Source organism: Empedobacter sp. UBA5528 (assembly GCF_002426075.1).
GTDB lineage: Bacteria > Bacteroidota > Bacteroidia > Flavobacteriales > Weeksellaceae > Empedobacter > Empedobacter falsenii_B.
This window is the reverse complement of the sequence record NZ_DINY01000060.1, coordinates 1-57671: the sequence shown is the minus strand read 5'-3', so window position 1 is coordinate 57671 and position 57671 is coordinate 1. Positions and strand designations below refer to the sequence as shown.

Below are 57671 nucleotides of genomic sequence, written 5' to 3'. Positions count from 1 at the left end.
GAATGGAGAACATCATGTTCCGATTTGGCAAAAGTTCAAAAAAGCGGGTAAAAGAACAGGGTGTGTGACTACAGTTACTATTACTCATGCCACTCCAGCTGGTTTTTGTATAAATTCTGCAAGTAGAAATGCAGAACCAGAGATAGCTGAAAAATATGCCGAAATTGGCATTGATGTTTTATTAGGTGGTGGTGATGAGTTTTTTAATTCATCCAAAAGAGAAGACAAGAAAGATTTGTATGCTATTTATAAAAATAAAGGCTATCAAATTGCGAAAACAAAGGAGGAATTAGGAAAATCTCAAAACAATAAATCTCTATTAGGTATTTTCAATACTGGAGCAATTCCTTACGCAATCGATCATAAAAATCTCTCAAAAAATAAATCTATTCCTACACTTGCCGAAATGACTAAGGTTGCGATTGATAATTTGAAAGATCATCAAAATGGTTTTGTATTGCAAGTAGAAGCTGGAAAAGTGGATTGGGCGGCACATGCAAATGATGTTGCAGGATTAATAAATGATCAAATTGCATTTGATGAAACAATCAAAACTGTAATGGATTTTGCTGAAAAGGATGGAAATACGTTAGTTATCATCACAACTGATCACGGAAATGCAAATCCAGGAACTATTTATGGAGCTGATGTAAACAAAAAATTTGAAAGTATTGTTAATTATAAATATACCAACGAACATATTTTGAATGAAATTCACGAAGATTTTAATATACAAGAAATCAAAGATTGGATTGTCGAAACAAATGGTTTTAGTTTAACTGATGATGAAGCAAAACATATGTTAGATTTTTACAAAGGTTTGGATAAAGAAGAAGGATTATATAATTTCAAAAAGCTTCCGTTCAAATTTTTCTCTGAAATTCAGAAAAAACACAACAATGTAGGTTGGATAAGTATGGATCACTCGGGCGATTATGTAGAATTAGCTATGTATGGACCAGGAAGTGATTTGTTGAAGCCATTTGTAAAAAATACAGATCTTCATCAACTTATGTTACAAGCAACGAACGTAAATGTATAGTAAACAAAAACCTCTCAAGTTGAGAGGTTTTATGTTTTATTCTTAAACTATATTTTACATCGAATGCGCTTTATTTCCTTCGAAATGAATCATCCAAGGTGTTCCAAATTGATCAATAAAAGACGCATAAAGCTCAGCAAAAAACTGCTCAGCCAAAGGCATTTCTAACGATTTTGCATTTACCGAAAGACGATCATATAATTGATGCGCTTCTGCGGGATTATCAACATCAAGCATAATGTAATTATTATTTCCAGCTTTGTATTGATGTCCAAATTCTTCAATAATATCAGAACCCATTAACATTGTTGTTTCATTAATAAACAATGCCACATGCGAAACTTTATCCTTTGCACTTTCTGGAATCTGAAATTCTGGATTTGGCGGCATATCTACCATTTTATACATCCCAATATTTTGCGTTTCAAAAACAGTTTCATAAAACTGAAATGCCTTTTCGCAATCTCCGTTAAAATTTAAGTAAGCGTGTACTTTAGCCATAATATAGTGTTTTTTTGTGATTATTTTTTTAATATAATGGTTGACCATTTTCATCGGTTGTTAAAACCTCTGTCATATAATTCAAAAATGGTTGAAGAACCTGAATTGATTTCGCCACTTTCTGCGGAAAATCTTTTGCTAAAACTTCTTCATCCGTGAAATTCTTGATAAATAAATATTGCTTTTTACGCAACAATTCAATTCGCTCATGATCTTTCGAAAAACCTTTTGGAGCAGATTTCACTTCTTCTCCTTGCATTTCTCCAAACTCATTCATAATTGTTTTGGATTGAAGAATCTTCGCTAATTCATCCGAAACTTCAATATCTTTTCTAATACGAAGCAAATCATCGCGCTCTGGTCCCCAAAAACCAACACCTATAAAATTATGATTCGGTTGAATATGGAAATAATACCCACCTCTATTAAGTGGCTTTTTGCGACCTGTTTGCGCAGAAAAATGAGTTTTATAAGGAGTTTTATCATGAGAAAAACGAACATCTCTATAAATTCTATAAATTTTAAGCGGTTCTAATTCTTCCTTTTTACTTAATTCTTGGTAAATCACATTGAAAATTGAATCTGCTTCAGCTTTCGCTGTATCAAATTCAACTTTATGTTCTGTAAACCATTCGCGGTTATTATTTTTTTCTAATTTTTTTAAAAATTTATCGATTTGTGACATGATTTATTTTTTTCGATTAAGTAGTACTTTTTCATAATTTTCTATCCATTGTTGTGGCGTAATTTTTTGCGCTAATTCTCCGATTAATTCAAACGGAATATCCTCTACTTTTTTGAAACGAATACAACTTTTTCCCATATCTAATTTACGTTTTGAGTATTTTGGATATTCATCAACAAACCAATTCAGCAATTTATTGTCCATATAAATTCCCATGTGATATAACGCAATGAAATTCTTTTGAGAAGCAATATTGATAAACGGCAACGGTGATTTCGGATCGCAATGATAACCATTCGGATAAAGTGAAAACGGTACAACAAACCCAAGATGACCATAGCTCAACTGCAACTCGAAACCAGTGGGTAATTTATCTGCCAAAATTTTAATTAATTTCTCAACAGCTTCTTTTCTTTCTACTGGAATTGACGTTAAATATTCTTCTAAATTTGCGACTTCATATTGCATTATTTTCGATATTTATCATTCAAACCTTTTCCTTCTAAAATCATAGGTTTTATTTTTTCGATGCGAGAAATTTTCGTTTTCTCTTGTTTTGCTTCATCAATATATTCGATGTATTCTTTTTGTCTTCCTGAAGTTAAAGCTTTAAATGAAGTAAATAATTTATTGTTTTGATTTAGAGTTTCTTTCAAAATCCCATCAACTTCTTTTGGTACAGATTTTTGAGGTTTTATTTCCTTTCCGTCTTTCACCAATTGAATCGCTTCTAAGACATATTCTCTTACTTTTTCGACATCAATTTCATCGGCAGAATTAAATCTCCATTGACGCAAAGCTTTCGTTTTTTCTTCATTCGCATTCACCAAAACTTTATATTGATCTTTCAAGAAAACGCCATTGTGAAACCACAACGCAAAATGATTTTTGAAACCACTAAATGCCAACACATTTTTCTTGTTAAACGTATAAATATCTCCACCCCATTTAAACTCTTTTACAAGTTCCGTTTCATTTACAACTTGTTGAATTTTCTCATTCGCTTCTGCCCAATTACCATTGTATTTCGTCCATTCTTCAGCTTTCTGATCTTTCATCAAACTAACTTTATACAACACAATTTCTCTCAATAATTTCTTCGGTAAAACTTTATCCAAAGGAAGTTGTATTGTACCTTTTGATGTTTTATAATCGGTTAAATCATTTTTAAAATGTTCGATTGTTTCTGCTCCAGGATAAATCCCTACATGATTTTTGAACATCGCAAAATGAATCACATTTCCATTCAAACGAAATGTTGGCATTTTATAATTAATCGTTTCCATTGCTCTTGGTACAGCTTCATGAATAATTTTTCTTACGTTTTCTAAAATCTCCTGTTTAGCTTGATCAAACCCAAGAATATATTCATCAATAGTTGTGAAATTATCTGTCATCATAATTAATCTTCGCAAATCTCTTTCAGTTTGCGCAGTGCATTTATCCACATTTCTCTGACTTGAGTTTCTGGAAAAACCTGATCATCTATCTCCACCGAACAGGTTAATCGTGTGTGACCTTCTACATCTTCCATTTTATAGGTTTCTTCTGTATTTTTCCACGCATCAATTTCTGGTCCATCAAAAATTTCTTGACCTTCTTCATTCAGCTTTCCTATATGACGCATTTTGATTGATTTTCCAATAATATTTTCATCTATTGTAGCAATCATCGCTGCCGAACCTTTCTCGGTATCATAAGTGAAATAAACATGAGAACCTTCGGACCAATCTCCTTTAAAATCTGAAGTTTCACTAAACGATTTCGTCCAAATTTTATACGAATCTGGCGCAATCATTACTTTATGCACATGTTTAGGCTGCGCATAAATTACTTCTGTAAACGATACTTTTTTCATATTTTAAGCATTTGCTAATCCAAAAACAGCTCCAGCAGGATCTTCTACAATTGCAAATTGAAGATTTCCTTCTTTATTTTTAATCTCATGAATAGATTTCCCTCCCATTTCCAACGCTTTTTGTAAACTTTCCGCAACATTTTCTACACTAATGTACATAATCCATTGAGAAGGAATTCCTTTATTCATACCACGTTTCGTACAAACTCCACCAGCCGCATTTTCTGGAGAAGACATCATTGCATAATCATTGTATTCTTCTTCGCCATCTTTCATCGCAACATTTTTGACTTCCCAACCAATCACTTCTTTGTAAAAATCTTTTAATTCAGTCGAATTTTCAACAGTTAAATCAGCCCAAACCATTTGACCAATTTTCGATTTATTTTCTTCCATCTTCTACTATTTTTATCGATTTGATTCAACATAATTTTTGAAACTATTCAAAATAGCTTGCCAACCTTGTTGTTGCATTTCAGTAGGATTTTGACTTTCTGGTTCAAATTTTTCTGTGATTTTGGTTAAATTATTTTCTTCATGAAAATTAATTTCAACCTTACGACCATCTGCGATGTAATAACGAATAAATTTATTTGGAATGATTTCATCATATTTAGCTTCAAATTCGAATTGAAAACTGCCATCTTTCGCAGCCATCGTACTCTTTAATTTTCCACCAACTTGCAAATCATTTTCTGCTTTCGGACAATGCCAATCATCAGAAGCTTGATTCCATTTTACAATATCTTCAGGAGAATTAAAATCTTTCCAAACTTGATCTATTGGAGCATTTATTATTGTTTCGATTGTGATCATACGTATGTCTTTTGTTCATTTTTAAGGTTTCATAAAATCAAAAGCACCTTTGCGCAAATTAATTCCATATTCGAGATAAGCTTTCAAACAAGCCAAGAAATTAGCCCAACCTTCTGTTTGTCCCATCAATTGCTTAATTCCAGCTTCATCATCATTCATTTCATGTTCAATGACTTTGACAATTGTCGAATCATTTTCTCCTTTTTCAAGAAAAATTTCCACCAACATATCATCAACACCGCCACTCCAATCAAACGAAATGTATTCATCTTGTTTTAAATCGCCTCCCATTACAGGAAAAATATCATCAAACTCAGGGAATTTCCATTCAACAATTTTTCCAGTTTCGATAGCACCCGTAGAAGAAGCGATAAAATATTGATTCATCTTATTTGGATTAACAATCGCATCAAAAACTTCATTTTTAGGTTTCTGAATTTGAATTGTTGCTTTTGCAGTTAACTTCATTTCAATTGATTTTGGCTAACTAATTTAGTCAAAAAAAGTGTTCGAATTTTCAAATTCATAAAAAATAATTAAAACTTTATCGATATTGAAATCATTTGTAGAAAATAATTCGATTTATAAGTGTAAAATTTAAAAGTTTTTTACATTTATAGTATTGTAAAATTGATAAACACGTGAAAAAATTTACTCAAAAAGCAACTCTACTTAGTCTTATTTTGATGAGTGGAATTAGCTATGCGCAAGTTGCAAAAGCAGATTCTGCCTATGTTAGAGAGCATTATGAAAAGACCGAACAATTGATTCCGATGCGAGATGGAACGAAATTGTTCACGGCTATTTATACGCCAAAAGATCAAACCAAAAAATATCCTGTTTTACTTAATCGAACACCTTATACCGTAGCGCCTTATGGAGCAAATGAGTATAAAAAATCGCTTGGAAATTTCCCTGCAGAAATGCGCGAAGGTTTTATTTTCGTGTACCAAGATGTGAGAGGAAAATGGATGAGCGAGGGTGAATTTGAAGATGTACGACCTGTTAATAAAACGAAAAATAAAAAAGCGATTGACGAAAGTACAGATACGTACGACACATTGGAATGGTTGGCAAAAAACATGAAAAATTACAACCAAAAAGCTGGAATCTATGGAATTTCTTATCCTGGTTTTTATTCAACAATGAGTTTAGTTAATTCGCATCCAACCTTGAAAGCTGTTTCGCCACAAGCACCAGTTACGAATTGGTTTTTAGGCGACGATTTTCATCACAATGGTGTATTATTTCTGAATGATTCTTTCAAATTTATGTCGTCATTTGGTGTAAAACGTCCGCAACCAATTACGCCAGATAAAGGTCCAAAATCATTAGAATATCCAATCAAAGATAATTACCGTTTTTATTTAGAAGGTGGATCTGTAAAGGAATTGAAGGATAAATATTTTCAAGATAATATCAAATTCTACAATGATTTGTTTGCACATCCTGATTATGATCAATTTTGGCAAGATAGAAATCCTTTGCCACATCTTACCAATGTGAAACCTGCTGTGATGACGGTTGGTGGTTTCTTTGATGCAGAGGATGTTTATGGTGCTTTTGAAACCTATAAAGCAATCGAAAAGCAAAATCCGAATGCAACAAATATTTTGGTAGCTGGACCTTGGTTTCATGGTGGTTGGGTTCGCTCTAAAGCCGATACATTTGGTGATATGCAGTTTGGAACGCCAACAGGTGAATATTATCAACAACAAATTGAGTTACCTTTTTTCAATTATTATTTAAAAGACAAAGGAAATTTCAAACCAACAGAAGCGCAAGTTTTTATCACAGGTTCTAACGAGTGGAAACATTTTGATACTTGGCCTCCAAAGAATGTGTCAACGCAGAAAATGTATTTACAAGCCAACGGAAAAATATCTTTTCAACAGACTAATAATACAAGTTTTGATGAATATGTAGCAGATCCAAATAATCCAGTTCCGTATCAAGGTGGTGTTTTAGAAAGTCGTCCGCGAGAATATATGGTCGATGATCAACGATTTGCGTCAACTCGTCCTGATGTTATGGTTTATCAAACTGATATTTTAACGGAAGATATGACGATTACAGGTCCAATTATCAATCATTTATTTGTTTCATCGACAGGAACAGATGCTGATTATGTGGTAAAATTGATTGATGTTTTCCCTGAAGATACACCAAAATATAACGGAAAATTGATGGCTGGATATCAAAATTTGATTCGTGCCGAAATTATGCGAGGAAAGTACCGCAATAGTTTTGAAAAGCCCGAAGCAATGGTTCCTAATCAGAAAATAAATGTGACGTATGCTATGCCAGATGTTGGACATACTTTCAAGAAAGGACATCGTATCATGATTCAAGTTCAGAATACATGGTTTCCTTTAGCCGACCGAAATCCGCAACAATTTATGAATGTTTACGAAGCAACTGCGAAAGATTTCTTGAAACAAACACAACGAATTTATCACGATTCTTATATCGAAATTCCAGTTTTGAAATAACAAAAAAATCCAACAAGTTACTTGTTGGATTTTTTCTTTTGATTCTAACATTTATTATACTAAAACTGCCGAAACCAATACTTTTTCGAAACTAAATGAAACACTTATCGGACAAGTTTCTTCTGCTTCTTTTGCTATTTTCTGAAATTCTTCATCTGTAATCGAAGGAATTTTTGCCGTTAAACTTAATTCTGAGCGAACAACTTTTCCTCCTTCAAAAACAATTTTACAATCGGTTTCTAATTTTTCTGCTGTATATCCCGCTTCTCCCAATAAACCTGATGTTTTCATTGTAAAACAACCTGCATGAGCCGCTGCCAAAAGTTCTTCCGGATTTGTTCCTACTCCTTCTTCAAATCGACTTTTGAACGAATATTGTGTATTGTCTAATACAGTACTTTGTGTGGTTAATGTTCCTGATCCTTCTGTAACCGAACCATTCCAAACTGCTTTTGCACTTCTTTTCATTTTGAATATTTTTTAGATTGAATTTTACTAAAGTTAAAGATTATGAAATCATTGGAAGAATTAATTTTCAACTTTAAGAATAATTTTAACGAAAAAAGTTCAGATAAAATTTATCTGAACTTTTACTAAAAAAACTACTAACCACCCTTTACTATGAATTGTATTAGGTTATTCAAATTTACAAAGAACCTAGTATTTATAAAACTGAAAATCAATTTCTAATCTAATTTTAATTTTAGAAAATCTTTATAACGTAATTTTTCCAATCTTTCCTTTATTTCCCACCAAAATCACATATTTCTTATCTGGTGAAACTGTACACGTATTGTAACTATCTTGTGTAAGATTTGTCCAATTATGTCCTCCATCTGCTGAATAATCCACTCCAGAATAACCACAAACCAAGACTTTATCTTTTGAAATAATTGTTACACCAGATTTATATCCTGCTGGATATTTCCAAGAATCTTGAAAGGTTATTTTACCATTTAATAGTTTAAATTTATAGAAATTAAAGCTCGAATTTTCAGGTTTTGTAAAATCTCCACCAACCAAATAACCAACATTATTCGTTGCGTCATAAGCCATTCCATTAATTCCAGAAGTAGAACTTTTTGTCTTTTCTAACGCATACATTTGTCCACCTTTTGGTGTATAATAGTATAAATTCGACAATTCTCCTCCTGTAACAATCAAGGTTTGTTTCGCATCTACATACAAATTACTTCCACTTGAAGCAAAAAAAGCTTCTTTCGGATTTTTTAGACGTAAAGGTTGACCATGAAGCGATTTTGCAACTTCCCATTTAGTCGGATCAGTAATCGAAGACGTTAATACAAATGGTTTGTCTGGTGACATTGGATCGCCTAAAACCGTAATTTTCTTCGAAGTTTTATCCACATAAATTGCATCTAAAAAAATACCTTTTTCATTATTTTCATACACTTTATTCCACGATTTTCCGCCATCTTTCGTCTGCAAAATATAAGCAGGAGAATCAATTCCTAAAGCTAAATAATTATCTTTTCCTAAAATCTCTACATCTCTAAAATCTCTATTTTCTACAACTTTCGGATTAATCCAACTAAATGTTTTTCCTCCATCTGTCGTTTTACCAATTGTATTTTTTGAGCCAGAAACAATAAACGTTTTTGCATCCTGAAAAGCCAAACCCCGGTAACTAACAGACGTATTTTCTTCATTAATCACTTGATAGGTTTGCGCAAAAGACAAACTAGACAACAATAGGACGAAATATTTCATTTTTTTTATAAATTTTAGATTCTACATTTTATATAAAACTATTTTATCTCGGCGAATCAACCAAATATTTTTTAAGTTTGTGTTTTACATCAAATAAAATGAAACGATATACATTCTCAACATTACTATTAAGCCTTACCTTAACATGTTTTAATCCAATCAATCATACGGTTTATGGACAGAATACATCAAAAAATAGCTCGAAAAGTTTACAGATTAATGAAAAAACATTAAACGATATTCTTGAGAAAAATAAAGCTTTTTACAAAGAAGGAAAAGTTGCCGATTATATTCCAGAATTAGGAAAAATGCAAGCCGATAAAATTGCTTTTTCTGTGGTTAATGAAAATGGTAAAGTGATAAATGTTGGCGATGTCAACCAAAAATTTACGATTCAAAGTATCTCAAAAATCATTGCATTAATGATTGCTGTTACGGAAAAAGGGGAAAAAAATGTATTTTCTAAAATAGGTTATTTCGGAACGGATAAACCATTTAATCACTACGCAAATCTTGAAACAATAGGAAAACCTCTTAATCCGATGATGAATGCTGGTGCGATTTTAACAACTTCTATGATTGAGGGTGAAGGTGAAATTCCTTTCAAAAAAATCCTTGAAATGGTTCGGTATATCACCAAAAATAATTCGATAGATTACAGTAAATCTGTTTATAATTCTGAAAAAGAAACGGGGTACAAAAATCGTGGAATGTTTTATTTGATGAAAAATAATGGCTTGATTGAAGGTGATGAAGAAAAGTTGAACAACTATTTTAAACAATGTTCTATCGAAGTAACTGCCGAAGATTTAGCTAAAATTGGGTATTTCTTCGCGCATCAATGTACGCGTTTTGATGGTGACACAACGTATAGAAATCCAGAAATCTCACAATTAATTCAATCTCAAATGCTGACTGCCGGAATGTATGAATTTAGTGGCGAATATTCTCGCACCGTTGGATTACCAAGTAAATCAGGCGTTGGTGGCGGAATCACCGTTTCTGTTCCAAATAAAATTGGTATCGGCGTTTTCAGTCCTGCACTCGACGAACATGGAAATTCTGCGGCTGGTTATCACATGATTTTGGATTTGGTAAAGCAATACAATTTAAGTTTATTTCAATAATTTCTTATGTTCGATTTTAGATTAAAAGTTTTTGATACGGTTGCTAAACGATTGAATTTCACGAAAGCAGCAAACGAATTAAATATAACACAACCAGCTGTTACAAAACACATTAAAGAAATCGAATTAAATCTTAACATTAAGTTATTCGAGCGAAATGGAACGAAAATAAAATTGACCAAAGCTGGCGAAATTCTATTAAAATATACAGAAGAAATTTTTTCTGTTTATCAAAAAATGGAATTTGAAATTGGGCAATTACAAGAAAAACAAAAAGGAATTTTACGTTTAGGTGCAAGTACGACAATTGCGCAATATGTATTACCTCCTATTTTGGCAGAATTTCGAAAAAGATTTCCTGAAATTCAATTGAGTTTGGTGATTCAAAATTCGGAAAGAATTGAAGAATTATTAGGAAATCATAAAATCGATGTCGGTTTAATTGAAGCTCAAATCAAAAATAGAACGTTTCATTATTTTCCGTTTATGAAAGATGAAATTGTGTTAGTTTCTCGTCAAAATCATTCTATTTTTACCAAAAATAATATCAAATTAGATGATTTAAAGAACATTCCGTTGGTTTTTCGGGAACCTGGTTCTGGAACTTTAGAAACCATTGATTTAGCTTTAAAATCGAAAAATATAAAGCTAAATGAACTCAATATCGAAATTCAATTGGGAAGTACAGAAAGTATAAAATCGTATGTGTTACATTCTGATGCTTTAGCGTTTTTATCAATTCAATCTATTTTACAAGAACTTAAAAATCAAACTTTAACTATTATTGACATTAAAAACCTTGTGATAGAACGTAATTTCAATTTTATCATTCCAGAAGGTGATCAATCTAAATTGGTGAATTTGTTTATTAATTTTTGCAATAGTTATAACTTAAAGTAATAATAGATTACTTTTTATCATTTCTTTTTGAATAATAAGTACAAGAAATTTGTACCATAAAATTATTCAAATCATGAAAATTATACATTCAGAAAAAGGCTTATTTCAACAATTCACTACACAAAAAGTTATCTTTTTAATTTGTGCATTTCTATGTTTAATGCCTTTTATAAGCTCTCCTATCGCATTAGTTTTAGGATTTGTTGTTGCGCAAATATTTGGAAATCCATACGAAGTACAATCACGAAAAGTATCAAACACTTTACTGAAAGTTGCTGTGGTAGGTTTAGGATTCGGAATGAATATTTTTTCGGCTATACAAGCAGGAAAAGAAGGAATTGTATTCACCGTTGTAAGTATTTCTACGTTGATGATTTTAGGATTTTTATTTACCAAACTCTTCAAAATTGAAAAAGCTACAGGCTACCTAATTTCCGCTGGAACAGCAATTTGCGGAGGAAGTGCAATCGCTGCAATCGCGCCAATTACAAAAGCAAAACCCAATCAAATTTCGGTTGCTTTAGCAGTAGTTTTCACATTAAACTCAATTGCATTATTGATTTTCCCACCGCTTGGACATTTATTCAACTTATCTCAACACGAATTTGGTTTATGGTGCGCTATCGCAATTCACGACACAAGTTCTGTCGTTGGAGCAGCAAGTAAATACGGAGAAGAAGCTTTACAAATCGCTACAACAGTGAAATTAGCTCGCGCACTTTGGATTATTCCATTATCGTTTTTAACCTTATTGTTTTTCAAAAACAACACATCAAAAATTAATATTCCGTGGTTTATTGGTCTATTTTTAATCGCTATTTGTGTGAATACCTATGTACCTTTTGTCCATCAATTTAGTCCAATTATTATCGATCTATCTAAAGCTGCTCTTACGCTTACATTATTCTTAATCGGCACAAGTTTATCATTCAAAATGATGAAAAATATCGGCTACAAACCGTTATTAATGGCGATTATTTTATGGGTAATTATTGGTGTTGGAAGTTTAATTATGATTATGAATTTAGCTTAAAATCATTCAGATTTCTATATTTGTTGTTATCTTTAGAACAAGAAAATTTACAATGAATCATCGATTATTAAAAAATATTGCTCTCGGAATTGGATTTTCAATTTCGAGTTTTGTTTCTGCGCAAACCTATACTTTAAAATTCAAAACTAATTACGGAAAATTTGATGTAATGTTATATGATTTCACTCCCAAACATCGCGATTTGATTTTGAGTGAGATTAATAAAGGAACTTATACAAATGCACAATTTAACAGAGTTGTGAAAGATTTCGTCATTCAAGGAGGCGAATTAGATGATCCTATTTTGGCGCGAGAAGCCGAACATCCAGAGCAAAAACCGATTCGTTTAGCGCCAGAATTTAATCCGAAAGCTTTTCATAAAATGGGAGCTTTAGGTGCTGGTCGAGATGGAAATAAAGAAAAAGCTTCTTATTACAATCAAATTTATTTTGTTGTAGGAAAAAAAATTACAGCGAAAGAATTAGATGATTTGGAAACTAAAAAAGGAATCAAATTTACAGCAGAACAACGCGCTGAATATTTAAAAAATGGCGGACAGCCTCGTTTAGATCATGATTTTACAGTTTTTGGAGAAATTACAAAAGGTTTAGACAAAGTCATGAAAATTAGTGAATTTGAAACAAAGAACGAATTACCATTAGAACCTGTTATTTTTTCAATCAAAGTGAAAAAGAAAAAAACGCCTACAAAATATAACAAAACAAGTGTTTCTTTGGGCGGTACAGCGATAGGTTTTTAATTATTATTTTTGCAAATCAATTACAAATTATGCAATCATCAATTTTATTAACGACTTTAAACGCAAAATATATTCACCTCAATTTGGCAATTCGTATTTTGTACGATTTAAATCATCATCATGGAAATATTTTTTGGAAAGAATTTACGATTAAATCTGACTTTGATGAAGTTGCAGAAAAATGCGTTAAATACAATATTATCTGTTTTAGTTGCTACATTTGGAATATTACGCAGACGTTAGAAGTTTGTAAACGAATCAAACAAATTTCTCCTGAAACTAAAATTTTGTTGGGTGGACCAGAAGTTAGTTACGAATATGATGATGTGATTGCAAATGATTATATCGACTATATCATTGTAGGTGAAGGAGAAATTCCGTTCGAGGAATTTGCAGCAAATTATCCCGCAATAGAAAATGTACCGAATTTAGTTTACAAAAAAGAGAACAAAGTTGTTTTCAATGCACAAAATATTCAATTTGATATTAATCGATTAAAAGGTCGAAATCCTTATCAATACGATAATCCAGCGGATTTGGAAAAGAAGGTTTGTTACATCGAAACTTCTCGTGGATGTCCTTATAAATGTGAGTTTTGTTTAGCAAGTTTAGACAATAAAATGCGCTATTTGCCGATGGAAACCATTAAAGAAAATTTGTTGTATTTGATGAAGCATGGAAAAACAATTAAGTTTTTGGATCGAACATTTAATATAAAACGTGATTTTACGATCGAATTGTTTCAATTTATTTTGGATCATTATCGTGAAGGAAATGTTTTTCAGTTCGAGATTACAGCAGATATTGTTCATCCTGATATTATAAAATTCATCAACGAAAATGTTCCAAAAAATCTTTTCCGTTTCGAAATCGGAATTCAAACCGTTAATCAACAAAGTAATCGAGAAGTTTCGCGCAAGCAAAATTTTGAAAAAACGTCAAATGTTATCAATCAATTGAAAGATCGTATTGAGATGCATTTAGATTTAATTGTTGGTTTACCTTTGGAATATATTGATGATTTGAAATTTAGTTTCGAAGAAACCTTTAAACTATATCCACCAGAATTGCAATTAGGTTTTCTGAAATTTCTGAAAGGGACTCCAGTTCGTCAAAAATATGAAAACTATGGTTACCATTTTGATCCAATGCCGCCTTATCAAATTATAAAAAGTGATTTTTTAAGTGAAAATGATTTAGAAAATATTACTGCTTTAGAAAATGCTCTGGAGATTTATTGGAACAAACCAAGAACGCCAGAAACGCTGAAATATATTAGTCAAAAGTATTCTATTTTCGATTATTTGATGGGATTAGGACAATATTTTGAGCAGCATCATTTGTTTCACAAACATACCTTGAACGATGTTTTTCAAACGATTTACGATTTTGCGCAAACATTTACAAACGACAAAATTATATTAGAATTAATCGCGATTGATTATTATAGTTTTCATAAATCAAAACCAAAAGATTTATTTGAAATGGAACAAAAAATTGAAGAAGATTTGAGTGAACTTGCTTCTCATCCAAAAAGTAAATTTGTTTCGATTCCAATTTCATTTGATTATCTAATTTGGAAAGATGAAAATCGAATTGAAGAAACTACTGAAAATTGGTTAATAGAATTTGTAGGAACTTCTCACAATATTATTCATTGCGAAGTTTTAGAGAAATAGAAGTATAAAAAAACCTCTCAAATATTTGAGAGGTTTTTTTCTTAAGATTAGAATTGCTTATTGCCATCCACCTCCAACAGCGCGATATAATTCGACCATTGATGATAAAGATGATAATTTCGCATCAACAACATTCAATTCAGCATTCAACCCATTGTCTCTTGCTGTAATTACTTCTAAATAGTTTGCCATACCGTAGTTTAACAATTCTTCAGAATAGGTAATTGCTTGATTGAATAATTGATATTCTTTTTGTTTATATTCAGCTTTCTTCGTTGCTGCATCGTATGTGTATAACGCATCAGAAACCTCTTTACTTGCATTTAAGATTTTGCTTTTATAATTAATCAAAGCATTTTCTTGATTTGCTAAAGCAACTTCTTTTTGCGTACGCAATTTACGTTGTTGTAACAAAGGTTGAGTTAAGCTACCGATCACCGTTGCAAATAAAGATTGCGCACTAAATAATTTATCAATATCAATTCCTTGTACACCACCTGTTGCAGTAATAGAAAGAGAAGGATAAAAACTTGCATTCGCAACGTTAACATTCTCAAAAGCGTTCATCAATCCAAACTCTGCAGCTTTGATATCAGGACGATTTTCTAATAATTGAGCTGGAACACCAACAGATAATTTTTCGTCAATTTTTTGAGAAGCTAAGTTTGTACGATTAATAGATTGAGGATTTGTTCCTAACAAAATACTCATCACATTTTCATTCATCTTAATTCCATTTTCAACGTCAACCAATAATGATTTCACATTGAACAATTGCGCTTCTGTTTGGTTAACTGCAACTTCTGTTACATTCCCAGCTTCTTTCAAAGCTTTCGTTGTTTCTAAACTTTGCTCGCGGTTGATTAAAGTTTTATCTAAAATTCTTTTTTGCTCATCTAAAGCCAATAAGTTGTAATATGCATTTGCAATAGATGCAACAATTTGCGTTTTTACCGCTTTGTGTGCTTCTACAGTTTGCAAATAAGTTGCTGCAGATGCACGTTGATTACTTCTAATTTTACCCCAAATATCTGCTTCCCAACTTAAGTTCCCTGAAACTTCGTATTGACTTTGTGCACGTTTTGACATCAATGCACCAAATTGAGTATTACGAGAGTTTTCTATAAACGTATATTTCGGACCTACAGATAAAGTTGGTAAATAACCTGCTTTACCTTGTTTAGCATACGCCTCAGCAACTGCAATATTTTGCAGTGCTGAACGTATATCTAAATTATTNNGTTATTTTGTAAACCTTGATTAATCAAAGCTTGTAATTGAGTGTCTGTAAAAATTTGTTTCCAAGAAACAGTTGCAACACTTGCACTGTCTTTTGCAATAACATCTGTTCTGAAATTTGCTTCATTTACAACAGCTTCAGGACGATGATAATCTTTTGCTACGAAACAAGACTGAACAGCAAACAATCCAGCTGCGATTAAAGTAATATTAAATATTCTGTACTTTTTCATTTTTAGATTGAATTATTATGTTCAATTTCTTCTTGTGGACGATCAAATTTAACTGGTTTAACTTTTTCTTGTAATGTTTGGAAAACAACAAACAATACTGGAATAACAAATAAACCTAAAATTGTACCTACCAATAAACCAAATGCTGCTCCAGTAGCTACAGAACGGTTACCAGCAGATGATACACCTGTTGCAAATACTAATGGCATTAATCCTAAAATAAAGGCAAAAGATGTCATCAAAATTGGACGTAAACGAGCTTTAGCTCCATCTATAGCTGCCTGAACAATTGACATTCCGTGTACACGTCTTTGTAAAGCGAACTCTACAATCAAAATGGCATTTTTAGCGAGTAACCCAACCAACATGATTAAGGCAATTTGGAAATAGATATTATTTTCTAATCCAGCTAACCATTGAGATAAATACGCCCCCATCATACCACAAGGAACAGATAATAATACTGCGAATGGTAAAACATAAGATTCATATTGTGCAGATAAGATAAAGTACACGAATACGATACATAAAGCAAAAATCATTGCTGTTTGAGAACCTGAATTAATCTCCTCACGAGTAAGACCTGTAAAGTCAGTACTATAAGAAGTAGATAATGTTTGTTCAGAAACTTGATTAATTGCTGTAATCGCATCACCTGTAGAGAATCCTGGTTTTACTGCTCCTGTAATATTAGCTGATGTAAATAAGTTGAAACGGTTAACAGAGTTAGGACCATACACACGTTTTAAAGTCACAAATTGTGAAACTGGTGTCATTGAACCTGCATCCGTTTTCACGAACATTTTATTTAAGCTTGTTTCATTGATACGATCATCTGGTGAAGCTTGAATGTACACACGGTATTGTTTACCAAAACGTGTAAAGTCAGCTGCATATAATCCTCCAATATATCCTTGTAAAGTTGAGAAAATAGAACTTACTGAAACACCAGATTGTTTTGCTCTTTCAATATTAACATCGATTTCGTATTGAGGAAAACCTGTGTTTAAAGATGTTTGAGCATACATAATTTCTGGACGTTGCATTAAAGCACCAATATATTCCTTTGCAACTTTATCAAAATCAGCAATATCTCCACCTGTTTTATCTAATAATTTCAACTCGAAACCAGAAGACATACCAAAACCTGGAATTGATGGTGGTTGGAAGAAAATCATTTGAGCATCAGGAATTTGAGCTGCAGCACCAAATAATTGTCCAATGATTGATTGTACTGATAAAGCATCTGTTGTACGTTCTTCGAATGGCTTCAATTTAATGAACATCATACCATAGTTAGAACCAGCTCCAGAAATAATAGAGTTACCCGAGATAATTGTTGCTTTATCTAATCCAGGAATTTTTTCAATTTTTTTCTGGAATTCTTTTTCAACTTCATATACACGGTCCATAGAAGCACCCGCTGGTAACTCGATATTACCAATAATAAACCCATTATCTTCAGTTGGTACGAAACCTGTTGGCATCATCTTTCCAACACCCCAAATTCCTAAACCACTTACAATAATCAATAAGAATGAAATCCATTTGTGTTTAATTAAAAATTTGAATGAATTACCATATTTATGTGTCATACGATCAAATGAAGCATTGAAAGCATCAAAGAATCGCTGAATAAAGTTACGTTTTTGCTCTCCTTCTTGATGTGGTTTTAAGAATAAAGCACACAATGCTGGAGATAATGTCAAGGCATTTAATGCCGAAATTAAAATGGCAACAATTAAAGTAATACCAAATTGTTTGTAGAATACTCCGGTTGGTCCTGAGATAAATGTTACTGGTACGAACACCGCACACATTACTAATGTAATCGAAACGATTGCTCCAGAAATTTCATCCATCGCATTTTTTGTTGCATCCATAGGAGCTTCGTGATGAGACTCCATTCGAGCATGCACGGCTTCCACCACAACAATGGCATCATCTACCACAATACCAATGGCGAGTACTAAGGCAAATAACGTTAATAAGTTTAACGAGAATCCTGCCAAATTAAGGAAAAAGAATGTACCAATAATAGACACTGGTACCGCAATCAATGGTACTAATGTAGAACGGAAATCTTGTAAGAAAATATATACAACAATAAATACTAAGATAAACGCTTCTATCATTGTGTGAACAACTTTAGAAATAGACGCATCTAAGAATGTATTTGTATCCATTAAGATAGTGTAAGAAACTCCTTCTGGTAATAATTTAGAAGCTTTTTCTAACTCAGCTCTCAAGTTTACAATAATTTCTTGTGCATTAGATCCTGGTGTTTGATAAACAGCAAATACAGNNGTCCTGCATAAGATTGAGCACCAAATTCTACATTTGCTACATCTTTTAATCTTAGAACCTGTCCGTTTGGTAAAGATTTAATAACAATATTACGATATTGATCTTCTGTCTTGTATCGTCCAGAATATGTAATTGTATATTGGAATGACTGTCCAGAGTTTTCTCCTAACGAACCAGCAGCAGCTTCAAGAGATTCTTGAGATAAAGCTACAGAAACTTCAGAAGGAACTAAACCATAACTTGCCATACGAGAAGGATCTAACCAAATACGCATAGAATAAGTCATCGCACCAAACACAGTTGCATCCCCTACACCGTTTACACGTTTTAAGGCTGGAATAATATTGATGTTCAAATAATTTTGAAGATAAATCTCATCGTATTTGGGGTTTGTTGAACTAAACGAAGCAAACATCAATGCTGATGTCTGTTGTTTTTGTGTCACAACCCCTGAACGAGTTACCTCCGAAGGTAATAATGGTGTAGCACGTGCCACACGGTTTTGTACGTTTACCTGTGCGATATCTCCATCTACACCTGGTTTAAATACAACATCAATAGAAGCAGAACCGTTATTAGAGGCAGTAGAAGAAATATAATCCATTCCTTCAACCCCATTCACCTGTTCCTCTATCGGGATAATTACAGACTCCATTACTGTCTTTGCATTCGCTCCGGGATATGAAGCAGAAATTTTTACAGTAGAGGGTGCAATATCTGGATATTGTGTTACCGGAAGCGATATAAGCCCCAGTATACCCAATATCAATATAAGGATAGAAATTACCGTAGATAATACGGGTCTTTCAATAAACTTTTTTAACATATCTATTTACAATTTAGAATACCGTTTTTGTAGATTCTACGATTTGATCAAAGTTTGCTGGAGTTGGTTTAACAGCTGTTTTATCACGTAGTTTTCCTACACCTTGTGCAACAACTTTATCACCTTTTTTCACTCCGTCTTTTACAACTGCCATATTATTCGCTCTTTCTACTACAGTAATTGGCGTTGCGTAAGCTGTATCTTTTGTTACTTTGTAAACATAAGTCATACCTTGTTGTTCAAACGTTGCAGCCTCTGGCACAACCAATACATCAACATAAGTTTTTGGAACACGAATACGCCCTGAGTTACCATTTGCCAAAAGCTTAGCCTCATTATTGAACGTAACACGGAAATCAATTGTCCCTGTTGTTGGATTAATTTGACCAGTTACAGTTTGTATTTTACCTTTCTCAGGATAAACATCTCCATTAGCTAATACTAATTCAACTGCTGGAATTTTGTTTAATTTATCTTTTAAAGTTGATCCTTCAGATTTAGAAATAAAGTTTAAATACTCTTTCTCATTCATAGAGAAATAAGCATATACTCTACTTGTATTTGAAACTGTAGTAATTGGAGTTTGATCCGTAGGACCAACTAATGTCCCTTGACGAGAATTAATAGAACCAACTACTCCACTAATAGGTGCTCTTACAACAGAATAGTCAACATTTGCTTGCGCTCCTTTATAACTTGCTTGCGCTTGAGTAACACCAGCCTGCGCTTGAGACTTAGCCGCTACAGCTTGATTGAAACTCGCTTGTGCTTTTGCTAGATTAGCTTTTGCAGTTTCTAATTGTACATTACTAATAATGTTTTTCTGTACCAAAGGAGTTAATTTGTTCACCTCTACCTGAGCTGCTTGCACTGCCGCTTGCGCTGCACTTACATTAGCCTGAGCCGCTTTTACATTAGCTTGCGCAGCACCAACACCAGATTTTAAAGCATCCGCATTTTGAGTTAAAACATTTGTTTCTAATTTGAACAAAGGCTGACCAGCTTGTACATATTGGCCTTCATCAACATAAACTTCTGTAATGTATCCTTGGATTTTTGCACGAACATCATTATTTACGATACCTTGAATATTTGCAGGGTATTCATCATAACTCGTCACCACTTTCGTAGGCACATCAACTACCGGATAAGGCGTTGGACCTTGTGCTTGTTGAGCAGCAACATTGTCTTTCTTTCCACAAGAACTCAAAGCTATTGCCAAAGCACCAACCATTATAACGTTAACGTTTTTCATATTACTTTTACTTATTTTCTAGTTGAATTTTATTTATTTTTTGTATTGTTTCGTCTAATATCACTTTTGTTTGATTAAGATGTTCCAAATAGATATCAACTACTCTATTTTCAACATTTTTAGAAAGCGTATTATTCGCTAGTTTATGTTCTTTTATTCGATTTGTATAACCTATATCTTGAGAAATCATTTCAAATAAAAAATCTAATTTCTCTGTCAAATAATTAAAATTTAATCTAAAATATCTTTTTCTAGAGTTAATTTTATTTATGTACTCGATGTGTTTCATCGATAGTAAGTAGTTAATAGAGTTTGATAAGGAACTTTTACTAACATTAAAAATCTCAAGAAGCTCTTCAAACGTGAATCCTTCCTCATCAGACTCTAAAATCATGTATGCTTGCAACTTAGCTGTCAATGGAGGAAAACTGTAAGTTCTTTCCAAAAAAGCACTAAAGCTGCAAAAAAGATCCGAATTACATGCTTGATTTTTTATATTCATAATGTGTATAATCTACAAAACCATGCAAATATAAAATAGTTAGTTCGGTTTACACAGAACTAACTATACTTTTTTCGTTATTTAACAATAAATTAAATTAATAATTTGCTAATCCACTATTTTTAAGACTAACAAAAAATAGACCAAACCAATTAATAATAAGTCAATTATAGTAAATTTAATTATTATTTTATACAATATTAGATAAGCAACCTTTTGTTTAAAAGAACTATTGAAGTTTAAAATTTATAGGAGTTTTTCTTAAAAAAGTATTAATTTCATCAATATCGTTCTGGTAATCAAATTTTAAATCTTCATGAAATTTATTAAAAATAGAAAAAATCAATTTCAATCTCCCATGTTGATAGTTGTATAATTTTTCTGCATTATCTCCTGTTGTATAAGTTTCAAAAAGATAAGGATAACGACTAAAAGATTCTTGAATGATATATTTTCTCAATTCAAATTCTGACACTTTATCTTTCGTGATTTGAACATGATAATTCACAATTCCACTCAATGTTTTTAACGTCAACAACAATTGACGATGACTTCTATTTATGTTAATATGATTAATTAAGTGATGAGACTTTTCAAACTGCAAATCAATCTTTTCATAAATATTTTTTACACGATCTTGCAAATCATTTTCATCCTCTAATAATTGAAAATGCAAATGTTCTACTAAAGTTTCATCTTTATTGATAAGACGCAAAAGAAGTTTATCTTTTTCTTTTGAAGGAAGATCTAAAATAGAATTTTTCAATTCAGGAACGTCTTTCAATTTCATACTTATTTTGTTTGTTGTTAGCTTGCTTAAAATTACAAAAATATTCGAGATAATTCATTTTACACAAAACGATTAAATCATATAAATAATGTATATTCGAAAAAATAAATCATAACCTAAATGCCAAAATCACTCAAAATCTACATCATTTCTTCAGTTCTCCTCATTTTATTTTTATTGAGTTTAAACCTTATGGGGTTGAATTTAAAAGGAGAATATACCTATCAAATTCTTGCTTGGACTTGGATTATTTTCACCTTTTACATCGTTATTAAATTTTGGAAAATTATCTATATCAAAATTTATGGTTTTTTACTTTTTGCTTTAGTTGGATTGAGCATTTTACCAATGGCAATTCCGTTTCTATCTATCGTTAGTTTTTTATTCAATATGAATACAATTCAAACCATTAAAGTAAACGATGAATATAAAATAGTAGTTACGAAAAAAGTTATGGCAATGAAACGTGCTTATATCTATAATTCTGAATCTAAATTTCCTATTTTAGAAAAATCAAACAATATCGCGAGACCAGATTATAGTGACATTGTTTCTGAAACATTAAATATTAATTTTGATGATCCAAAGTTATATGAATACGAAAACGAACCTATTCAGCAAGCTAAACTGATTTCTATAAACAAGGATAGTATTGGAATTGAAATATCAAATTCTCAACAAAAAGAAAATTATTTATCATAACCTTAACGAAACTTATGGATATTAAGCGCATTTCGTGATTTATAATCCGTACTTTTGCACTCCGAAAAAAGGATTATAATTATGAAAAGCGTTGTAGAACACAGAAAATTACTTGGAGTTGATAAAAATGTAACTCTAAAAGAGTTGAAAACAATTTACAGAAACACGATGAAAGATGCGCATCCTGATAAATTTATCAACGACGAAGCAGGTAAAATAGAAGCTGAAGAAAAAAGTAAAGTTGTGATCGAAGCATACCACTTTTTAGTAAGTATTAATCCTGAAACGCACGAAAAAAACAAAGAAGAATATACGATTACAACTGCAAAATCTAACATTCATGATTTTTATATGGATGAACAAATTTTGAAAGTAGAACATTTAGATGGAAATCATTACGAGTATTTTGGCGTTCCTAAAAATACGTACATCAAAATGGTAAATTCTGATTCTCCAAGCCGTTTTGCAAGAAGACATATCTATGGAAAATTTACGCATAGAAAAGCTGGTGAAGCAATGAAAGATTAATTATCGGAACGATATATAACAAAAAAACCACTTCAATCGAAGTGGTTTTTTTATGCTTAATATATTCTATTGATTAGTTTCCTAAAATATAGTTGAAAATCAATGGAGCAACAATAGTCGCATCAGATTCTATCATATATTTTGGTGTATCAACATCTAATTTACCCCATGTAATTTTCTCATTTGGAACTGCTCCAGAATAAGATCCGTAAGATGTTGTAGAATCAGAAATTTGACAGAAATACGCCCAGAAAGGAACATCTGTCCACTCTAAATCTTGGTACATCATTGGAACAACACAAATTGGGAAATCTCCAGAGATACCACCAGCAATTTGGAAGAAACCTACACCTTTACCATCAGAATTAGCACGATACCACTCTGTTAAGTAAATCATGTACTCAATTCCAGATTTTACTGTAGACGCTTTTAAATTTCCTTTGATTACGTTAGACGCAAAAATGTTTCCTGTTGTAGAGTCTTCCCAACCTGGACAAACGATAGGTAAATTTTTCTCAGCAGCAGCAACAATCCAAGAATCTTTCGGATCAATTTCGTAGTATTGCTCTAAAACTCCAGAATTTACAACTTGGTATAAAAATTCGTGTGGTAAATAACGCTCACCTTTTTCTTCTGCTGCATGCCAAACATTCTCTAAATGCTCTTGTAAACGACGAAAAGCCTCCTCTTCTGGAATACAAGTATCTGTAACACGGTTGAAGTGTGTATCTAACAATTCGCGCTCTTGCTCTGGTGTTAAATCACGGTAATTTGGAATTCTTTTATAGTGAGAATGCGCAACTAAATTCATTACGTCTTCTTCTAAATTTGCTCCTGTACAAGAAATGATGTGCACTTTATCTTGGCGAATCATTTCAGCTAATGAAATTCCTAATTCAGCAGTAGACATTGCTCCACCCAAAGAAATTAACATTTTACCACCTTCTAACAAGTGTTGCTCATATCCTTTTGCAGCGTCAACTAAAGCAGCTGCATTAAAGTGTCTATAGTTATGTTCTATAAACTGACTGATTGGTCCTTTACTCATTTTATTTGTTTTTTATTTATTTAAAATTCAATTATTTGTATCCCAAAGTATTCAACACATCTTGATGCGTTTGTTCTTCAGAATATACTTTTGCTTCATAATTTTCATCAATCAAAATATATTTGGGCTGAGGAATTAAACAGTGATTAATTCCACCAAAACCACTAATATTATCTTGATATGCTCCTGTATTAAAGAAACCGATATACAATGGTTTTGCTTGATCATATTTCGGAAGATAAATAGCATTTACATGCTGTTCTGAATTGTAATAATCGTCAGAATCACATGTTAAACCTCCTAATAATACACGTTCATACTTATCGTACCAACGGTTAATTGGTAACATTACAAATCGTTTCGAAATTGCCCAAGCATCTGGCAAAGTTGTCATAAAAGAAGAATCGATCATATCCCAATACTCTTTATCATTTTGTTTCTTTTGATAAAGAATTTTGTAGACTACTCCTCCACTTTCTCCAACTGTAAACGAACCAAATTCTGTAAAAATATTTGGAACAGCAATTCCTTCTTCATCACAAATCATTTTAATTTGCAACAAGATTTCTTTCGCCATGTATTCGTAATCATATTCGAAATTCAACGAATTTTTGATTGGGAATCCACCACCAATATTCAAACTATCTAATTCTGGACAAACTTTTTTAAGGTTTACATAAACTCTCAAACATTTTGTCAACTCATTCCAATAATATGAATTGTCTTTAATTCCTGTATTGATAAAGAAATGAAGCATTTTCAGTTTAATGCGTTCATTTGGTTTTACCATTGTTTGATAAAACGGTACAATATCCTTGTACCCAATTCCTAAACGAGAGGTATAAAACTCAAATTTTGGCTCTTCTTCAGATGCAATACGAATTCCGATTTCAAAATCACCTTCAATTGCTTCTGAAAACAAATCAACTTCTTCGTAATTATCAATCACTGTGATTGTTTTACGATGTCCGCTATTTACCAAACGAGCAATATTTTCTACATATTCCTCACGCTTGAAACCGTTACAAACAACATACTGATCGTCTGTAATCAAACCTTCTCCAATCAAATTTTCGACAATATTAATGTCAAATGCAGAAGATGTTTCGATATGAATATCGTTTTTTAATGCTTCGCCTAAAATGTGACGAAAGTGAGAACTTTTTGTACAATAACAATAATTGTAAGTTCCTTCATAGTTTAACTCTTCACGCGCTTTCTCAAACCAACCTTTCGCTTTTTGTATATTTTGCGAAATTTTAGGTAAATAAGTAAATTTCAATGGGGTTCCATGTTCTTCGACCAAAGCTTTTAGGTCAATTCCATTAAATTTTAAGTACTCTCCATCTAATTCAAATTCATCTTGTGGAAAGTCAAATGATTGCGTGATTAAATCTATGTATTTAGTTTTCATTATGCTTTATAAATGTTACGTGTGTTGAATAATTCTAAAAATTTTGCGAGAAAAAATTTAGGGTATTACAGACGTATCGCATAATATACATTGCGAAGCAATAAGGGGAAAGAATAATTCTTAAATTCGTTTCTATTCATTAAAACTACTGCGTTAAAGCTCTTTCTATTCTCAACGCTTTCGAATAAAAGGTTAAAACTCATCAACTTTTTTTATTAAAAAAATTATAAAAATACTTGTCGCAAATATAAGTTTTTTAATTCTGTTAAAAAGATAAAATAATATTAAAATTTAGCTTTACAGAACTGATGTTTTATGATGTAAAACAAATATTCAACAATTATTCAAAAATTTATTTTTTCTTTAAGGTTTAGCAAGGTTAAATATTGTATTTTTGAAATCGTTTTGAACGTAAATTATGGGTAAAATTATTGCTATTGCTAACCAAAAAGGTGGTGTTGGTAAAACGACAACTTCGTTAAACCTTGCCGCTTCATTAGGTGTTTTAGAGAAAAAAGTTTTATTAATTGACGCAGATCCGCAAGCAAATGCAACATCTGGTTTGGGTTTTGATTTGGATGAAATCGAAGCTGGAACCTATGAAGTATTGGAAAATGAAGTGCTTNNTTGCGAGCAAAGCTATTTTACAATCAGAATCGCCAAACCTAGACTTGATGCCTGCTCATTTAGATTTAGTTGCTGCCGAGATTGAGATTGTAGATTACGAGAACCGCGAATACATGTTAAAAAACGCGCTATCAGAAATCAAAGATCAATATGATTATATTATTATAGATTGCGCGCCTTCACTTGGTTTAATTACTTTGAATGCGCTTACAGCTGCAGATTCTGTGATTATTCCTATTCAGTGCGAATATTTTGCATTAGAAGGTTTAGGAAAATTATTAAATACGATAAAAGGAATTCAACAACATCACAACAAAGAACTGGATATTGAAGGTTTATTGTTGACGATGTACGATTCGCGCTTACGTCTTTCTAATCAGGTTTTAGACGANNTGATTCGCGTTTACGCCTTTCTAATCAAGTATTAGACGAAGTGAACAATCATTTTCCGCAAATGGTTTTCAAAACAATTATTACTCGAAATGTACGTTTGTCAGAAGCACCAAGTTTTGGCGAAACAATTATTCAGTACGACGCAGCAAGTAAAGGTGCAGAAAATTACTTAAATTTAGCGCGTGAATTTTTAATTAACAACAACGATACAGTTTAAATAAAATGGCAAAGCCAAACAAAAATAATCGCTTAGGACGTGGATTATCTGCTCTATTAAAGGATGAACCAACTGTAAAAACAGCACAAGATGAAGGTGCAAAGAAATTGGTTGGAAACATTTTGGAAATAGATTTAGAAAAAATCACCGCGAATCCTTGGCAGCCACGAACTAATTTCGATAAAAAAGCTTTAGAGGAATTGGTTTCGTCTATTCAAACATTAGGCGTTATTCAACCGATTACGATTCGTAAAAAACCAACTGGTGAATATGAATTGATTTCTGGTGAAAGACGTTTTCGCGCTTCACAATTAGCTGGTAAAAAAACAATTCCAGCTTATGTACGTTTAGCAAATGACCAAGAAATGCTGGAAATGGCATTGGTCGAAAATATTCAGCGTCAAGATTTAGATGCGATCGAGATTGCACTTTCTTACCAACAATTGATTGATGAAATCAAGTTAACACAAGAAGAATTAAGTAAACGTGTTGGGAAAGACAGAACGTCTATTACCAATTATTTGCGTTTATTAAAATTAGACCCAATTATCCAAACAGGAATTCGTGACGGAATGATTTCAATGGGACACGGTCGCGCTTTAATGGCTATTGATGATACTGATTTACAATTTGATATTTACGAAAAAATTGTCAAAAACAATTTATCTGTTCGTGATACAGAACGTTTAATCAAATCGATAAAAGAAGGAAAACCTGAGAAAAAAGCAACAAATGAATTGCCTTCTCAGTACAAGGAAGCATTAAGTTCTATTTCAAATTCATTGAATACAAAAGTTGAAATAAAACGTGCAAATAATGGAAAAGGTAAAATCATTTTGAATTTTACTTCTGATGATGAGTTTGAACGATTAAGAAAATTCTTAAATGAAAATTAAAGCATTCTTACTTGGATTAACGATTTCATCGACGTTTGCTTTTGGTCAAGTTAAAACTGACTCTTTAGTAGTTGTCGAAAATAATGTTATTGTAAATGATACGATGAGCGTAACTAAAGAAGTTTTGATGGAAAAAAGTCCAATTAGAGCCTCTTTGTATTCGGCTATCTTACCTGGTGCAGGACAATTGTACAACAAAAAATGGTTGAAAGCACCAATCGCTTTAGGTTTAGTAGGAACAGGAACTGGTTTCACGATTTATTACAATAATTTGTACAAAAAATACCGAAAAGCGTACATTGCAGTAAGAGAAGGAACACCAAACGAATTCTCAGGAATTTTATCTGCAGAACAATTGGCAGTTATTCAAGACGATTACAAACGAAAACGCGATTATAGTGTCGCTTTAACAGCATTAGCTTATTTATTAAATATTGTTGATGCAACTGTTGATGCGCATTTATTTACAGTTCGTAATGACACAGAAATGTCATTCAAACCAACAATCATTCAAGATGAAATGACATTAGAGCCAGTTTTAGGATTGGCATTTAACTTAAAATTTTAGAAATTACAGATGAAAATTGCATTAATAGGATACGGAAAAATGGGAAAAGCCATTGAAGAAATTTTAATTCAACGCGGACACGAAGTTGTACTTAAAATATCTCGTACTCCACTTGCGGAAGAATTAAATGATGTTGAAGTTGCAATAGAATTTTCGAGACCAGAATTTGCTTACGACAACCTTAAAGTGTTACTTGAAAATAAAGTCGCAACAATTTGTGGAACAACAGGATGGTTAGATAAACAAGAAGAAATTAATCATTTAGCAATTTCAAATAACACCGCTTTTTTATATGCTTCTAACTTTAGTTTGGGCGTTAATTTATTCTTCGAATTAAATTCTATTTTAGCTCGAATGATGAATAAATATCGTAACGAATACCAAATTAATCTAGAAGAAATTCATCATACACAAAAACTTGATGCACCTTCTGGAACAGCGATTACAATTGCCGAAGGAATTATTGACAATTCAACATATAATTCTTGGTCGATGGACGAAAAGGCAAAAGATATTATTCCAGTTGAAGCAAAAAGAATCGAGGACGTTCCTGGAACACATATCGTACAATATAACTCTGATGTAGACACTATTGAGATTTCTCATACTGCGCATTCTCGCAAAGGTTTTGCCTTAGGTGCCGTGATTGCTGCGGAATGGATTTGTAATAAACAAGGTGTTTTCACAATGAAAGATGTACTTGAACTAAACTAAATTAAAATACTAAATATCAAAAACTTATGCATGTACTAATTTACTGGTTAATTGGTTTTATTATTGCCAATATAATCTTTGGAGCTGCAACTTGGAAATTATATAAAAATGCTGGAAAGCAAGCAATTCAAGCTTATATTCCTTTTCTAAATATCTGGAAAGGTTTAGAAATTATTCATCGTCCAAAATGGTGGATTATTCTATTTTATTTGCCAATTGTTGGTCCTATTTTTTGGTTAGTATTCTTTGTTGATTTAGGAGATTCTTACGGAAAAATTGAAACAAAAGACAAAGTCATTATGGTTTTGACTTTAGGTTTATACATTTTTGCAGTTAATTATTCTGATAATCCAAAATATTTAGGACCAGAAAAACGCAAACCAACATTTGTTTCTTCCTTAATTTTTGCCCTTGTTTTGGCAACTTTGGTTCATAACTGGTTTATTCAACCAATGATTGTTCCTACAGGATCAATGGAAAATACAATCAAAATTGGTGATGCTTTATTTGTAGAAAAAGTAAGTCACGGAGCGCGCGTTCCTATGACGCCGATCGGAATTCCATTTTCTGAGTTCATTTACCGTGATGGTTTTATCGACAAAGCGCGTTTGCCTTATATGCGTCTTCCAGGTTGGAGAGATTTAAAATCGAACGATATTGTTGTCTTCAACTATCCTACAGATTCTGTTTATTCTGCTATCGATCGTAAAGATGCGTATGTAAAACGTTTGGTAGGTTTACCAGGTGAAACGATTCAAGTTCGTAATGGAGTTTTATATGTAAATGATAAAAAATTCATTCCGAAAAAAGATGCACAAGTTCAACATGCGTATACAGTTATTGTAAAATCTCCTTTCAGCGATAAATTATTATACGATAATTTCGGAATTATTAGTACTGATTATAACGCTGCAAAACAAGCTGACGGAACATTTATTTATCAATTTGCTGCTTTGACTGATGCTCATGTTACAGCAATGAAATCTAATGCAAATGTAGTTTCTGTTGAACCAATTTTACAACCAGTTGGTGAAAAAACAGAGCACATTGTAAATGGAAAAATTGATAGTACAAATACGATTTTCCCTGTAAACAAAACGTGGAATACAGATCAATATGGACCTTTATATATTCCGAAAAAAGGTGATGTAGTTGATGTAAACAAAGAAACCTTAGCACAATACATCAATGTAATTCGTAAATACGAGCACAATAGTTTGCGTGTAGATTCTGCGAATGGTAAGTTTGATGTGTACATTAACGATCAAAAAACAAATAAATACGAAATCAAACAAAACTATTACTTCATGATGGGAGATAATAGAAATCAATCGTTAGATGCGCGTTTCTTTGGATATGTTGGAGAAGATCACATCATTGGTCGTCCAATTATGATTTGGGCAAATATGAACGGAATGTTCGAGCCTGCTGCTCCTAAGAAATTTATTTGGAACCGTTTCTTTACATCAATCAATAATGATAATCCAGACAAAACTTCGTACGGAATTTATGTTTTAATTGCCTTAATTGGTTGGATTGGATACGATATTGTAAAAGCTCGTAAAGAGAAGAAGAAAAACAAATATTAATAAAAAGAGCGATAAAATCCTCTAAATTATAAAATTAACAACACTATAAATGTGCATTATAAGCTACTTGTAATGCACATTTCCATATAAAATAATAGAATGAAAAATACGTTTGCAGCTTTTTATTTTGGACCGATTGATTACTATGCAGAAATGGTAAAAAGCCAAACTTTGGATATCGAAGTTCAAGAAAATTTTCAAAAGCAAACTTACNNAACTTACCGTAACCGCATGTATATTTTGGGCGCAAATGGTAAATTGATGTTGAATATTCCAATCTTACACAACGGAACACGTTTGTTCAAAGATTTACAACCTTCTTATGAATACGATTGGCAAAAGGAACACATCAAATCATTGAAATCGGCTTATCAAAGTTCTCCATATTTTGAATATTATGAAGATGAAATTATTCCAATTTTAGAACAAAAAGAGAAATTTCTTTTAGATTTTAATCTAAAAACAATTGATTTCATCAACAAGAAATTAAGCTTAGATTTGGAGATTTCTAAAACTGAAACCTATCAAGATCTGAATCCTGAAAATGATTTCAGAAATCAATTTTCTGCTAAAAAAGCACCTCAATATAACTTACCAGAATATGCACAAGTTTTTGATGATAAATTTGAGTTTATAGAAGGTTTGAGTATCTTAGATTTACTTTTTAGCGAAGGACCAAGTGCCGCAGTATATTTAAAAAACTTAATAAAATAACAACATGAGAAAATTATTTATTGCTTTAGGATTTGCCTTTACATTAGGGTTTGCTCAAGCACAAACAACAGAGGTACCAAAAGAAAAATGGTATCATGCAGGTGTAGAACAAACAGGTGTTTATGGTGTAAATACTGATCAAGCTTTACAATTCTTAAAAGACAACAAAAGAAAAGCTAATACAATTATTGTAGGAGTTTTAGACAGTGGTGTTGAAAATTTCCACGAAGATTTGAAAGCAAATATGTGGTCAAATCCAAAAGAAATTCCAGGAAACGGAATCGATGATGACAAAAATGGTTACATTGATGACGTACATGGATGGTCTTTTTTAGGAACAGCAAAAGGAATCAATTACAATGATGATACCACTGAATTAACACGTGTTTACAAAGCTTTATCATCTAAATACGCAACTTTCGATCAAAAGAAAAATCATGAAGCTATTGTAAAAAATCCTACTGAATATGCTGAATTTCAAAAAATTGAAAAAGAATATTTAAGCGCTGTAGGAAAAGCAAAATATAACCAACAAGTTGCTCAATCTAAATTGAATGCAGTTGAAGGTGGTGTAAATAAAATGGTTCTTGAATTTGGAGATACTAAATTAACTAAAGATATTTTAAAAAATTACCAACCAACAGATTCTCAAATCTTAGAAGCTTTATGGATTTTTGGTGAATTGAAAGAAGAGCAATGGGTTGGGAAAACGATGAAAGAAGTTTCGAATACCTATTTAGGAGCTGCTCGTCGTGCTGCGAAGGGAGATGCTTTATCTTCTCACTTAAATTTAGATTTGGTTGATCGTAAAGATGTTGACAATCCAAATGATAAAAAAGAGCGTTTTTATGGAAACAGTGATTCTAACGGACCTGAATCTTCTCACGGAACTCACGTTGCTGGAATTATCGGTGCTGTAAGAGGAAATAATATCGGTTCTGAAGGAACGACTGGAGGAAATAATGTAAAAATTATGTCGGTTCGTACAGTTCCAAATGGAGACGAACGCGATAAAGATGTTGCAAATGCAATTTACTACGCAGTTGACAATGGAGCAAAAATCTTGAATATGTCTTTCGGAAAACCTTATTCTCCTGATGCAGATTTAGTTTGGGATGCGTTCAAATATGCTTCTGATAAAGGTGTTTTAATCGTTAAAGCGGCTGGAAATAGCAACGAAGATATTGATGTTCATGTACATTATCCAACTAATTTTAGAAATGGAAATGTTGTTTCTAAATCTGTTCTTACGGTTGGTGCTTCTACTAAAGATCCAAATGCTTTAAAAGCTCGTTTCTCTAACTATGGTAAAAAATCGGTAGATGTTTTTGGACCAGGACAAGAGATTTATGCAACATATCCAGGGGTTGATCAATATCGTTTCTTAAACGGAACTTCTATGGCTTCACCTGCTGTTGCTGGTGTTGCAGCGTTGGTTTGGTCACATTATCCAAAATTAACTGCAGAAGATATTCGTAATATCTTAATGGAAACAGTTAATAAAAATGAGCAATTAAAAGAGATTTCTGTTGCTGGAGGTGTTGTAGATTCTTACAAAGCTGTACAAAAAGCTGAAGAAATTTACAAACAACGTAAATTGAAATAATTTTAAATTTAACACAACATTATAAAAAGGCTTCAAATTTTGGAGCCTTTTTTGCGTTTAAACTCGAGATAATTTTAGATGTAACAATTTCGGTTGTTTCTCGACATATAGATAAAATCAATTATGAAAAAATTCTTATTAAGTATATCAGTTGCCATGTTTGTTGGTGGGGCATCGTTCGCACAAGAAACGACAACTGCTCTACCTTTAACTAAAGTTGATCAAAAATATTGGCAACACGAATCTTTCGAAGAAAGTGGTGTTTATGGTGTTAATACTCAAAAAGCGTTGCAATTTTTAGAATCAAAAAAACGTAAACCTTCACAGTTAATTGTTGGTGTTCTAGATTCTGGTGTTGAGATTACTCATCCAGATTTAAAAGATAATATTTGGACAAATACCAAAGAAATTGCTGGGAATGGAATTGACGATGATAAAAATGGTTATGTTGATGATATTCACGGTTGGAATTTTATCGGAGGAAAAGATGGTAAAAATGTTGATGGAGATACATTAGAATTAACACGTCTTTTTGTAAAATACCGCGATTTATTCGAAAAAAGTAAAGATGCAGCTTCAAACAAAACAAAATTCCCAAAAGAATTTGAAGAATATGAAAAAATAAAACCTGCATTCGAAGATAAATTAGCCGAAGCAAAACAAAATGCAGCACAATATACGCAGATGAATGATGTTTTCTCGGTTGCATTTCCTGCTTTGATTAAAGAATGGGGCGAAAAAGATTTGAATGAAAAAAATATGATGTCTTTTAAACCTGTTTCTAAAGAAGCACAACAAGGGATGATTATTTTTGGTATGGTTCCGAAAGAAGCTTGGGAAGGAAAATCGATGAAAGACTTCTTAACAGAAGTTGGAAATGAAATTTCAGAAGGAACAAAATATTACAAAGAACAAGTTGAAATTAACTTGAATACAGAATTAGATCCTCGTCCAATTGTTGGCGATAATTATGCTGAGAAATCAGAACGTTTTTACGGAAATAATGATGTAGACGGTCCTGATTCTATGCACGGAACGCACGTTTCTGGAATTATTGCGGCAAAATCTGGAAACGGAATTGGAATGGATGGAATCGCAGGAAATGGTTATGTTAAAATCATGTCAGTTCGTACAGTTCCAAATGGAGACGAACGCGATAAAGACGTTGCAAATGCCATTCGTTATGCTGCAGATAATGGAGCAAAAATCTTGAACATGTCTTTTGGAAAAGCTTATTCTCCAGATAAACAAATTGTTTGGGATGCATTTAAATATGCTGAGAAAAAAGGTCTTTTATTGATTAAAGCTGCAGGAAATGAAAACGTAAATATTGATGACGAAATTCACTTCCCTACCGTTTATGACGACAAAGGTGTAGAAGTTTCTAAAAACGTAATTACAGTTGGAGCAAATACAATGGATAATGACAATTTAAGAGCAAGTTTTTCTAATTTTGGTAAAAAGTCTGTAGATGTTTTTGCGCCAGGAAATGAAATATATTCTACTGTTCCTAATAAAGATGGGGAATACAAAAATGAAAGCGGAACTTCTATGGCTTCTCCAGTTGTAGCAGGAGTTGCGGCTTTGGTTTGGGCACATTATCCTAAATTAACTGCAACAGATATCAAACAAATATTGTTAGAATCTGTCAACAAAAATCCTGCTTTAACAGATATTTCTGTAACAGGCGGTGTTGTTGATGCGTACAAAGCTGTTCAATTAGCAGAAAAAATGTATGTTGCTAAAAAATTGAAGTAAGGAAATCTTAATATCACCATTTCTTATAGTATTTAAGTAACAAAATAAACTTGGGTTAGATTCTATTTTTTTTAGAGTCTAACCTTTTTTTGTATAAGATATTTCTTGTACAGATTGAATAAAAATTGTCAGTTCGAGTGATTTTTAGGAAAAATTATAAATGAATCATTTATTTAAAATCATAATTTCTCCTCGCCCATTTTTTACTTGGTTCAATCCATTCATCAAGAGCTTTATAAAGAAAACCATGCTTTAAGCCATTATTTAATTCAATTTCTTTGAAATGATTGATTTTATTGGTTGAATTTTCTTTACGTTTTATAGCTGAAACGCCAAATGCATCAGACTTCTCGTAAATGGTTAAAACATTTCCAGAAAATTTTATATCAGGCATTTCTTCTAAATCACTTTCTTGAAACGAACCAATAAATACATAGTTGATTTGAGGATTATTTTTAAAAGTTGATACATATTGCGCAATGTAACCACCTTTCGAAGTTCCTACAACCGTAATATGATTAGGTTTAACACCTGTATTAATCAAACTATCAATTTGCTTAACAACCTTTTTTGCATATTTTATTCCGTCTGTTTTCGGCTTTCTTTTCTCACTAATCACAATAAAACCGTCTTTCTTGAATGAATTCAAAACTTTAGAATACTCAATTTTAGTTTTATAGACTGTATCATAATCTCCATCGTTATGCGTTTCTAAATATTTATTATGGAGAAAAAAGATATAATCTTGATCCTTTACATTTTTTGATATTTTATGTTGCGAACAACTCATTAAACCAATTATGAGAATCAATAAATATTTCATTAATAATTTTTTAAATCAATCAAATATAACCAAAAAACCCTCACTAAAAAGTGAAGGTTTTTTTTATATTCTAAATTTGTAAATCTAAATTCAAACTTACTTACCAGTTCATCAAAACAGAGCCCCATGTAAATCCTGCTCCAAAAGCAGTCATCATTACTAAGTCACCTTTTTTGATTTTACCTTCTTGTTTTGCTTCACTCAATGCAATAGGAATAGATGCTGCCGTAGTATTTCCGTAACGCATAATATTGTTATAAACTTTCTCATCTGGTAATCCCAATTGTTTTTGTACAAATTGAGAAATACGCAAATTCGCCTGATGTGGAATAAATAAATCTAAATCTTCTGGCTTTTTATTCGCAGTCGATAAAGCTTCGATAATTGATTCTGGAAAACGAGTTACCGCATGCTTGAAAACATAGTTCCCATTCATATATGGATAAATCTCTTTTTTAGTTAACGTATTACCTTCTTTCAATAATTCGTCTGACCAACCTGTTTTTGTTCCAGGGAAAGTAACTGCTAATTCTTCGGCAAATTCACCTTCAGAATGTAAATTAGTCGATAAAATTCCACGTCCTTCTTCTTCCGTTGCCGAAACAATTACTGCTCCTGCTCCATCTCCAAAAATTACTGAAACGCCACGACCTTCATCCGACATATCCAATCCGAATGAGTGCACTTCTGCTCCAATCACCAAAATATTTTTGTAAACTCCTGCTTTTATAAAAGCATCAGCCGTTGATAACGCATATACAAAGCCAGAACACTGGTTACGAATATCCATTGCCCCAATTGTACGACAACCTAACTCTTTTTGCACCAATACACCATTTCCAGGAAAATAATAATCGGGAGATAAAGTCGCAAATAATATAAAATCAATATCTTGAGCAGTGATTCCTGCATCTTCTAACGCATTTTTAGCCGCAATAACTCCCAAATCTGTAGACGAAATCTTAGAACCTGGCTCGATATGTCTTCTTTCGACAATCCCTGTACGTTCCTGAATCCATTCGTCATTGGTATCCATCACTTCAGCTAAATCAAAGTTTGTAACAACTCTTTCGGGAACATAATGCCCAACACCTGTAATAATAGAGTGTATCATGTGATTATGGTTTACTTTTCAATTGAAGCAAAGATATTAAATGATAAGCATTCTTTAAAACAAATGCGTCTTTTTGACAATAAATTATTTAGAAAATCTTGTTTTTAATATTCCGTTCATAATGATAGAAAGTACCATTACCCCTGTAGCAATATAAAATATAGGATTCATATGTTCTGAATCTCCAAAAATAAGACTTGCCAAAATGATGCCATAAACTGGTTCTAAATTTACGTTCAACATCAACGTAAAAGCACTAACATGTTTCAGCAAATCAACTGATTCTATTTGTGCAAAAGCTGTAAAAATGACGCCAAGCAAAGTCAACCATCCTAAGTTTGACCAACTTATATTTACAACTTCAGAAATAGCTTCTGGCTGAAAAAGAATCATTACCACCGAAAGTGTGATAACTCCACCAATCATTTCGTATAAAGTAACTTTAGTTGGTTTGATTGACTTTGGTAATCTCGAATTAAGAACTGCAAATAATGCCGATAGAAAACTACACAAAATACCAATGATAATTCCCAATTTATAATCTTCTGGTGATGCATTAAAAATAACAGCTACACAAGTGGAAACGATTATAGCAAGAATTATTTCGAGCAGATTAATTTTTCGTTTAAAAAAAATAGGTTCTAAAATCGCACTAAAAAGCGCGCCCATCGACAACGTACTCAACGCAATTGAGATATTAGAAAGTTTAATCGACAAATAAAATGTAAACCAATGTATTCCTACAATTCCACCGATAGCAAGTAATTTCAACAATTCGTTTTTAGTTACCTTGAAATCCATTTTTCTGAACTTCATATAAATAAAAACAGCAATAGCCCCAATAAGAACACGATACCAAACCATTGACAACGCACTCATTGTAACTAATTTTCCGAAAACTCCTGTAAATCCCCAAAGAAGTACGAGAAACTGCAACCGAAGTTGAACTTTTGAAATCATTCTAAGTCTTTTTCGCAAAAGTAAAGTTTAATTCTATATTGCTAAAACGATTTGATTGATTTAATCTGTAAATAATTTTGTATAAGTTCTAATATTAAATTAACATTAAATAATTATTACTCAAACTTTAATTCTTATTCTTCGTTGTATTTTCGAAACTTCAAAATTAATCGATGGATTTTAGTATTTTTTTACAACCAGATGCATTAGTTGCATTATTTACATTAACAATGTTAGAAATCGTTTTAGGGATTGATAATATTGTTTTTATTTCTATTTTGTCAGGAAAATTGCCTGCACATCAACAAAAGAAAGCACAACAGCTTGGTTTATTTTTAGCCATGTTTACACGTGTTATCCTTTTATTCTCACTAAGTTGGGTCATGAGTCTTACCACTCCTCTATTCAATATTGGCGAATGGATTGGCATTACTTCAACCGAATGGTTAGAAAAATTAGCAATCTCTGGTCGAGATTTGATTTTACTAATCGGAGGATTATTCTTGATTTATAAATCGACTGTAGAAATTCACCACAAAATAGAAGGTGTTGAAGAAACCGGAGGAAAAGTGAAAGTCCATTCTTTTGCAGGAACTATCGTACAAATCTTAATTTTAGATATTGTTTTCTCATTAGATTCTGTAATTACAGCAGTTGGTATGGCAGAACATATTGAGGTTATGATTGCGGCTGTAATTATTGCTGTTGCAGTTATGATGCTTTCAGCAAGTGCGGTTTCTAAATTTGTGAACGATCATCCAACGGTTAAAATGTTGGCTTTATCATTCTTATTATTAATCGGCGTTTCGTTATTAGCAGAAGGGTTTGATCAACACATTTCGAAAGGATACATTTATTTTGCCATGGGCTTCTCTGTTTTAGTCGAATTCTTGAATTTGAAAATGAAGAAAAAACATTCGAATCCAGGAATTGTTCGAAATATGGTTGGTGATGCAGAAGAACAAAACAAAAATATATAATACAAAAAAGAGTTTTTTTCAAAACTCTTTTTTTATTTATTCTCTAAAATAGTTTCGTTTTCAGCTTCAACTTTCTTTTCATATTTTTTTCGGATATATTCTGCAGCCAATGTTACGGCTACTCCACCAATTATTCCATATATTGAACGTTTTCCCAAAAATTTAGCTACCGTTACTCCCGTTGTAGCGGCTGTTGTTAATAAACCTATTTAGTTCCTTTCTCCGTTTGATTTTTTGTTAATGCATCTAAAATTTTCATAGCTTTTTATGTTTAGTCTTAGAAATACTTACAATTATCAAACCATTTTTATTTAATAAAATTTTCTACCAATTCTTTTGGACGACCTACTATTCCACTTTTTCCATCTGTCACTATTGGACGTTGAATCAATTTTGGATATTCAACCAAAGCATTCAAAATTTCATCATCAGAAAGTTCATTTCCTTTAAAATTTATTTTCCAATCTTCTTCATTTGTCCTTACTATATCAATTGGTTTTAGATTTAGTCTTGTTAAAATAGTTCTCAATTCATCTTTCGTCAAAGGCTCTTTCAAATATTCTCTTATTTCAAAATCTTTTCCAGACTCTTCCAAAACCTTTACTGCATCTCTACTTTTTCCGCAACGCGAATTATGTAATATTGTGTACATAAATACTCTTTTAGAAATTAAATATAGTTCAAAAAAAAGAATCCTTATATAAGGATTCTTTTTTTATTTTCTTTTTACATTAACAGCCATAAGACCTTTTTTTCCTTTTTCAATATCAAAAGTAACTTGATCATTTTCATTTACTTTGTCAATTAATCCAGAAACATGTACAAAAACATCTTCACCTCCGTTTGCGTTAGAGATAAAACCAAACCCTTTTGATTCGTTGAAGAATTTTACTGTTCCTTCTTGCATAGTTGTATATTTAATTAATTTATTTTTTTGATATTTGAATTGCTCTGAATCCTTTTTCAGACATTTCTTTTTTGAACTGTACTTGATCTCCTACTTTAAGTAATTCTTTTGATTCTTTGAAGTGGAAGAAGATTTTATCGTTAGAAGCTGGTACTTTAATAAAACCAAAACCTTTTGAATCGTTGTAGATATCAACCATACCTTCTATAAAAACATCTCTGTTATCAGATTCAAATCTTTTATTATTCAGCAAATCGGCTTCTTTGTCTTGTAAATGAGGTGGTACATCTGTAAAATTACCAAGTACATCAACATAGACAATCATATCTTCTAATGATTTTCCTTTGTTGTTATTCTCTTTTCTATTCTCTCTTTTGTTTAATTTTTCTAATTTTTTTAAAGCTTTCTTTTTGCTATTTTCTTTTTTAGATGTAGAATCTGCCATAAATGTTTGTATAGATTTTTTGTTTTTAATACTGATAAAACCTAAGAAAACATGAATTAATTATCCGACAACATTTATATTATAATGTAGTAAAACTTACAAGTATACGTTTTAGAAAACAGAAGTTAAAATTATATTGACTAGGTCAATTAGTGAATTAAAAAAAGTAAAATAAAGAATACAATTGTAAACTATTAAGACAAAATATCTTCTTAAGTACGTTGCAAAGGTAATAAGTTTTAATGAATTAAATGGTATTAATTTCTAGAGAATTCTATATGATAAAAAGTTCTAATCTAATTGTGATTAGAACTTATCATGATTGATATCGTTAAAATTGGTAAATAAACGTGTTTATATTCATGCCTGCGCCAACAGATGCAAATAATACCACATCGCCTTCATTTATCTGGTGATTTTCTAAATCATTATCCATAATCATTTTCAAAAGAATTGGAATTGTTGCCACACTACTATTGCCAAGTTTATGAATATTCATTGGCATAATATTTTTTGGCACATCTTGATCATATAAACTATAAAAGCGTTTTACGATTGCTTCGTCCATTTTTTCGTTGGCTTGATGAATCACTATTTTACTGATATCGTCAATATTATATGAGCTATCATCAACACATTTTTTCATTGCTAAAGGTACTTTGGATAAAGCAAACTCATAGATTTTTCTACCATACATTTTGATGTATTTGGTATTCGGACATTTTTCTGAATTATACGATTTTCCAAAAAACAGATAATCTTTTTCTTCGTTTGCATAAGAGGCAGATAAATGGGCTTGTATTCCTTTATTGTTTGTAGAAGCTTCTAATATTGCTGCACCAGCGCCATCTGCATATATCATTGTATCTCGGTCGTGTTCATCTACTACTCTCGAAAGAGTTTCAGCACCAATTACCAAACATCTTTTTGCTAATCCAGCTTTTATAAATGCATTGGCTTGTATAACACCTTCTACCCAACCTGGACAACCAAAAATAACATCGTAAGCAACACAATAAGGATTTTGAATTTTCAATAAATTTTTTACTCTTGCAGCAAGACTTGGCACCATATCAGACTGAATCGTATCGTGTTTTACATCTCCAAAATTATGAGCGAATATAATATAATCAATAGTTTCTGCGTCGATATTTGCATTTGTGATGGCTGAAGCAGCTGCCATATAGCCTAAGTCTGATGTTACTTGATCTTTTCTGGCATATCGACGTTCTTCTATTCCTGTTATTTGTTTTAATTTATGCGAAATTGTAGCATTATTTTGATCTAAAATTTCTCCTTGTTCATTAAAAAATTGATGTTCTTCAAAAAAATGATTTGATATTTTTTCAGTTGGAATATATTTTCCTATTCCTATAAAGTGATTTGTCATATATATTTTAGATAACAGAGTTAGAATCTGCTATCGGATACAATCTCGGGATAACTTTAAGAACTATTGCTATAAAGTTACATTTTTAACTTAAACTTTATATTTATACCAAAATTATATCTTATAAAATATTAAATTAATAAATTTCATGATGATAATTTTTCAATGTCTCTTAGATATATATATAAATAATATGAAATAAACATTTATATTTCAGAACTACTATTCATGTAATTCTAAATTATTAGAATATAAGTGTAAATGTAGATATAAACACTTAATATCGTTATTTTTCAATATATTTAATCAAATTAAAAAATTATGAAAAAGCTATTTTTATTCTTCAGCGTTTCTCTCCTATTTTTTGCTTGTACAACCAATCAATCCACACAAAATTCAGTGCCGAATAAAGATGAGAATTCATTAAAATTCGAGCCGAATGAAGATGGCGATTATGATATTGTTGTATTTGATCCTCAATATGATATTTATTTAAAAACAACTGCATTACCCAAAGAATATTATTCAAAAGAATATTACGAACAAAAAAATCGCCAATATGTGATGATTTGGAATCAACGACATATGCAACCAATGACATATAATCCAGATTTGTATGCAGTAAGTATAGATTTAGATCCTTCTGTTGACTATGGTTATGATTTTGAATACAAATTATTTAACTTTTTTCGATTTATTGAACATAAATATCGTGTCAGAATTAGATAATATCGTTTATTTTTGCAAGCTAATTTTAGAAAGATGAACGATTTTTCAATCAAAATATACAATCAAATCATTGAAGCAATTCCAGATTTTACAGGGCTTCACAAAAAAGATACCGAATTATTAGAATTCCATATCGAGAATGAATACAAATCGACTTTTGGTGATCTTTATATTCAGACTTCGGATGATGATAAGATTTGGATCAAATCTTCTTTTCCTTTTACAACTTACGAAGTAGATTCTGTTGAGGAACTTTTGTATATTTTGGAAGGTTTGTTGTTCAACCAATTATTCTGGGTAATTAGTTATGATGATGGTGATTGGGACGATACTTTTTTGATGCTGAAAGACCAAGAAATTAAAACGGAAGACGGTTTTACTTATAAAATTCTTTCTTGGAACGGAAAAGATGATAAAGTGATTAATGCTTAACCTCGTGTTCATAAAATCCCCTATTTTTATACATTTGCAATTATGTTTAACAACGAATTACTAAAAGACATCCAAAAACGTACACAAGATTTGCACGAATATTTGGAAATCGAACAAAAAGAAATCGAAGTTCAAAATGAAGAAGAACACGCTGCTTCACCTGAATTTTGGAACAACCCGAAAGAAGCCGAAGCTTTTATGAAAGTTTTACGTGGTAAAAAGAAATGGATTGATGAATACCAAACGATTGCAAATGCAGTAAATGATGTCGAAGTTTTAGTAGAATTTAACCGCGAAGGCGAGGTAAGTGACGAAGAAGTTATGGAACAATATACTGTTGTTGCTAAGCTTTTAGAAGATATAGAATTCAAGAATATGCTTTCAGAAGAAGGAGATAATCTTGGTGCAATTCTTCAAATTACTGCGGGAGCTGGAGGTACAGAATCTTGTGATTGGGCTTCTATGTTGTTGCGTATGTATTTGATGTGGGCCGAAAAACATGGATATAAAGTAAAAGAATTAAACTATCAAGCGGGTGATGTTACAGGTGTAAAAACGGTAACATTAGAAGTTGATGGCGAATTTGCTTTTGGTTATCTAAAAGGAGAAAATGGTGTGCATCGTTTGGTGCGTATTTCGCCTTTTGATAGTAATGCAAAGCGTCACACAAGTTTCGTTTCGGTTTATGTTTCCCCAATTGTGGATGATACAATCGAGATTGAAATCAATCCTGCTGATATCGAATTACAAACGTCTCGTTCTGGAGGAGCTGGAGGGCAAAATGTAAATAAGGTAGAAACTAAAGTTCAGTTAACGCACAAACCAACTGGGATTGTAGTTGTTTGTCAGGTTGAACGTTCTCAGTTAGCCAATCGCGAACGTGCAATGGAGATGTTAAAATCTGAATTGTATAAGATTGAGTTAGAGAAAAAAATGGCTGCACGTAATGAGATCGAGGCAAATAAGATGAAAATCGAATGGGGTTCTCAAATTCGTAATTATGTGATGCATCCATACAAATTGGTAAAAGACGTCAGAACAGGAACTGAAACAGGTAATGTGGATGCTGTAATGAACGGTGATATAGACGAATTCTTGAAATCGTTCCTAATGTTAATGGGACAAAAAGAAACGTCAAAATAGTTTTATCCTAAATTTCTTTCATGAAAATATTAATCGGAGGTGCTGGAGAAGTTGGTTTTCATTTGGCTAAATTACTTTCTAATGAAATGAACGACATCGTCATCATGGACATGGACAAGGACAAGTTGTTGATGATCGAAAACTCGTTAGATGTAATGGCTTATCGTGGTGATATCACTTCTTTCAAGGCTTTGCGAGAAGTTGGAATTGATGATACAGATATTTTTATATCGGTCACTCATCTTCAAAACACAAACCTTACAAGTGCTTCGATTGCGAAAGATTTAGGGGCAAAACGCACATTAGCTCGAATTTCGAATCCTGAATTTCTTTACAAAGAAAATCAATTTTGGGTTCAAGGAATGGGAATTGATGCATTAATTAGTCCTGAGAAATTAGCGGCTGATGAGATTTATTCTCTTGTTCAACAATCTGCTTTCAATGCGATGCATCCCTTTGCAAATGGTCAACTTTTTATGGTTGGAACTGTTTTGGATGCGGATTGTAAAATTTTGGACAAGCAGTACAAAGACATGTATTTGACGACGAAAGGTGGCGAAGACAATCTTTTGATGCCAATTGCAATAATTCGTAGCAACGAACGTGGCGAATATCAAACCATTATTCCCGAAGCCGAAACTGAATTTAGAATAGATGATCACGTTTATTTTATTGTCAAAAAAGCTGGAATTTTAGAAGTTTATAAAATCCTTGGAAAGAAACAAGAATATTTCAAAAATGTAATTGTTTTAGGAGGAGGAAGTATTGGTGTCAAAGTTGCCAAACTTTTAAAAGATAACAAGCACAATGTTAAGTTATTAGAAATCAATCGAAACAAAGCTTTTGATTTAGCTGACGATTTAAATAACATTTTGATTATCAATGGTGATGGTCGAGATGGAGAATTGTTATTGGAAGAAGGTATTTCTGATTCGGATGCTTTTATCGCTGTGACAGGAAGTTCGGAAACGAATATTATGTCATGTCTTTTGGCAAAATCAAAAGGCGTTAAAAAAACAATTGCTTTGGTCGAAAATATCGACTATATACATCTTAGTCAAGAAGTTGGAATTAACGCTTTTATCAATAAAAAACTCTTAACCGCAGATAGTATTTTCCGTTATATTCGACAAGGTTCTGTGATGGATGTAACAGGAATTTCTGATTTAGATGCTGAAGTTTTAGAATTCCGTATTCACGAAAATTCTGAAATCGCATTCAAAAAAGTAAGCGATTTTCCGTTTAAAGACGGTGCTATTATTGCTGGAATTGTTCGCAGAAATGATGGATTTATTCCAACAAAAGATTTCATTATCGAACCAAAAGATCACGTCGTTGTTTTTAGTCAAGCGAATTTAATTCCAAAAGTGACCAAATATTTTAAATAATGAAATCACTTAACATCAAAGTAATCCTGAATCTTTCGGGTGTTTTATTACTATTAAATGCGCTCTTTATGTTTATTGCAACATGTGTCAGCATTTATTTTAATGATCATCTACTCTACCCTTTTTTAGTTTCGGGGAGTTTAGTGGGATTGTCGGGAGCTGCAATGATGTATTTTACGCGTGACAGAAGAAAACACATCAACAAACGCGAAGGTTATATCGTGGTTTGTGTCGGATGGCTTTTCTTGATTCTTTCGGGGTGTTTACCCTATGTTACCTCGTTAATATTTCTACCAAACGATCATATCATCAATGAAAATTTTAGTTTTGTCAACATTATTTACGAAACCGTTTCTGGTTATACAGCGACTGGGACATCAATTTATGATGATGTAGAAAGTCTCCCAAAAAGTATATTATTTTGGCGAAGTACAACCAATTGGATTGGTGGTATGGGGATTATCGTTTTGACGATTGCGATTTTACCGTTTCTTGGAATTGGTGGTCGACAGCTTTTTATGGCAGAAGCGCCTGGAATTTATACGGATAAAATTCACCCTCGAATTACAGAAACAGCAAAAAACCTTTGGTTAGTTTATTTAGGCTTAACTGCTTTTTTTGCGATGTTGCTTTATTTTGGTGGAATGAATTTATTTGATGCTGCAAATCATTCGATGAGTGTGATTGCAACGGCAGGTTTTTCTACTAAGAATGAAGGTTTGATGTATTGGAATAACAATATTTTTATTCAATATGTATTAATCGTGATGATGTTTTTGGGCGGAACAAACTTCGCATTGATTTATTTATTGATTAAAGGACAATTCAAAAAAGTATGGAAAAATGAAGAATTCCGTTGGTGGGTTGGTTTACTTGCTGTCGTTACATTTATCGTTTTTGTTGTATTATTTTTCAATATTTACCCTAGTTATTCCGTCGAAACCTATTCGTGGTTTAATTTCGAACATTCATTCAGAAGTTCATTATTCCACGTTGTATCTATCGCATCTACAACAGCTTTGGCAATGGAAGATTACACAAGTTGGTTAACCGTAACCACACTTATTTTCTTCTCTTTGTTCTTCATCGGAGGTTCGGCAGGTTCTACATCTGGAGGAATTACAGTTATTAGACACGTCATTTTATTAAAAAATAGTTGGATCGAATTTAAGCGTATTTTACACCCAAACGCAATTATTCCTGTTCGTTATAACAATCGTTCGCTTAACCAATCTATTGTTTTCCACGTCATGGCATTCTTTGTCATGTTTATGTTTACATGGATTGTGAGTTCTATTTTGTTTGCGCTTTTGAATTATGGTATAACAATGAGTTTCCAAGATATTTTGGCCTCTTTAACATTAACTGCTTCCACTTTAGGAAACGTAGGTCCGGGAATTGGCGAATTTGGTCCGGGTACTTCAATGAATTCTTTAACGGATAGTGCAAAATTATTATGTTGTTTTTTAATGGTTTTGGGACGATTAGAGCTTTATACAATCTTAATTTTATTTACGCCTGCTTTCTGGAAAAATAATTAATGGGATGCTTCTAAAATTACTTTCTGAATGATTTCTTCGGTTTGATCTGGGAAATCTTTCTCAATAATTTTATTCGAATCCACCCAACGTTGCAATTGTGCTACATTCAAATCATATGAATAATCAACGCCAATCATTTTTAAAGCTTCGCAATTACATAATTGTTCGTATTGACCTTTAATCGGAATCACAAAAAGCTTCTTTTTAAGATAAATACTTTCGGCAGGCAATTCGAAACCAGCACCGCACAAAACTCCTTTACAATTTTCTAAAGTTCTAGTAAAAAGACGTTCATCAATTGGATAAATTTGAACATTAAATTGACGCGTAACATCTTTCACAAAAGGTGAAAAAACTTTCCATTTTGAATCTTTAATCAGTGATAATTTCTCCATAATTTCTGTTGGATGAAAACTTGGTAAATACACCAAATAGTAATCTTTTCGTTTTGGACGCAATGCTCTAATTTTATCTCGAATGATTGGTAAAAAAATAGCATCATTATATTCTTCGAAATGAAAACCGTAATACTTAGAAGTTGGTGCGTAATATTTTAAAATCGTTTCGCCCGTTTTATTTTTCACTGTTGGTGTTTCATCAAATAAAAATGAAGCTTGATGACTCAAACCAACAATATTTATCTTTTTCTTTCGAGCTGCATGTGCCGTAATTGGCTCAAAATCATTAATAATTAAATCATATTTTTCAATTGGAAAATGATTCACTTCATTCCAAAAAGATTTAAAACTATTCTCCTTAAAAATTCGTTTATACGAAACTTTCCCAAGCTGATTATAAAACAACGACAAGCCATTGTGATGTTTAAATTGATAATTTTCGAGTTGTAATTGTGAATTAGAACCACTCACAAAAACATTCAAATCTCCATATTCTTCAAGGATTGGTAACATTTTTTGCGCACGAGCCAAATGTCCATTTCCTGTTCCTTGCAAAGCGTATAAAATTTTCATTTATTTTTTATTGAGAATTGAAACAATCAGTTCATCTAACGAATAATTGAACTCGATTTCTTCTAAATTTTGCATCAAAGTATGTTTATGTTCTTCAAAATAAAACACTGACCAATTTCCGTCTACACATTCTAAAGCAGATAAATTCTCAATCCAATCCCCCGAATTCATATAAACACAAATTCCTTTATCCGTTTTTACTTTTCGCAATTGTGGTTGATGAATATGTCCACAAACTACATAATCATATTCATTTTCGATCGCTAATTCGGCAGCAGTTTGTTCAAAATCATTGATATGCTTCACCGCTTTTTTCACTGAATTTTTAATCTTTTGAGATAACGAATAACGTTCTCTTCCAAAAAACTCTAAACATTTATTGATAAAATAATTCAACTGAATTAATTTATCATAACCCCAACCACCTAATTTCGCAATCCATTTCGAATGTTGAATCGATGCATCAAACACATCTCCATGAAAAATCCAAGCGACTTTATCATTTTGTTTCAACATATATTTATCCGTTAAAAGAATATTTCCAAAACGCATTGTGGTAAATTTACGTAACAATTCGTCATGATTTCCTGTTATATAAACGATTGGAATTCCTTGTTCTGAAAGATTTAACAAATAACTAATAATTTGAAGATGCGTTTCTGGGAAATAACTTTTCTTAAAATTCCAAATATCCACAATATCACCATTGAGAATAATTTTTTTTGGATTGATTGACTGTAGATAAGCTAACAGCTCTTGTGCTTTGCAACCAAAAGTTCCTAAATGCACATCCGAAATAACAACAACATCAAGATTACGCTTCATTGATTTTTATTTAAATTTCGAAATCAAATATTACTTAAACGTTTTTTTAATCTTATGAAATCTTTATAAATTTGAGTCTAAATTGTAAAGTTATGAGCGAATTGAAATTCAAAACAAATATAAATTGTGACAGCTGTATCAAATCTGTAAAACCTTTTTTGGACGAAGCTGTAGGTAAAGACAATTGGAAAGTTGATACTTCTGATGAACGAAAAGTACTGACTGTGACAACAACCGAAGATGAAGAAGAAGTTGTAGAAGCTGTGACAGATGCAGGTTTTAAGATTCAGAAATTAGAAGAATAAATAAAAGCGATTCAGTAAACTGAATCGCTTTTTTGTTAGATTAACAATATATTCTTTCTTATTTTTTTACTACTTTTTGAGTAGAAGATTTTCCGTTAGAAGTAGTTTTAACTACATACGTCCCTTTAACTAATGAAGAAACATCTACATTTTGAACACCTTTAACTTCGAAAGATTTTACCAATTGTCCGTTAATATTGTAAACTTCTACAATTGTTTTATCTTTTACATTGAAAGAAGCTGTATTTGTCCATAATGTATTAGAAACTGCTTTAGTTAATGTTAAATTATCTGTACTCAAATTTGTACAAACATTTGCAGCCGTTTGTCCATTTCTAGGAGCAGCAGCAGCTACGTCAAAATCATTCTTATTATCATTTGTATCTTGACATCCTTTTAACTTTCTTTGAGCAGAATCAGTATTAGATAAAGCCGCAGTAGGACCAGATCCTTCATATTCATTAGACGTTCCAAAACCTACAAAATCAACGATATCTTTATCTGTTACATCAGTTATTGGATCAACATTAGATACAAGTGCTACTTTACCGTTCATGGCTCCTAATGCAAGAGCTGTAGCAGGAATTTGGTCTGGAGTTGGCAATGCATCTGTTCCACTATTACCTTTAGCTTGTTGAATTAAATAATATTTACCTGGCTGAATTGTAATATCTGCTAATACTTGTGTATTAGCTGCACTAACATTACCTGTAGCAGAAGCATATTGAAGTGAATGACCTTTTAATGTAACAGCTTAAGAGCCTCTATTAAACAACTCAATAAAATCATGCGTATATTTTGCGCCCGAATTTCCTCCTCCACCATAAACTTGACTAATCACAACTTGTCCAAATGATAAAGAAGATAATGCAGTAATTACTACTAAAGAATAAAATTTTTTCATATTATATCTGTTTTTAAATTATTATTATAAAGATAGTTAAAAAACAAATTCAATATACATAACGCAAAAAATTAACGATTTGGTAAAATAAAAAAGCAGCCAAAAGGCTGCTTCAACTATAAATTTTAAATTTATTTCTTAGATATGAATTGCATGTCCATATGCATCTTCTACCGCTTCCATAATAGCTTCTGCCATTGTAGGGTGCGCGTGAACAGATTTCATAATTTCATGTGCAGTAGTTTCTAATTTACGGGCTACAACTGCTTCTGCAATCATTTCAGTAACTCCATCACCAATCATGTGACATCCTAACCATTCACCATATTTCGCATCAAAAACTACTTTTACAAAACCATCAGCAGCTCCGTTTGCAACAGCTTTACCGTTTGCAGAGAATGGGAATTTTCCTACTTTTACTTCGTATCCAGCTTCTTTAGCTTTTGCTTCTGTTAATCCTACAGATGCAATTTCTGGAGAACAATAAGTACAACCTGGGATGTTTCCGTAGTCGATTGGTTCTACTTTTTCACCAGCAATATGCTCAACACATAAAATACCTTGTGCAGATGCTAAGTGAGCTAAATCTGCTCCTTTTACAACATCACCAATTGCATAATATCCTTTTACAGATGTTTCACAAAAATCATTGATAACTATTTTACCTCTTTCAGTTGCAATACCAACTTCTTCAAGACCAATATTTTCTGTATTTGGAACAACTCCTGCTGCTGATAAAACAACTTCTGCTTCAAGAATTTCTTCTCCTTTTGCAGTTTTAATTGTTGCTTTTACTAAATCTCCAGTTGTATCAACTCCTGTAACTTCTGCATTTGTTAAGATATTGATTCCAGATTTTTTAAGAGATAATTGTAATTGTTTCGAAATATCTTCATCTTCAACATTTACAATGCGTGGTAAAAACTCTACAATTGTCACTTTTGTTCCTAATGTATTGTAGAAGTGAGCAAACTCAACTCCAATCGCTCCAGAACCTACAACAATCATTGATTTTGGTTGCTTTTCCATTGCTAATGCACCACGGTAACCAATTACTTTTTTACCATCTTGTGGTAATGCAGGTAATTCACGAGAGCGTGCACCAGTTGCAATAATTATATTTTCTGAAGATAATTCACTAACAGAACCATCTGCTGCAGTAACTTTTACTTTTTTTCCTGGTAAAACTTTTGCTTCACCTTGAATTACTTCAATTTTGTTCTTCTTCATTAAGAATTGAACACCTTTACTCATACGATCCGCCACTCCTCTACTACGAGAAACAACATTTCCAAATTCGAATGAAATATCTGAAGGTAAGTTAATTCCAAAATCTTCTGCATGATTTAAGTATTTGAATACTTGAGCAGATTTTAATAAAGCTTTTGTAGGAATACATCCCCAGTTAAGGCAGATTCCACCTAATTCAGCTTTTTCTACGATTGCTACTTTTTTACCTAATTGTGCTGCTCTAATTGCTGCAACGTATCCTCCAGGACCACTTCCAATAACTATAATGTCGTAACTCATTTTTTCCATAATTTGAATGCTAATTTAATAATTATAACCCGAAAAAAAAGGAATTCCTTAAAATAGATTAAAATTTCTTACTTTTGCACTGTGAAAATATTCTTTGAAAATTACGCTGACGACTTACAGGTCGAAACTGAATTACCTTTAGAAGGTAGTTTATCACAAGCTATTGAGATTTTTCATAACCTACCTGATTATGACGGAAGTTATATTGGTTTGATGAATCAAGATGGGAATACTGTTCAGATTTCGAAATATGATCGATTTTTATTTTTAGTAGAAATCCCTGTTTACCAAGAACAAGCTTCATATTCAGTATTATTTACTTATTTTCAAGTAATGCAATTATTAGAAGATTTATACAAAGGATTTGATCCTTATAACATAAAAGGATTGAAATTTGAACAGTATTTAACAAAAAAAGCAACGAAATAATCGTTGCTTTTTTATTTTTATATTATTTAGATTTTACTGCCAAATATATTTCTCACCTAAACTTAACGTTGATTTCATCACATATTTTCCTTCCTCATTTTTTTCAGTTAATACTAAAATAGGATAATATTCACCTGCGGGAACCAATTTTGTGATATTTGTAGTAAAATTTAGCTTTTCAATTTTAGTAAAAGCAGAAATTGGTGAAACATCTAGATTTAGAAGTTCAAATCCATCTATTTCTTTAATTCCTGTTATATTTTGATTTGAAAAATATACCATTAATTTTAAGTCATTTGTAGGTTTATAATCTAAATTCTGTATAGAATTATCAACTCCACCAATTGTAACCATCAACGAATTGAAATCAATTTCTAATTTCCAACCTCCAACTAATTTTAGTTTTTTATTTACATTCGCTATGTTCAAAGAACTTTCTACAGGTGTATATATATCAGATAAAGTAGCGTCTATATTCTTTGTAGAAGCTAAAGTATTAGCATCTGTAACCTGAGGTAATTCTACATTCTTTACAACTTTATCAATTAAAATATTATTAGATTCTAAAGAAATTTTACTACTCAAAACTTTATAATTCAAAATAGAACCTGATTCTTTTTCTTTCAATAACAAAACTGGTGTATAATCTCCTTGTGCTAATGTTTCAAGATCTGAAGCTTTAAAAGTAATAGTAACGTTATTGAAGCTTGTTCCATTTCCTTCTAACTGCCCTAATTGTGCGTTTGTATTGATTTTATTCGGTAAATTATATAAATCTACAGATGTTTTTGATGGAGCAAAATATAAATCAAGAAATAAAGTCTGACTTGTTTTGTTTAAATAATTTGTCAATTTTCCTCCAGATATTTTATAGTTAGATGTATTTCCATCATTCGAAATTTTCCATACTCCTTCAAAAGAATAGTCTTTATTTATCGTAGTCGGTAAATTAATAATGTTTATACCATCTTGTTGAGCTGTAACAAAACTACTCATTATAATAGTTGCAGTAAAAAATAATTTAGTAAAAATATTCATAGGTTATATTTTAAGCTTTCCTACAAAAGGAAGAATTTAATTTACAAAAAGTGTTTAAAATTGGATTTTTTAATATTTATATACAAACTATTAATTTTTGATTAATTAATTTTACGTCGAATTATAGAATTATGACTAAAATATCACCAAAAGATACAGACCAGTTTGACAATTTTGTTCACAAAGAAACAACAACATTTGAAGATTTAACTGTTTTCGATCGCAACAATTTGGCACCAATATCTATTGATAATCAATTTGGTTTAATAGATAAAGAAGGAAATGTAATTATTCCGTTTCAATATCAAAAACTTGTGCTCACAACTGTTAATGCCTATAGCGCGCAAAAGGAGAATAAGTGGGGAATTATCACAAAATCTAACCAGATTTTGATTCCGTTCGAATATGATTTAACAAGTGAATTTATTGAAAATATTTGTGCTGTAAAAAAAGATGGAAAATGGGGTTTTATTGATTTATTAAATCAAGTTGTGATCCCGTTCGAATATGATGGTTGTACAGATTTTAGAGCTGGTTTAGCTGGAGTTGAAAAAGATGGAAAATGGGGAATGATTGATAAAAATAATCAGTTGATTATAGATTATCAATACGAATATTTAACGCCAGTCGATCAAAATTTTGCCACTTTTGGAGAAGCTACTTCACTAAAAATTGAGCGTCCAGATATATTAGCTTATTTTCCATATTTCTTATCAAAAGAGAATTATTTGATGCATTTTGGTTTAATTTCAACCAAAAACGAACAAATTTTAGGTCCAATTTCTGAATTACCAATTTTAGAAAGTTTCGAGAATCAAGCTGTTATTCGTCAAAATTATCAATTAGGTTACTTAAAAAATGGAAAAGATTTTGTGAAATTTGAACAATTTACAATCGATCCGTACGAAGAAAAAATCTTAACACAATTAGGAGTAATGAAATAAAAAAAGAGCTTTAAGAAAAGCTCTTTTTTTATTATCTATTGTTTTGGTTTATACTGCATATATTCATGATTTTCGCTCATCAACATTTTTTCCCCAACCACTTCAAAACCTTTTCTTTCGTACAATTTCTTTGCATTTGGGTTTGTAAAATCGACCAATAAACCTAATGTTTTGCCTTGCTTATTTCCTATTTCATCAATCAAATAATCCAATATTTTAGAACCTATTCCTTTCCCTCTAAAATCTTCAGAAACTGCAATTGTGTCAATATATATTTCACCTGCTTGTGTTTCATCTTGCGGATGAATAATTTGGTTATAATCATTTTTCAATAATTCTAAAACAGGTTTTCGAAGTTCTTCTAATTTTCCTCCGTCATAAAAAGTTGTTGTTCCAGCAAATTGATTATCATATTCTACAACAACTGTATTTTGATAACTATATTGATTTTCTTCTTGTTCAATTAATTTTTTCAAGAATAAAACTCCTTCTTCATAATCTGTTTTTCCGATAAAATCATAAACGATTTTATCCATCGCTAACATCATCAATCTTGCAATTGATAACGCATCTGTCTTTGTTGCTTCTCTAAAATTTAACATAAAAAAATAGCCTTGAGATTTCTCAAGGCTAAGTTAGAAATAATTATTTTGAAATTATTTCGCTTTTAATTTATCTAACGTATTGTTATATCCTTCTTTTGCTTTTTCTCCAGCTTCTTTCGCTTCTGCTTTCACATCTTTTGCAGCTGCATTGATATCAGCTTTTGCATCTTTTGCAACAGTTTTAATATCTTCTTTTGCTTGATTAGCTTTTGCATCTACTTTATCTACAGTATTATTCACTCCATCTTTTACATCTTGCGCAGCATTATTTACAGCAGCTTTTGCATCAATCCACGCTTTATTAGCATCGTCATAAGCTTTTTGTGCAGCTTCTGTTGCAGCTTTATCACCTTTCGCTTTTGCTTCATCTNNTCTACTTTCGCTTTTGCATCAGTTTCTGATAATGTAGTTGTTGTAGTTGTCGTTTCTTTGATAACAGTCGTAGAATCATTCGCTAATGAATCTACAGTTACATTAGTTTCAGTTGTTTTTGAAGTTTCTTGTTTACAAGAAGTAGCAAATGATAATGAAGCAACTGCCACTAATACAAATAATTTTTTCATAGTTGTTTTTTTTTATTGTTTTAATAATAGAATCAGTTCTAACAATTTTAATACCAAATTGCGAACGATTATTGAATTAAAATTAAATCTTTTCAGAAAATAAAACAAGATTCTTATAGATAATTATTGATTAGAAGCACTTAGCATACGATCATTTCCAGAAATATCTTTATGAATGATTACATTTTGATAAAATTTTTGAAATAATTGTTTTGTCTCTTTTCCTAAATATTGATTGATTTCACAATAAATTTTACCATTCTCTTTCAAATGATTTTTAGCAAAATCTATTACTCGTTCATAAAAAATTAAAGCATCATCATTTTCAACAAAAAGCGCCAAATGAGGTTCAAAATTCAAAACATTTTGATGCATTTCTTTTTTTTCAAGATTTCGGATATAAGGTGGATTTGAAATAATTACATCAAATTTATGGTTTAATTGAATGTCTTCCAGTAAATTATTGTGATAAAAATTTATATTAACTTTTAAATTTTCAGCATTTGATTGTGCTATTTTCAATGCATTTTCAGAAATATCTAATGCTGAAACATTTGCATTTGGAAATAATTTTGCCAACGAAATAGGAATACATCCTGTTCCTGTTCCTAAATCAATCATAGAAATATCTTGATTTTGAGCATAATCATTTCTAATTAATTCAACCAATTCTTCCGTTTCTGGACGAGGAATTAATGTATGTTCATTCACAAAAAAGAAATCGTTATAGAAAAAAGCTTTTCCAGTAATATGTTGTATAGGTTGACCTTTTTTTAATTGTTCTAAATCTGATAAAATTTCAGTCGTTAATTCAATTTCATCTCGGCTAGATAAATCAAGATTCAACTTATCTTCTACATAAATCATGAAAATATGAGAAGCTTCTTCTTTATCATATAGTAATTGCAATTTATCTAAAAACAATTGTTTTAGCTCAACTAAAGTCATTTTGTTAAATTTTTGTAAAGTTAGATTTTATTAATTGAAAGTGCACGATTCTTGATTTCTAAAAAGTAACCAAAAAAGAAATCACAATGAAAATGAATAAATTATTATGTGCTGTTACGATGTTATTTATTAGTCACCTTTCTTTTGCGCAGATAGAAATTGATGGAAATAATAAAAAACTAACGTTAGATTGTAAGGGACAAAAAGTAGAAGTTGGCGGAAGTGGACATGTGATCAATTTGAAAGGAGATTGTACCAAAGTTGAAATCATGGGAACAAATAATACAATATCTGTTAATGGATTAACTTCTGCTGAATTAGCTGGCGAAGGAAATACATTATATTATCGTAAAGCATTATCTAAAAATGGTAAATTACCTCAAATAATTGAGGGAAATAATAATACAATTATCAAAAAGCAGTAAAAATCTTTTCATTTATTATGTCTTTAATAGTTAGAATCTCTTTCTTAATTGTATTATTAAAGAAAGGGATTCTTTATTTCTTAACATTTCCTTATTTTTTTTTCAAATTGGTTCCTAGCTGATTATAAATAAAATGTATTAATTAACTTGTCTAAACAACAAAATATCAATTAACACAAATTATTTATGAAAAAAAATTACTTCCTACTAAGTATGATTTTACTTGGTATAGATTCTTTTGCGCAGGAATACAAAATGCCCGTTTCTAGTGTTACTTCTAAACAAGAGGCACAAAGTGGTAATGAAGCTACTTTTAGCGCAGATGGTATATTAACGACAATGTACCATTCTAAATGGAATCAAAATGGAATCCCAGATCAATTAGATTTTAGTTTCAACAGTCAAGTTAAATCTATAAAATCCCTTGCCTATTTTCCAAGGCAAACAGGTACTAATGGAATTTGGACAAATGTTGAAATTTTATATTCAACTAAAGGTGATCCAACAAATTTCAAAACAGCGACTACGAGTGCTATAACATGGGCTGGAGATTCTACATCTAAAAAATTTGATTTTGATAAAGAAATTATCAATCCAGCAGTCATTAGAATAAAAGTGAATGCTGCTCTAGGAAATTTCTCGAGTGCTGCGGAAGTTGAGTTTTACTCGTCTGATCAAATTACTCCAATAGCTTCGGAGTGTGTAATACAAACAAATGAGTTCTCAAACTATAAGGATATGAAAGTTTCTCCATTAGTTACAGGTTCGTCAGCATCAAGTTTTCAAACAGGGGAAAACATAGAGCAATCATTTGATGGAGATTACAATACGCTTTATCATTCTAACTACAATTCTACTGAAAAAACTTTCCCTATTTCATTAATTTATGCTTTTGATGGAAACACACCATTAGATTATATGATCTATTATCCAAGAAATGATGGTGGAGTAAATGGTTTATTAGGAAAAGTAAAAGTTAGTTACAATACTATAGCTGACCCTACTTATATTGAAATTTCTACACAAGATTTTACGCAAACAAATGATGTAAGAAATATATCTTTTCCATCACAAATAAAACCTTCTTCTATCAAATTAGAAATTTTAGATGGCAAAGGAAATTTTGCAAGTGTTGCCAAGATGGAATTTTATCAAAAAAATTCAAACAAGTTTGATCAGAAAAAGTATTCAACAATTTTTAAAGATGATTTATTCTCAGAATTAAATTCAGGCGTAAATCAACAAACAATTGATGGAATTACTACATCTCCTTTTGTTAAATCTTTAGCACAATGTTTATTAGATAATAAATACAAAAAAATAGATCGTGTTAACGAACATAAAGCATATAAAACAATAGCTTCTATCAATAAAGAATACAAAATTGGAAATTACAATGCTTACGAAAATCCAACAGGAATAGTTTTTTCGGAAAAAACAACTAGCGTTATGTTTGTAAGTGGTATTCCTTCTGGTGAAAGTGTATATTTACGTGTTAGAGATTCTGCTAACGAAGCAAATGTAACTGATATCTCCTACCCTTTATCAAATGGAATAAATGCTATTGAAATGAAAAATAATGGATTAGGATATATTTCTTATTATTCTGATTCTAATAATCTACCAAATATAAAATTAAATGTGTAATCTTCCCTAAAAAACGGAACGTTTAAAAATATAGTTTATTAACCCGTAGTGCATTTAGGTAATATTAATTTTTAATTTGTTAATATTTCTATTTTGGTTTCTGTTTATTGATTGAATAATAGTAAG

Annotated in this window: 60 protein-coding genes and 2 pseudogenes (1 of these 62 running past the window's edge); 28 read left to right on the top strand and 34 right to left on the bottom strand. The window is 31.5% G+C overall.

From position 1 onward, the window contains the following. Positions 1 to 1042: the 3' portion of an alkaline phosphatase gene (locus B4L98_RS12725; protein ID WP_219033963.1), read on the top strand. The gene continues 359 nt to the left of window position 1, outside the view; 1042 of the gene's 1401 nt are visible here — the last part of the coding sequence; its start codon lies off the left edge, out of view; its stop codon occupies positions 1040 to 1042. Positions 1043 to 1096: 54 nt separating this feature from the next. On the opposite strand, the gene B4L98_RS12720 is transcribed toward B4L98_RS12725, so the two are convergent. From B4L98_RS12720 to B4L98_RS12685, 8 genes are read right to left on the bottom strand one after another with little or no spacing between them, the layout of a single operon-like run. Beyond that, positions 1097 to 1543 (bottom strand): VOC family protein, encoded by a 447-nt coding sequence (locus B4L98_RS12720; protein WP_280050962.1) that lies wholly within the window; start codon positions 1541 to 1543, stop codon positions 1097 to 1099. Between the two features lie 28 nt (positions 1544 to 1571). Then, entirely contained in the window at positions 1572 to 2228 is a 657-nt protein-coding gene (locus tag B4L98_RS12715) for a DUF2461 domain-containing protein (protein ID WP_038330630.1), read from the bottom strand. A 3-nt stretch (positions 2229 to 2231) separates the two neighbouring features. Then, positions 2232 to 2696 (bottom strand): DUF1801 domain-containing protein, encoded by a 465-nt coding sequence (locus B4L98_RS12710; protein WP_038330627.1) that lies wholly within the window; start codon positions 2694 to 2696, stop codon positions 2232 to 2234. Beyond that, positions 2696 to 3643 carry a DUF1801 domain-containing protein gene (locus tag B4L98_RS12705; RefSeq protein WP_125388319.1) on the bottom strand — a complete coding sequence of 316 codons (948 nt, stop codon included), beginning with the start codon at positions 3641 to 3643 and terminating at the stop codon, positions 2696 to 2698. Before B4L98_RS12705 ends, B4L98_RS12710 begins: the two co-directional genes overlap by 1 nt. After that, on the bottom strand, positions 3631 to 4086 hold the full coding sequence (locus B4L98_RS12700) for an SRPBCC domain-containing protein (protein ID WP_125350073.1): 456 nt from the start codon (positions 4084 to 4086) through the stop codon (positions 3631 to 3633). The genes B4L98_RS12705 and B4L98_RS12700 overlap by 13 nt, the downstream gene beginning before the upstream one ends. A 3-nt stretch (positions 4087 to 4089) precedes the next feature. After that, entirely contained in the window at positions 4090 to 4482 is a 393-nt protein-coding gene (locus B4L98_RS12695) for a VOC family protein (protein ID WP_125350072.1), read from the bottom strand. Positions 4483 to 4494: 12 nt separating this feature from the next. Beyond that, positions 4495 to 4902, bottom strand: a complete 408-nt coding sequence (locus B4L98_RS12690) for an SRPBCC family protein (protein ID WP_291078363.1) — start codon at positions 4900 to 4902, stop codon at positions 4495 to 4497. 21 nt (positions 4903 to 4923) lie between these two features. Then, on the bottom strand, positions 4924 to 5370 hold the full coding sequence (locus B4L98_RS12685; RefSeq protein ID WP_219033967.1) for an SRPBCC domain-containing protein: 447 nt from the start codon (positions 5368 to 5370) through the stop codon (positions 4924 to 4926). Between the two features lie 173 nt (positions 5371 to 5543). Between B4L98_RS12685 and B4L98_RS12680 the strand changes: the two genes are divergently transcribed. Then, complete coding sequence (locus B4L98_RS12680) at positions 5544 to 7394, top strand: CocE/NonD family hydrolase (RefSeq protein ID WP_291078361.1); 1851 nt, start codon at positions 5544 to 5546, stop codon at positions 7392 to 7394. A gap of 54 nt (positions 7395 to 7448) precedes the next feature. Here B4L98_RS12680 and B4L98_RS12675 read toward each other — a convergent pair whose 3' ends face one another. Both B4L98_RS12675 and B4L98_RS12670 read right to left on the bottom strand, forming a co-directional pair. After that, positions 7449 to 7862 (bottom strand): OsmC family peroxiredoxin, encoded by a 414-nt coding sequence (locus tag B4L98_RS12675; RefSeq protein ID WP_135836498.1) that lies wholly within the window; start codon positions 7860 to 7862, stop codon positions 7449 to 7451. A gap of 246 nt (positions 7863 to 8108) precedes the next feature. Then, positions 8109 to 9125, bottom strand: coding sequence for a YCF48-related protein (locus B4L98_RS12670; RefSeq protein WP_291078358.1), 1017 nt, complete (start codon positions 9123 to 9125; stop codon positions 8109 to 8111). A 98-nt stretch (positions 9126 to 9223) separates the two neighbouring features. On the opposite strand from B4L98_RS12670, the gene glsA reads away from it, so the two are divergent. The 5 genes from glsA (at position 9224) to B4L98_RS12645 (ending at position 14624) form a co-directional block, all read left to right on the top strand. Next, positions 9224 to 10252, top strand: a complete 1029-nt coding sequence (gene glsA / locus B4L98_RS12665) for a glutaminase A (RefSeq protein WP_291078356.1) — start codon at positions 9224 to 9226, stop codon at positions 10250 to 10252. A gap of 6 nt (positions 10253 to 10258) precedes the next feature. Further along, entirely contained in the window at positions 10259 to 11152 is an 894-nt protein-coding gene (locus B4L98_RS12660) for a LysR family transcriptional regulator (protein ID WP_219033970.1), read from the top strand. Between the two features lie 73 nt (positions 11153 to 11225). Further along, entirely contained in the window at positions 11226 to 12185 is a 960-nt protein-coding gene (locus B4L98_RS12655) for a YeiH family protein (protein WP_115000367.1), read from the top strand. A 52-nt stretch (positions 12186 to 12237) separates the two neighbouring features. Next, positions 12238 to 12945: a peptidylprolyl isomerase gene (locus B4L98_RS12650; RefSeq protein WP_219033971.1), complete on the top strand. Its 708-nt coding sequence runs from the start codon at positions 12238 to 12240 to the stop codon at positions 12943 to 12945. A 29-nt stretch (positions 12946 to 12974) separates the two neighbouring features. Next, positions 12975 to 14624: a B12-binding domain-containing radical SAM protein gene (locus tag B4L98_RS12645; RefSeq protein WP_219033972.1), complete on the top strand. Its 1650-nt coding sequence runs from the start codon at positions 12975 to 12977 to the stop codon at positions 14622 to 14624. Between the two features lie 57 nt (positions 14625 to 14681). Here the strand turns inward: B4L98_RS12645 and B4L98_RS12640 are convergent, their stop codons facing one another. From B4L98_RS12640 to B4L98_RS12620, 5 genes and pseudogenes are all read right to left on the bottom strand, one after another. Continuing rightward, positions 14682 to 15830, bottom strand: coding sequence for a TolC family protein (locus B4L98_RS12640; protein ID WP_349679433.1), 1149 nt, complete (start codon positions 15828 to 15830; stop codon positions 14682 to 14684). Between the two features lie 268 nt (positions 15831 to 16098). Further along, positions 16099 to 19229 (bottom strand): annotated as a pseudogene (locus B4L98_RS12635) (efflux RND transporter permease subunit). Between the two features lie 13 nt (positions 19230 to 19242). Then, the gene (locus tag B4L98_RS12630; protein WP_291078354.1) at positions 19243 to 20484 is read right to left on the bottom strand and encodes an efflux RND transporter periplasmic adaptor subunit; all 1242 of its coding nucleotides are present in this window, start codon (positions 20482 to 20484) and stop codon (positions 19243 to 19245) included. Between the two features lie 7 nt (positions 20485 to 20491). After that, positions 20492 to 20986 carry a GbsR/MarR family transcriptional regulator gene (locus B4L98_RS12625; protein ID WP_038330593.1) on the bottom strand — a complete coding sequence of 165 codons (495 nt, stop codon included), beginning with the start codon at positions 20984 to 20986 and terminating at the stop codon, positions 20492 to 20494. Positions 20987 to 21215: 229 nt separating this feature from the next. After that, on the bottom strand, positions 21216 to 21776 hold the full coding sequence (locus tag B4L98_RS12620; protein WP_125350060.1) for a hypothetical protein: 561 nt from the start codon (positions 21774 to 21776) through the stop codon (positions 21216 to 21218). Between the two features lie 192 nt (positions 21777 to 21968). On the opposite strand from B4L98_RS12620, the gene B4L98_RS12615 reads away from it, so the two are divergent. After that, positions 21969 to 22478, top strand: coding sequence for a hypothetical protein (locus tag B4L98_RS12615; RefSeq protein WP_125350059.1), 510 nt, complete (start codon positions 21969 to 21971; stop codon positions 22476 to 22478). Positions 22479 to 22559: 81 nt separating this feature from the next. Then, positions 22560 to 23006: a KTSC domain-containing protein gene (locus B4L98_RS12610; RefSeq protein ID WP_038330588.1), complete on the top strand. Its 447-nt coding sequence runs from the start codon at positions 22560 to 22562 to the stop codon at positions 23004 to 23006. Between the two features lie 73 nt (positions 23007 to 23079). Here the strand turns inward: B4L98_RS12610 and B4L98_RS12605 are convergent, their stop codons facing one another. Next, complete coding sequence (locus tag B4L98_RS12605; RefSeq protein WP_219033979.1) at positions 23080 to 24054, bottom strand: deoxyhypusine synthase family protein; 975 nt, start codon at positions 24052 to 24054, stop codon at positions 23080 to 23082. Between the two features lie 31 nt (positions 24055 to 24085). Beyond that, entirely contained in the window at positions 24086 to 25468 is a 1383-nt protein-coding gene (locus B4L98_RS12600; protein WP_038330584.1) for a decarboxylase, read from the bottom strand. 418 nt (positions 25469 to 25886) lie between these two features. Here B4L98_RS12600 and B4L98_RS12595 point away from each other — a divergent pair. The 8 genes and pseudogenes from B4L98_RS12595 (at position 25887) to B4L98_RS12560 (ending at position 34550) form a co-directional block, all read left to right on the top strand. Further along, a pseudogene (locus tag B4L98_RS12595) lies at positions 25887 to 26705 on the top strand (ParA family protein). A gap of 5 nt (positions 26706 to 26710) precedes the next feature. Next, complete coding sequence (locus B4L98_RS12590; RefSeq protein WP_038330580.1) at positions 26711 to 27601, top strand: ParB/RepB/Spo0J family partition protein; 891 nt, start codon at positions 26711 to 26713, stop codon at positions 27599 to 27601. Then, on the top strand, positions 27591 to 28169 hold the full coding sequence (locus tag B4L98_RS12585; protein ID WP_038330578.1) for a DUF5683 domain-containing protein: 579 nt from the start codon (positions 27591 to 27593) through the stop codon (positions 28167 to 28169). The genes B4L98_RS12590 and B4L98_RS12585 overlap by 11 nt, the downstream gene beginning before the upstream one ends. Positions 28170 to 28178: 9 nt before the next feature. Continuing rightward, a complete protein-coding gene (gene dapB, locus B4L98_RS12580) occupies positions 28179 to 28883 on the top strand; it encodes a 4-hydroxy-tetrahydrodipicolinate reductase (protein ID WP_291078351.1) in 705 nt (234 codons plus the stop codon). A 26-nt stretch (positions 28884 to 28909) separates the two neighbouring features. Further along, a complete protein-coding gene (gene lepB, locus B4L98_RS12575) occupies positions 28910 to 30472 on the top strand; it encodes a signal peptidase I (protein ID WP_180904453.1) in 1563 nt (520 codons plus the stop codon). Positions 30473 to 30571: 99 nt separating this feature from the next. Continuing rightward, positions 30572 to 31186 carry a WbqC family protein gene (locus B4L98_RS12570; RefSeq protein ID WP_291078350.1) on the top strand — a complete coding sequence of 205 codons (615 nt, stop codon included), beginning with the start codon at positions 30572 to 30574 and terminating at the stop codon, positions 31184 to 31186. A gap of 4 nt (positions 31187 to 31190) precedes the next feature. After that, complete coding sequence (locus B4L98_RS12565) at positions 31191 to 32792, top strand: S8 family serine peptidase (RefSeq protein WP_291078349.1); 1602 nt, start codon at positions 31191 to 31193, stop codon at positions 32790 to 32792. 123 nt (positions 32793 to 32915) lie between these two features. Continuing rightward, the gene (locus B4L98_RS12560; RefSeq protein ID WP_291078348.1) at positions 32916 to 34550 is read left to right on the top strand and encodes a S8 family peptidase; all 1635 of its coding nucleotides are present in this window, start codon (positions 32916 to 32918) and stop codon (positions 34548 to 34550) included. A 169-nt stretch (positions 34551 to 34719) separates the two neighbouring features. Here B4L98_RS12560 and B4L98_RS12555 read toward each other — a convergent pair whose 3' ends face one another. From B4L98_RS12555 to B4L98_RS12545, 3 genes are all read right to left on the bottom strand, one after another. Next, positions 34720 to 35373 (bottom strand): dienelactone hydrolase family protein, encoded by a 654-nt coding sequence (locus tag B4L98_RS12555; protein WP_219033984.1) that lies wholly within the window; start codon positions 35371 to 35373, stop codon positions 34720 to 34722. A gap of 100 nt (positions 35374 to 35473) precedes the next feature. Then, positions 35474 to 36487, bottom strand: a complete 1014-nt coding sequence (locus tag B4L98_RS12550; RefSeq protein ID WP_286494918.1) for a beta-ketoacyl-ACP synthase III — start codon at positions 36485 to 36487, stop codon at positions 35474 to 35476. An 84-nt stretch (positions 36488 to 36571) separates the two neighbouring features. Beyond that, on the bottom strand, positions 36572 to 37447 hold the full coding sequence (locus B4L98_RS12545; protein ID WP_286494919.1) for a DMT family transporter: 876 nt from the start codon (positions 37445 to 37447) through the stop codon (positions 36572 to 36574). Between the two features lie 173 nt (positions 37448 to 37620). Between B4L98_RS12545 and B4L98_RS12540 the strand changes: the two genes are divergently transcribed. Continuing rightward, positions 37621 to 38427: a TerC family protein gene (locus B4L98_RS12540; protein ID WP_125350055.1), complete on the top strand. Its 807-nt coding sequence runs from the start codon at positions 37621 to 37623 to the stop codon at positions 38425 to 38427. Positions 38428 to 38459: 32 nt separating this feature from the next. Here B4L98_RS12540 and B4L98_RS12535 read toward each other — a convergent pair whose 3' ends face one another. From B4L98_RS12535 to B4L98_RS12515, 5 genes are all read right to left on the bottom strand, one after another. Then, positions 38460 to 38585 (bottom strand): hypothetical protein, encoded by a 126-nt coding sequence (locus tag B4L98_RS12535; RefSeq protein ID WP_291072458.1) that lies wholly within the window; start codon positions 38583 to 38585, stop codon positions 38460 to 38462. A 149-nt stretch (positions 38586 to 38734) separates the two neighbouring features. Further along, a complete protein-coding gene (locus B4L98_RS12530; protein ID WP_286494920.1) occupies positions 38735 to 39079 on the bottom strand; it encodes an arsenate reductase family protein in 345 nt (114 codons plus the stop codon). 63 nt (positions 39080 to 39142) lie between these two features. Continuing rightward, a complete protein-coding gene (locus B4L98_RS12525) occupies positions 39143 to 39334 on the bottom strand; it encodes a cold-shock protein (RefSeq protein ID WP_135837000.1) in 192 nt (63 codons plus the stop codon). Between the two features lie 19 nt (positions 39335 to 39353). Further along, on the bottom strand, positions 39354 to 39779 hold the full coding sequence (locus B4L98_RS12520) for a cold shock domain-containing protein (protein ID WP_038335861.1): 426 nt from the start codon (positions 39777 to 39779) through the stop codon (positions 39354 to 39356). 331 nt (positions 39780 to 40110) lie between these two features. Beyond that, positions 40111 to 41169: a 3-oxoacyl-ACP synthase III family protein gene (locus tag B4L98_RS12515; RefSeq protein WP_286494921.1), complete on the bottom strand. Its 1059-nt coding sequence runs from the start codon at positions 41167 to 41169 to the stop codon at positions 40111 to 40113. Between the two features lie 321 nt (positions 41170 to 41490). Here B4L98_RS12515 and B4L98_RS12510 point away from each other — a divergent pair, with 321 nt between their 5' ends. Genes B4L98_RS12510 through B4L98_RS12490 form a run of 5 tightly spaced genes read left to right on the top strand, consistent with a single transcriptional unit; the run spans position 41491 to position 46402 of the window. After that, entirely contained in the window at positions 41491 to 41898 is a 408-nt protein-coding gene (locus B4L98_RS12510) for a DUF6146 family protein (protein WP_038335835.1), read from the top strand. Between the two features lie 33 nt (positions 41899 to 41931). Continuing rightward, a complete protein-coding gene (locus B4L98_RS12505) occupies positions 41932 to 42330 on the top strand; it encodes a hypothetical protein (RefSeq protein ID WP_038335837.1) in 399 nt (132 codons plus the stop codon). Positions 42331 to 42372: 42 nt separating this feature from the next. Beyond that, positions 42373 to 43473 (top strand): peptide chain release factor 2, encoded by a 1101-nt coding sequence (gene prfB, locus B4L98_RS12500; RefSeq protein WP_286494922.1) that lies wholly within the window; start codon positions 42373 to 42375, stop codon positions 43471 to 43473. A 20-nt stretch (positions 43474 to 43493) separates the two neighbouring features. Beyond that, positions 43494 to 44861 (top strand): Trk system potassium transporter TrkA, encoded by a 1368-nt coding sequence (trkA, locus tag B4L98_RS12495; RefSeq protein ID WP_291078346.1) that lies wholly within the window; start codon positions 43494 to 43496, stop codon positions 44859 to 44861. Beyond that, positions 44861 to 46402 (top strand): TrkH family potassium uptake protein, encoded by a 1542-nt coding sequence (locus B4L98_RS12490; RefSeq protein ID WP_180906655.1) that lies wholly within the window; start codon positions 44861 to 44863, stop codon positions 46400 to 46402. Before trkA ends, B4L98_RS12490 begins: the two co-directional genes overlap by 1 nt. On the opposite strand, the gene B4L98_RS12485 is transcribed toward B4L98_RS12490, so the two are convergent. Continuing rightward, complete coding sequence (locus B4L98_RS12485; protein WP_286494924.1) at positions 46399 to 47373, bottom strand: glycosyltransferase family protein; 975 nt, start codon at positions 47371 to 47373, stop codon at positions 46399 to 46401. The genes B4L98_RS12490 and B4L98_RS12485 overlap by 4 nt on opposite strands. After that, complete coding sequence (locus B4L98_RS12480; protein ID WP_038335849.1) at positions 47374 to 48198, bottom strand: UDP-2,3-diacylglucosamine diphosphatase; 825 nt, start codon at positions 48196 to 48198, stop codon at positions 47374 to 47376. A 92-nt stretch (positions 48199 to 48290) separates the two neighbouring features. Between B4L98_RS12480 and B4L98_RS12475 the strand changes: the two genes are divergently transcribed. Beyond that, positions 48291 to 48503 carry a hypothetical protein gene (locus tag B4L98_RS12475; protein WP_180906652.1) on the top strand — a complete coding sequence of 71 codons (213 nt, stop codon included), beginning with the start codon at positions 48291 to 48293 and terminating at the stop codon, positions 48501 to 48503. A 58-nt stretch (positions 48504 to 48561) separates the two neighbouring features. Here B4L98_RS12475 and B4L98_RS12470 read toward each other — a convergent pair whose 3' ends face one another. The 3 genes from B4L98_RS12470 to lpdA all read right to left on the bottom strand — a co-directional run bounded on the left by B4L98_RS12470 (position 48562) and on the right by lpdA (position 50937). Next, entirely contained in the window at positions 48562 to 49107 is a 546-nt protein-coding gene (locus tag B4L98_RS12470) for a T9SS type A sorting domain-containing protein (protein ID WP_286494925.1), read from the bottom strand. A gap of 150 nt (positions 49108 to 49257) precedes the next feature. Further along, complete coding sequence (locus B4L98_RS12465) at positions 49258 to 49407, bottom strand: hypothetical protein (RefSeq protein ID WP_280038151.1); 150 nt, start codon at positions 49405 to 49407, stop codon at positions 49258 to 49260. A 138-nt stretch (positions 49408 to 49545) separates the two neighbouring features. Then, positions 49546 to 50937 (bottom strand): dihydrolipoyl dehydrogenase, encoded by a 1392-nt coding sequence (gene lpdA, locus B4L98_RS12460; protein WP_286494926.1) that lies wholly within the window; start codon positions 50935 to 50937, stop codon positions 49546 to 49548. Between the two features lie 90 nt (positions 50938 to 51027). Here lpdA and B4L98_RS12455 point away from each other — a divergent pair, with 90 nt between their 5' ends. After that, a complete protein-coding gene (locus tag B4L98_RS12455; RefSeq protein ID WP_219033995.1) occupies positions 51028 to 51375 on the top strand; it encodes a hypothetical protein in 348 nt (115 codons plus the stop codon). A 33-nt stretch (positions 51376 to 51408) separates the two neighbouring features. On the opposite strand, the gene B4L98_RS12450 is transcribed toward B4L98_RS12455, so the two are convergent. Beyond that, positions 51409 to 52413, bottom strand: a complete 1005-nt coding sequence (locus B4L98_RS12450; protein WP_286494927.1) for a hypothetical protein — start codon at positions 52411 to 52413, stop codon at positions 51409 to 51411. A 131-nt stretch (positions 52414 to 52544) separates the two neighbouring features. Here B4L98_RS12450 and B4L98_RS12445 point away from each other — a divergent pair, with 131 nt between their 5' ends. Further along, positions 52545 to 53357, top strand: a complete 813-nt coding sequence (locus B4L98_RS12445) for a WG repeat-containing protein (RefSeq protein WP_291078344.1) — start codon at positions 52545 to 52547, stop codon at positions 53355 to 53357. Positions 53358 to 53392: 35 nt separating this feature from the next. On the opposite strand, the gene B4L98_RS12440 is transcribed toward B4L98_RS12445, so the two are convergent. The 3 genes from B4L98_RS12440 to prmC all read right to left on the bottom strand — a co-directional run bounded on the left by B4L98_RS12440 (position 53393) and on the right by prmC (position 55473). Then, positions 53393 to 53959 carry a GNAT family N-acetyltransferase gene (locus B4L98_RS12440; protein ID WP_219033998.1) on the bottom strand — a complete coding sequence of 189 codons (567 nt, stop codon included), beginning with the start codon at positions 53957 to 53959 and terminating at the stop codon, positions 53393 to 53395. A gap of 54 nt (positions 53960 to 54013) precedes the next feature. After that, complete coding sequence (locus B4L98_RS12435) at positions 54014 to 54202, bottom strand: hypothetical protein (protein WP_219033999.1); 189 nt, start codon at positions 54200 to 54202, stop codon at positions 54014 to 54016. A gap of 446 nt (positions 54203 to 54648) precedes the next feature. Further along, positions 54649 to 55473, bottom strand: coding sequence for a peptide chain release factor N(5)-glutamine methyltransferase (gene prmC / locus B4L98_RS12430; RefSeq protein WP_125350425.1), 825 nt, complete (start codon positions 55471 to 55473; stop codon positions 54649 to 54651). A 92-nt stretch (positions 55474 to 55565) separates the two neighbouring features. On the opposite strand from prmC, the gene B4L98_RS12425 reads away from it, so the two are divergent. Both B4L98_RS12425 and B4L98_RS12420 read left to right on the top strand, forming a co-directional pair. Continuing rightward, positions 55566 to 55898 (top strand): DUF3060 domain-containing protein, encoded by a 333-nt coding sequence (locus B4L98_RS12425; RefSeq protein WP_160279610.1) that lies wholly within the window; start codon positions 55566 to 55568, stop codon positions 55896 to 55898. A gap of 186 nt (positions 55899 to 56084) precedes the next feature. Further along, a complete protein-coding gene (locus B4L98_RS12420; RefSeq protein ID WP_286494929.1) occupies positions 56085 to 57545 on the top strand; it encodes a discoidin domain-containing protein in 1461 nt (486 codons plus the stop codon). Positions 57546 to 57671: the final 126 nt, after the last annotated feature.

Excerpts from the sequence above, each read along its gene's own strand:
- B4L98_RS12720 (WP_280050962.1), bottom strand. The coding sequence starts at position 1,543 with ATGGCTAAAGTACACGCTTACTTAAATTTTAACGGAGATTGCGAAAAG.
- B4L98_RS12715 (WP_038330630.1), bottom strand. The coding sequence starts at position 2,228 with ATGTCACAAATCGATAAATTTTTAAAAAAATTAGAAAAAAATAATAAC.
- B4L98_RS12710 (WP_038330627.1), bottom strand. The coding sequence starts at position 2,696 with ATGCAATATGAAGTCGCAAATTTAGAAGAATATTTAACGTCAATTCCA.
- B4L98_RS12700 (WP_125350073.1), bottom strand. The coding sequence starts at position 4,086 with ATGAAAAAAGTATCGTTTACAGAAGTAATTTATGCGCAGCCTAAACAT.
- B4L98_RS12695 (WP_125350072.1), bottom strand. The coding sequence starts at position 4,482 with ATGGAAGAAAATAAATCGAAAATTGGTCAAATGGTTTGGGCTGATTTA.
- B4L98_RS12690 (WP_291078363.1), bottom strand. The coding sequence starts at position 4,902 with ATGATCACAATCGAAACAATAATAAATGCTCCAATAGATCAAGTTTGG.
- B4L98_RS12685 (WP_219033967.1), bottom strand. The coding sequence starts at position 5,370 with ATGAAGTTAACTGCAAAAGCAACAATTCAAATTCAGAAACCTAAAAAT.
- B4L98_RS12675 (WP_135836498.1), bottom strand. The coding sequence starts at position 7,862 with ATGAAAAGAAGTGCAAAAGCAGTTTGGAATGGTTCGGTTACAGAAGGA.
- B4L98_RS12670 (WP_291078358.1), bottom strand. The coding sequence starts at position 9,125 with ATGAAATATTTCGTCCTATTGTTGTCTAGTTTGTCTTTTGCGCAAACC.
- glsA (WP_291078356.1), top strand. The coding sequence starts at position 9,224 with ATGAAACGATATACATTCTCAACATTACTATTAAGCCTTACCTTAACA.
- B4L98_RS12660 (WP_219033970.1), top strand. The coding sequence starts at position 10,259 with ATGTTCGATTTTAGATTAAAAGTTTTTGATACGGTTGCTAAACGATTG.
- B4L98_RS12655 (WP_115000367.1), top strand. The coding sequence starts at position 11,226 with ATGAAAATTATACATTCAGAAAAAGGCTTATTTCAACAATTCACTACA.
- B4L98_RS12650 (WP_219033971.1), top strand. The coding sequence starts at position 12,238 with ATGAATCATCGATTATTAAAAAATATTGCTCTCGGAATTGGATTTTCA.
- B4L98_RS12645 (WP_219033972.1), top strand. The coding sequence starts at position 12,975 with ATGCAATCATCAATTTTATTAACGACTTTAAACGCAAAATATATTCAC.
- B4L98_RS12630 (WP_291078354.1), bottom strand. The coding sequence starts at position 20,484 with ATGAAAAACGTTAACGTTATAATGGTTGGTGCTTTGGCAATAGCTTTG.
- B4L98_RS12625 (WP_038330593.1), bottom strand. The coding sequence starts at position 20,986 with ATGAATATAAAAAATCAAGCATGTAATTCGGATCTTTTTTGCAGCTTT.
- B4L98_RS12620 (WP_125350060.1), bottom strand. The coding sequence starts at position 21,776 with ATGAAATTGAAAGACGTTCCTGAATTGAAAAATTCTATTTTAGATCTT.
- B4L98_RS12615 (WP_125350059.1), top strand. The coding sequence starts at position 21,969 with ATGGGGTTGAATTTAAAAGGAGAATATACCTATCAAATTCTTGCTTGG.
- B4L98_RS12610 (WP_038330588.1), top strand. The coding sequence starts at position 22,560 with ATGAAAAGCGTTGTAGAACACAGAAAATTACTTGGAGTTGATAAAAAT.
- B4L98_RS12605 (WP_219033979.1), bottom strand. The coding sequence starts at position 24,054 with ATGAGTAAAGGACCAATCAGTCAGTTTATAGAACATAACTATAGACAC.
- B4L98_RS12600 (WP_038330584.1), bottom strand. The coding sequence starts at position 25,468 with ATGAAAACTAAATACATAGATTTAATCACGCAATCATTTGACTTTCCA.
- B4L98_RS12590 (WP_038330580.1), top strand. The coding sequence starts at position 26,711 with ATGGCAAAGCCAAACAAAAATAATCGCTTAGGACGTGGATTATCTGCT.
- B4L98_RS12585 (WP_038330578.1), top strand. The coding sequence starts at position 27,591 with ATGAAAATTAAAGCATTCTTACTTGGATTAACGATTTCATCGACGTTT.
- dapB (WP_291078351.1), top strand. The coding sequence starts at position 28,179 with ATGAAAATTGCATTAATAGGATACGGAAAAATGGGAAAAGCCATTGAA.
- lepB (WP_180904453.1), top strand. The coding sequence starts at position 28,910 with ATGCATGTACTAATTTACTGGTTAATTGGTTTTATTATTGCCAATATA.
- B4L98_RS12565 (WP_291078349.1), top strand. The coding sequence starts at position 31,191 with ATGAGAAAATTATTTATTGCTTTAGGATTTGCCTTTACATTAGGGTTT.
- B4L98_RS12560 (WP_291078348.1), top strand. The coding sequence starts at position 32,916 with ATGAAAAAATTCTTATTAAGTATATCAGTTGCCATGTTTGTTGGTGGG.
- B4L98_RS12555 (WP_219033984.1), bottom strand. The coding sequence starts at position 35,373 with ATGAAATATTTATTGATTCTCATAATTGGTTTAATGAGTTGTTCGCAA.
- B4L98_RS12550 (WP_286494918.1), bottom strand. The coding sequence starts at position 36,487 with ATGATACACTCTATTATTACAGGTGTTGGGCATTATGTTCCCGAAAGA.
- B4L98_RS12545 (WP_286494919.1), bottom strand. The coding sequence starts at position 37,447 with ATGATTTCAAAAGTTCAACTTCGGTTGCAGTTTCTCGTACTTCTTTGG.
- B4L98_RS12540 (WP_125350055.1), top strand. The coding sequence starts at position 37,621 with ATGGATTTTAGTATTTTTTTACAACCAGATGCATTAGTTGCATTATTT.
- B4L98_RS12530 (WP_286494920.1), bottom strand. The coding sequence starts at position 39,079 with ATGTACACAATATTACATAATTCGCGTTGCGGAAAAAGTAGAGATGCA.
- B4L98_RS12525 (WP_135837000.1), bottom strand. The coding sequence starts at position 39,334 with ATGCAAGAAGGAACAGTAAAATTCTTCAACGAATCAAAAGGGTTTGGT.
- B4L98_RS12520 (WP_038335861.1), bottom strand. The coding sequence starts at position 39,779 with ATGGCAGATTCTACATCTAAAAAAGAAAATAGCAAAAAGAAAGCTTTA.
- B4L98_RS12515 (WP_286494921.1), bottom strand. The coding sequence starts at position 41,169 with ATGACAAATCACTTTATAGGAATAGGAAAATATATTCCAACTGAAAAA.
- B4L98_RS12510 (WP_038335835.1), top strand. The coding sequence starts at position 41,491 with ATGAAAAAGCTATTTTTATTCTTCAGCGTTTCTCTCCTATTTTTTGCT.
- B4L98_RS12505 (WP_038335837.1), top strand. The coding sequence starts at position 41,932 with ATGAACGATTTTTCAATCAAAATATACAATCAAATCATTGAAGCAATT.
- prfB (WP_286494922.1), top strand. The coding sequence starts at position 42,373 with ATGTTTAACAACGAATTACTAAAAGACATCCAAAAACGTACACAAGAT.
- trkA (WP_291078346.1), top strand. The coding sequence starts at position 43,494 with ATGAAAATATTAATCGGAGGTGCTGGAGAAGTTGGTTTTCATTTGGCT.
- B4L98_RS12490 (WP_180906655.1), top strand. The coding sequence starts at position 44,861 with ATGAAATCACTTAACATCAAAGTAATCCTGAATCTTTCGGGTGTTTTA.
- B4L98_RS12485 (WP_286494924.1), bottom strand. The coding sequence starts at position 47,373 with ATGAAAATTTTATACGCTTTGCAAGGAACAGGAAATGGACATTTGGCT.
- B4L98_RS12480 (WP_038335849.1), bottom strand. The coding sequence starts at position 48,198 with ATGAAGCGTAATCTTGATGTTGTTGTTATTTCGGATGTGCATTTAGGA.
- B4L98_RS12475 (WP_180906652.1), top strand. The coding sequence starts at position 48,291 with ATGAGCGAATTGAAATTCAAAACAAATATAAATTGTGACAGCTGTATC.
- B4L98_RS12465 (WP_280038151.1), bottom strand. The coding sequence starts at position 49,407 with ATGAAAAAATTTTATTCTTTAGTAGTAATTACTGCATTATCTTCTTTA.
- lpdA (WP_286494926.1), bottom strand. The coding sequence starts at position 50,937 with ATGAGTTACGACATTATAGTTATTGGAAGTGGTCCTGGAGGATACGTT.
- B4L98_RS12450 (WP_286494927.1), bottom strand. The coding sequence starts at position 52,413 with ATGAATATTTTTACTAAATTATTTTTTACTGCAACTATTATAATGAGT.
- B4L98_RS12445 (WP_291078344.1), top strand. The coding sequence starts at position 52,545 with ATGACTAAAATATCACCAAAAGATACAGACCAGTTTGACAATTTTGTT.
- B4L98_RS12440 (WP_219033998.1), bottom strand. The coding sequence starts at position 53,959 with ATGTTAAATTTTAGAGAAGCAACAAAGACAGATGCGTTATCAATTGCA.
- prmC (WP_125350425.1), bottom strand. The coding sequence starts at position 55,473 with ATGACTTTAGTTGAGCTAAAACAATTGTTTTTAGATAAATTGCAATTA.
- B4L98_RS12425 (WP_160279610.1), top strand. The coding sequence starts at position 55,566 with ATGAATAAATTATTATGTGCTGTTACGATGTTATTTATTAGTCACCTT.
- B4L98_RS12420 (WP_286494929.1), top strand. The coding sequence starts at position 56,085 with ATGAAAAAAAATTACTTCCTACTAAGTATGATTTTACTTGGTATAGAT.